Source organism: Gammaproteobacteria bacterium (genome assembly GCA_040183005.1).
Lineage (GTDB): Bacteria > Pseudomonadota > Gammaproteobacteria.
This window is the reverse complement of record JAMPIW010000007.1, coordinates 1,498,804-1,556,474: the sequence shown is the minus strand read 5'-3', so window position 1 is coordinate 1,556,474 and position 57,671 is coordinate 1,498,804. Positions and strand designations below refer to the sequence as shown.

The 57,671-nt window shown below is 56.3% G+C and carries 46 protein-coding genes and 5 pseudogenes (2 of these 51 only partly in view); 30 read left to right on the top strand and 21 right to left on the bottom strand.

Annotated elements, in window-relative coordinates; all coding sequences use genetic code 11:
- Positions 1-3,091: the 5' portion of a DNA polymerase III subunit alpha gene (gene dnaE / locus M3A44_13250; protein MEQ6342573.1), read on the bottom strand. Its footprint begins 383 nt before the window's first position; 3,091 of the gene's 3,474 nt are visible here — the first part of the coding sequence; its start codon is at positions 3,089-3,091; its stop codon lies beyond the left edge, outside the window.
- A gap of 196 nt (positions 3,092-3,287) precedes the next feature.
- The gene (locus M3A44_13245; GenBank protein MEQ6342572.1) at positions 3,288-3,779 is read right to left on the bottom strand and encodes a hypothetical protein; all 492 of its coding nucleotides are present in this window, start codon (positions 3,777-3,779) and stop codon (positions 3,288-3,290) included.
- Between the two features lie 311 nt (positions 3,780-4,090).
- Between M3A44_13245 and M3A44_13240 the strand changes: the two genes are divergently transcribed.
- On the top strand, positions 4,091-4,519 hold the full coding sequence (locus tag M3A44_13240) for an archease (protein ID MEQ6342571.1): 429 nt from the start codon (positions 4,091-4,093) through the stop codon (positions 4,517-4,519).
- Positions 4,520-4,566: 47 nt separating this feature from the next.
- Complete coding sequence (locus M3A44_13235) at positions 4,567-5,997, top strand: RtcB family protein (protein MEQ6342570.1); 1,431 nt, start codon at positions 4,567-4,569, stop codon at positions 5,995-5,997.
- A gap of 89 nt (positions 5,998-6,086) precedes the next feature.
- Here the strand turns inward: M3A44_13235 and M3A44_13230 are convergent.
- Together M3A44_13230 and M3A44_13225 are read right to left on the bottom strand one after the other, a co-directional pair.
- Positions 6,087-6,404: pseudogene (locus M3A44_13230) on the bottom strand (hypothetical protein).
- A 213-nt stretch (positions 6,405-6,617) separates the two neighbouring features.
- On the bottom strand, positions 6,618-7,904 hold the full coding sequence (locus M3A44_13225) for an ISL3 family transposase (GenBank protein MEQ6342569.1): 1,287 nt from the start codon (positions 7,902-7,904) through the stop codon (positions 6,618-6,620).
- A gap of 337 nt (positions 7,905-8,241) precedes the next feature.
- Between M3A44_13225 and M3A44_13220 the strand changes: the two genes are divergently transcribed.
- Entirely contained in the window at positions 8,242-9,489 is a 1,248-nt protein-coding gene (locus M3A44_13220) for a sigma 54-interacting transcriptional regulator (GenBank protein ID MEQ6342568.1), read from the top strand.
- Between the two features lie 229 nt (positions 9,490-9,718).
- Here M3A44_13220 and M3A44_13215 read toward each other — a convergent pair whose 3' ends face one another.
- The 8 genes from M3A44_13215 to M3A44_13180 all read right to left on the bottom strand — a co-directional run bounded on the left by M3A44_13215 (position 9,719) and on the right by M3A44_13180 (position 19,211).
- Complete coding sequence (locus tag M3A44_13215; protein MEQ6342567.1) at positions 9,719-10,291, bottom strand: amidohydrolase family protein; 573 nt, start codon at positions 10,289-10,291, stop codon at positions 9,719-9,721.
- Between the two features lie 195 nt (positions 10,292-10,486).
- On the bottom strand, positions 10,487-12,061 hold the full coding sequence (locus tag M3A44_13210) for a DUF4056 domain-containing protein (protein MEQ6342566.1): 1,575 nt from the start codon (positions 12,059-12,061) through the stop codon (positions 10,487-10,489).
- Positions 12,058-12,798 (bottom strand): M35 family metallopeptidase, encoded by a 741-nt coding sequence (locus M3A44_13205; protein ID MEQ6342565.1) that lies wholly within the window; start codon positions 12,796-12,798, stop codon positions 12,058-12,060. The genes M3A44_13210 and M3A44_13205 overlap by 4 nt, the downstream gene beginning before the upstream one ends.
- Before the next feature lie 545 nt (positions 12,799-13,343).
- A complete protein-coding gene (locus M3A44_13200) occupies positions 13,344-14,432 on the bottom strand; it encodes an aminotransferase class I/II-fold pyridoxal phosphate-dependent enzyme (protein MEQ6342564.1) in 1,089 nt (362 codons plus the stop codon).
- 13 nt (positions 14,433-14,445) lie between these two features.
- Positions 14,446-16,125: a hypothetical protein gene (locus tag M3A44_13195; protein MEQ6342563.1), complete on the bottom strand. Its 1,680-nt coding sequence runs from the start codon at positions 16,123-16,125 to the stop codon at positions 14,446-14,448.
- A 374-nt stretch (positions 16,126-16,499) separates the two neighbouring features.
- Entirely contained in the window at positions 16,500-17,825 is a 1,326-nt protein-coding gene (locus M3A44_13190) for a hypothetical protein (GenBank protein ID MEQ6342562.1), read from the bottom strand.
- Positions 17,826-17,831: 6 nt separating this feature from the next.
- Complete coding sequence (locus tag M3A44_13185; GenBank protein MEQ6342561.1) at positions 17,832-18,506, bottom strand: hypothetical protein; 675 nt, start codon at positions 18,504-18,506, stop codon at positions 17,832-17,834.
- Positions 18,507-18,524: 18 nt separating this feature from the next.
- Entirely contained in the window at positions 18,525-19,211 is a 687-nt protein-coding gene (locus M3A44_13180; protein ID MEQ6342560.1) for a hypothetical protein, read from the bottom strand.
- Between the two features lie 457 nt (positions 19,212-19,668).
- Between M3A44_13180 and putA the strand changes: the two genes are divergently transcribed.
- The gene (putA, locus tag M3A44_13175; GenBank protein MEQ6342559.1) at positions 19,669-22,797 is read left to right on the top strand and encodes a bifunctional proline dehydrogenase/L-glutamate gamma-semialdehyde dehydrogenase PutA; all 3,129 of its coding nucleotides are present in this window, start codon (positions 19,669-19,671) and stop codon (positions 22,795-22,797) included.
- Between the two features lie 281 nt (positions 22,798-23,078).
- Positions 23,079-23,216 (top strand): hypothetical protein, encoded by a 138-nt coding sequence (locus tag M3A44_13170; protein MEQ6342558.1) that lies wholly within the window; start codon positions 23,079-23,081, stop codon positions 23,214-23,216.
- 158 nt (positions 23,217-23,374) lie between these two features.
- Here the strand turns inward: M3A44_13170 and M3A44_13165 are convergent, their stop codons facing one another.
- Together M3A44_13165 and M3A44_13160 are read right to left on the bottom strand one after the other, a co-directional pair.
- Positions 23,375-24,157, bottom strand: a complete 783-nt coding sequence (locus tag M3A44_13165; protein MEQ6342557.1) for a YdcF family protein — start codon at positions 24,155-24,157, stop codon at positions 23,375-23,377.
- A gap of 244 nt (positions 24,158-24,401) precedes the next feature.
- Positions 24,402-25,631 carry a multifunctional CCA addition/repair protein gene (locus M3A44_13160; GenBank protein ID MEQ6342556.1) on the bottom strand — a complete coding sequence of 410 codons (1,230 nt, stop codon included), beginning with the start codon at positions 25,629-25,631 and terminating at the stop codon, positions 24,402-24,404.
- Positions 25,632-25,778: 147 nt separating this feature from the next.
- Here M3A44_13160 and M3A44_13155 point away from each other — a divergent pair.
- The 5 genes and pseudogenes from M3A44_13155 (at position 25,779) to M3A44_13135 (ending at position 32,505) form a co-directional block, all read left to right on the top strand.
- Positions 25,779-26,607: pseudogene (locus M3A44_13155) on the top strand (type I restriction-modification system subunit M).
- Between the two features lie 83 nt (positions 26,608-26,690).
- Complete coding sequence (locus M3A44_13150) at positions 26,691-26,885, top strand: hypothetical protein (protein MEQ6342555.1); 195 nt, start codon at positions 26,691-26,693, stop codon at positions 26,883-26,885.
- 204 nt (positions 26,886-27,089) lie between these two features.
- A protein-coding gene (locus M3A44_13145) for an IS3 family transposase (protein MEQ6342554.1) occupies positions 27,090-28,323 on the top strand; the annotation gives its coding sequence in 2 pieces (ribosomal slippage) (positions 27,090-27,382 and positions 27,381-28,323; 1,236 coding nt in all).
- A gap of 9 nt (positions 28,324-28,332) precedes the next feature.
- Positions 28,333-29,285, top strand: a pseudogene (locus tag M3A44_13140) (virulence RhuM family protein).
- Between the two features lie 10 nt (positions 29,286-29,295).
- Positions 29,296-32,505: pseudogene (locus M3A44_13135) on the top strand (type I restriction endonuclease subunit R).
- A gap of 35 nt (positions 32,506-32,540) precedes the next feature.
- Here the strand turns inward: M3A44_13135 and M3A44_13130 are convergent.
- The 3 genes from M3A44_13130 to gloB all read right to left on the bottom strand — a co-directional run bounded on the left by M3A44_13130 (position 32,541) and on the right by gloB (position 35,640).
- Entirely contained in the window at positions 32,541-32,708 is a 168-nt protein-coding gene (locus M3A44_13130) for a hypothetical protein (protein MEQ6342553.1), read from the bottom strand.
- A 32-nt stretch (positions 32,709-32,740) separates the two neighbouring features.
- Positions 32,741-34,705 (bottom strand): LysM peptidoglycan-binding domain-containing protein, encoded by a 1,965-nt coding sequence (locus M3A44_13125; protein ID MEQ6342552.1) that lies wholly within the window; start codon positions 34,703-34,705, stop codon positions 32,741-32,743.
- 149 nt (positions 34,706-34,854) lie between these two features.
- Positions 34,855-35,640, bottom strand: coding sequence for a hydroxyacylglutathione hydrolase (gloB, locus tag M3A44_13120; GenBank protein MEQ6342551.1), 786 nt, complete (start codon positions 35,638-35,640; stop codon positions 34,855-34,857).
- A gap of 377 nt (positions 35,641-36,017) precedes the next feature.
- Between gloB and M3A44_13115 the strand changes: the two genes are divergently transcribed.
- The 17 genes from M3A44_13115 (at position 36,018) to phoU (ending at position 51,365) form a co-directional block, all read left to right on the top strand.
- Positions 36,018-36,791, top strand: coding sequence for a methyltransferase domain-containing protein (locus tag M3A44_13115; GenBank protein MEQ6342550.1), 774 nt, complete (start codon positions 36,018-36,020; stop codon positions 36,789-36,791).
- The gene (gene rnhA, locus M3A44_13110) at positions 36,784-37,221 is read left to right on the top strand and encodes a ribonuclease HI (GenBank protein MEQ6342549.1); all 438 of its coding nucleotides are present in this window, start codon (positions 36,784-36,786) and stop codon (positions 37,219-37,221) included. Before M3A44_13115 ends, rnhA begins: the two co-directional genes overlap by 8 nt.
- A 192-nt stretch (positions 37,222-37,413) precedes the next feature.
- On the top strand, positions 37,414-38,121 hold the full coding sequence (gene dnaQ / locus M3A44_13105; protein MEQ6342548.1) for a DNA polymerase III subunit epsilon: 708 nt from the start codon (positions 37,414-37,416) through the stop codon (positions 38,119-38,121).
- A gap of 165 nt (positions 38,122-38,286) precedes the next feature.
- Positions 38,287-40,131, top strand: coding sequence for an ankyrin repeat domain-containing protein (locus tag M3A44_13100; GenBank protein ID MEQ6342547.1), 1,845 nt, complete (start codon positions 38,287-38,289; stop codon positions 40,129-40,131).
- A 44-nt stretch (positions 40,132-40,175) separates the two neighbouring features.
- The gene (locus tag M3A44_13095; GenBank protein ID MEQ6342546.1) at positions 40,176-40,583 is read left to right on the top strand and encodes a hypothetical protein; all 408 of its coding nucleotides are present in this window, start codon (positions 40,176-40,178) and stop codon (positions 40,581-40,583) included.
- A gap of 53 nt (positions 40,584-40,636) precedes the next feature.
- The gene (locus tag M3A44_13090; protein ID MEQ6342545.1) at positions 40,637-41,107 is read left to right on the top strand and encodes an FKBP-type peptidyl-prolyl cis-trans isomerase; all 471 of its coding nucleotides are present in this window, start codon (positions 40,637-40,639) and stop codon (positions 41,105-41,107) included.
- Between the two features lie 247 nt (positions 41,108-41,354).
- Entirely contained in the window at positions 41,355-42,356 is a 1,002-nt protein-coding gene (locus M3A44_13085) for a serine/threonine protein kinase (GenBank protein MEQ6342544.1), read from the top strand.
- Between the two features lie 60 nt (positions 42,357-42,416).
- Positions 42,417-42,824 carry an MbcA/ParS/Xre antitoxin family protein gene (locus M3A44_13080; GenBank protein ID MEQ6342543.1) on the top strand — a complete coding sequence of 136 codons (408 nt, stop codon included), beginning with the start codon at positions 42,417-42,419 and terminating at the stop codon, positions 42,822-42,824.
- The gene (locus M3A44_13075; GenBank protein MEQ6342542.1) at positions 42,824-43,519 is read left to right on the top strand and encodes an RES family NAD+ phosphorylase; all 696 of its coding nucleotides are present in this window, start codon (positions 42,824-42,826) and stop codon (positions 43,517-43,519) included. Before M3A44_13080 ends, M3A44_13075 begins: the two co-directional genes overlap by 1 nt.
- Positions 43,520-43,559: 40 nt before the next feature.
- Complete coding sequence (arfB, locus tag M3A44_13070; protein MEQ6342541.1) at positions 43,560-43,979, top strand: aminoacyl-tRNA hydrolase; 420 nt, start codon at positions 43,560-43,562, stop codon at positions 43,977-43,979.
- A gap of 654 nt (positions 43,980-44,633) precedes the next feature.
- The gene (phoB, locus tag M3A44_13065) at positions 44,634-45,323 is read left to right on the top strand and encodes a phosphate regulon transcriptional regulator PhoB (GenBank protein ID MEQ6342540.1); all 690 of its coding nucleotides are present in this window, start codon (positions 44,634-44,636) and stop codon (positions 45,321-45,323) included.
- Between the two features lie 169 nt (positions 45,324-45,492).
- Entirely contained in the window at positions 45,493-46,752 is a 1,260-nt protein-coding gene (gene phoR, locus M3A44_13060; protein ID MEQ6342539.1) for a phosphate regulon sensor histidine kinase PhoR, read from the top strand.
- Between the two features lie 103 nt (positions 46,753-46,855).
- On the top strand, positions 46,856-47,857 hold the full coding sequence (locus M3A44_13055) for a PstS family phosphate ABC transporter substrate-binding protein (GenBank protein MEQ6342538.1): 1,002 nt from the start codon (positions 46,856-46,858) through the stop codon (positions 47,855-47,857).
- A gap of 143 nt (positions 47,858-48,000) precedes the next feature.
- On the top strand, positions 48,001-48,912 hold the full coding sequence (gene pstC / locus M3A44_13050) for a phosphate ABC transporter permease subunit PstC (GenBank protein MEQ6342537.1): 912 nt from the start codon (positions 48,001-48,003) through the stop codon (positions 48,910-48,912).
- The gene (gene pstA / locus M3A44_13045; GenBank protein MEQ6342536.1) at positions 48,912-49,838 is read left to right on the top strand and encodes a phosphate ABC transporter permease PstA; all 927 of its coding nucleotides are present in this window, start codon (positions 48,912-48,914) and stop codon (positions 49,836-49,838) included. Before pstC ends, pstA begins: the two co-directional genes overlap by 1 nt.
- Before the next feature lie 13 nt (positions 49,839-49,851).
- On the top strand, positions 49,852-50,631 hold the full coding sequence (gene pstB / locus M3A44_13040) for a phosphate ABC transporter ATP-binding protein PstB (GenBank protein ID MEQ6342535.1): 780 nt from the start codon (positions 49,852-49,854) through the stop codon (positions 50,629-50,631).
- Between the two features lie 20 nt (positions 50,632-50,651).
- Positions 50,652-51,365 carry a phosphate signaling complex protein PhoU gene (gene phoU / locus M3A44_13035; protein MEQ6342534.1) on the top strand — a complete coding sequence of 238 codons (714 nt, stop codon included), beginning with the start codon at positions 50,652-50,654 and terminating at the stop codon, positions 51,363-51,365.
- Between the two features lie 32 nt (positions 51,366-51,397).
- On the opposite strand, the pseudogene M3A44_13030 reads toward phoU, so the two are convergent.
- Positions 51,398-51,790 (bottom strand): annotated as a pseudogene (locus tag M3A44_13030) (IS30 family transposase).
- A 76-nt stretch (positions 51,791-51,866) separates the two neighbouring features.
- On the opposite strand from M3A44_13030, the gene M3A44_13025 reads away from it, so the two are divergent.
- From M3A44_13025 to M3A44_13015, 3 genes are all read left to right on the top strand, one after another.
- Positions 51,867-52,169 carry an IS66 family insertion sequence element accessory protein TnpB gene (locus M3A44_13025; GenBank protein ID MEQ6342533.1) on the top strand — a complete coding sequence of 101 codons (303 nt, stop codon included), beginning with the start codon at positions 51,867-51,869 and terminating at the stop codon, positions 52,167-52,169.
- The gene (gene tnpB, locus M3A44_13020) at positions 52,136-52,507 is read left to right on the top strand and encodes an IS66 family insertion sequence element accessory protein TnpB (protein ID MEQ6342532.1); all 372 of its coding nucleotides are present in this window, start codon (positions 52,136-52,138) and stop codon (positions 52,505-52,507) included. The genes M3A44_13025 and tnpB overlap by 34 nt, the downstream gene beginning before the upstream one ends.
- An 80-nt stretch (positions 52,508-52,587) precedes the next feature.
- Entirely contained in the window at positions 52,588-54,102 is a 1,515-nt protein-coding gene (locus M3A44_13015; GenBank protein MEQ6342531.1) for an IS66 family transposase, read from the top strand.
- 26 nt (positions 54,103-54,128) lie between these two features.
- Here M3A44_13015 and M3A44_13010 read toward each other — a convergent pair whose 3' ends face one another.
- From M3A44_13010 to M3A44_13000, 3 genes are all read right to left on the bottom strand, one after another.
- Positions 54,129-54,818 (bottom strand): IS30 family transposase, encoded by a 690-nt coding sequence (locus M3A44_13010; protein ID MEQ6342530.1) that lies wholly within the window; start codon positions 54,816-54,818, stop codon positions 54,129-54,131.
- A 358-nt stretch (positions 54,819-55,176) separates the two neighbouring features.
- Positions 55,177-56,499: a S41 family peptidase gene (locus M3A44_13005; GenBank protein MEQ6342529.1), complete on the bottom strand. Its 1,323-nt coding sequence runs from the start codon at positions 56,497-56,499 to the stop codon at positions 55,177-55,179.
- Between the two features lie 147 nt (positions 56,500-56,646).
- On the bottom strand, positions 56,647-57,671 hold the 3' portion of the coding sequence (locus M3A44_13000) for a peptidoglycan DD-metalloendopeptidase family protein (protein ID MEQ6342528.1). 277 nt of this gene lie beyond the right edge of the window; 1,025 of the gene's 1,302 nt are visible here — the last part of the coding sequence; the start codon falls outside the window, past its right edge — the gene reads right to left on this strand; the stop codon is at positions 56,647-56,649.

Sequence of the window (57,671 nt, the reverse complement as noted above, 5' to 3'; positions counted from 1 at the left end):
CGGGAAACACCGCCAGCTCGATGCGTCCGCTGCGGTCGTCCAGGGTGATGAAGGCCATGCGGTCGCCCTTGCGGCTCATCATGGCGCGCATCGCCACCACCAGGCCAGCGATAACAACGGACTGGTCACGGCCGGGCTTGAGATCGACAATGCGTGCGCTGATGAAACGCGCCAGCTCGTGTTCGTAACGCACGATAGGGTGGCCGGTAAGGTACAGCCCGAGGGTTTCCTTTTCCCCGGTGAGACGCTGTTCTTCATTCCATTCGGGTGTTTCGACATAACGCGTTTCATGCGCCTCGCTCTCGCTCACGCCGCCTGGCGCCGCGAAAACACCGAACAGATCTTCCTGCCCTGCGGCATCGTTACGCGAATGCTGTTCGGCCAACTGCGTAGCGGCGGTGAGCGAGGCCATGAGCGTGGCGCGGCCCGCCCCCAGCCCATCAAGCGCACCCGCACGAATCAGCGCCTCCAGTACGCGCCGGTTGGCCTTGCGCAGGTCGATACGCTGACAAAAATCGAACAGGTCGCGGAACGGAGCCTGCTTGCGGGCGGCAATGATGCCCTCAATGGCCGCGCTGCCCGCACCCTTGACCGCGCCCAGGCCATAGAGGATCGTGTTGTCATCGCTGACGGTGAAGGCACATTCGCAGGTGTTGATGTGCGGCGGCAGCACGGTCAGCTTCATGTCACGGCATTCGTCGATCAACGTTACGACCTTGTCGGTATTGTCCATATCCGCGGACAACACCGCCGCCATGAAGGCCGCCGGGTAGTGGGCCTTGAGCCAGGCGGTCTGGTAGGACAACAAGGCATACGCGGCCGAGTGGGATTTATTGAAACCGTAACCTGCGAACTTTTCCATCAGGTCAAAGATGTAGGCGGCGATCTTTTCATCTACACCGTTGTTCTTCGCGCCATCCACAAAAATGGCGCGCTGCTGCGCCATTTCTTCAGCTTTTTTCTTGCCCATGGCGCGGCGCAGCAGGTCGGCGGCGCCCAGACTGAATCCGGCCAGCACCTGGGCGATCTGCATCACCTGCTCCTGATAAAGGATCACGCCATAGGTAGGCTTGAGGATCGGCTCCAGCGCGGGGTGCGGATATTCCACCTTGGTACGCTTGTGTTTGCGGTTGATAAAGTCGTCCACCATGCCGGACTGCAATGGGCCGGGGCGAAACAACGCCACGAGAGCCACGATGTCTTCGAAACAGTCCGGTTGCAGGCGTTTGATGAGATCCTTCATGCCGCGCGATTCAAGCTGGAAGATCGCAGTCGTCGCGCAACGCTTGAGCAGGGCGAAAGACGGCGCGTCATCCAGCGGGATGCGGACGATATCCAGCAGCGCCTCGCCGCGCGCGGCGCGTCCTCGGTTGATGTTCTTCACCGCCCAGTCGATGATGGTGAGCGTGCGCAACCCCAGGAAGTCGAATTTAACCAGCCCCACTGCCTCGACATCGTCCTTGTCGAATTGCGTTACCGTTCCCGCCGCGCCTTGCTCGCAGTAGAGCGGCGTGAAATCAGTGAGCGCCGAGGGTGCGATCACCACGCCTCCGGCATGCTTGCCGGCGTTGCGCGTCAATCCCTCCAGCGAGCGCGCCAGGTCGATCAATCCACGCACGTCCTCTTCCTGTTCGTAGCGGCGGCGTAGCGTCTCTTCTTTCTCCAGCGCATCGTCGAGCGTGATGCCCAGCTCGAAGGGGATCAGCTTGGCGATCTGATCGACGAAGCCATAAGGATGCCCCAGCACGCGCCCTACGTCGCGCACCACGGCCTTGGCCGCCATGCTACCGTAAGTGATGATCTGCGACACGCGGTCGCGCCCGTAGTGCTCCGTCACATACTCGATGACACGGTCGCGGCCCTCCATGCAGAAGTCGATATCAAAATCCGGCAGCGAGACACGCTCAGGGTTTAGAAAACGCTCGAACAGCAGGTCATAGCGGAGCGGATCAAGATCCGTAATTTCCAGCGCATAGGCCACCAGCGACCCCGCGCCCGAACCGCGCCCCGGCCCCACCGGCACATCATTCTCCTTGGCCCAACGTATAAAATCCGCCACGATCAAAAAATAACCGGCAAAGCCCATGCTGATAATCACGTCGAGTTCGCGCGCCAGTCGTTCGTCGTACTCAACGCGCTGTTGGGCAAACTTGGGGGCCTGGGTATCGAACAGGAAAGCCAGGCGCTTTTCCAGTCCGACACGTGCGCACTCGCGGAAATAGGCGTCCATGGTCATGCCTTCCGGCACGGGGAAATCGGGCAGGAAGTTTTTACCGAGCGTCAGCTCCAGGGTGCAGCGGCGCGCGATCTCCACGGTATTTTCCAGCGCCTCGGGAAGATCGGCAAACAGCTCGGCCATCTCCTGCGGGCTGCGCAAATACTGCTGCTCGGAATACAGGCGCGGGCGGCGCGGATCATCCAGCACGCGCCCCTCATGGATGCACACCTTGGCCTCGTGCGCGTAAAAATCCTCAGGCTTGATGAAGCGCACATCGTTGGTGGCCACCACCGGCACGTCGAGCGCCTGGGCCAGACCGACGGCGTCGTGCAGGTAATCCTCTTCATGCTCGCGTCCACTGCGTTGCAATTCCAGGTAGAAACGTTCGGGAAACAGCGCCTTCCAGCCATTGAGCAGCACCTCGGCTGCTCCCCGGTTGCCCGCCAGCAGGGCTTGCCCTACATCACCGGCACGCCCGCCGGACAAGGCGATCAACCCATCGCTCGCGCCCTCCAGCCACTCCCTGCGGAGCATGGGGATGCCACGCTGCTGGCCTTCGATATAGCTGCGCGACACCAGGCGTGTGAGGTTGAGATAACCCTCGCGGTTCTGGCACAGCAACACCAATCGCGACGGTTGATTATGATCCGCCTCATTGTGCAGCCACACATCCACCCCGATGATCGGCTTCACGCCTGCCGCCTGGGCTGCACGATAAAATTTCACCATGGCGAACAGATTGGATTGGTCCGTCACCGCGCAAGCCGGCATACCGGCAGCGGCGCACGCCTTCACCAGTGGCTTGACACGCACAACACTGTCAACCAGGGAATATTCAGTATGGAGATGGAGGTGGACGAAGCCGGGGGTCATTTGTCAGGTTTCCGGAGTTCGAGGTGCACTTTGCAAGGTCTAAGAAAGACGACAGCCGCCCATTGCGGGAAAGATCATATAATAACAAACAACTATTCCCCCCATACAAAAAAACCGGCGCCTTACAATAGAGTAGGCCGCCGGTCATATGAGGGCATCTTTGCGCTCAGAGCACGCAAGAATGCAAGAGGGAAAACTAAGCTGCCTTTCTTCGCGCGCCCTTCTTTTTTGCCACAGCTTTCTTTTTTGTGGCAATTTTCTTTTCTACAGCCACATGAGGTAAATAACGGCGCGCCCACTTCGCCTCGAATTTTTTGAAAGCCTCTTCCTTCGCAGAAATCATCCTCGCCAAAACCCGCTCGCGCGCCATCGAGGACCTAGCCTCCTTCTTTGCCGCCTTTGCCATAGCGACCATTTGGGAAGTAAGCTCTTTAATTCTCTTTTTAAGGGCCTTCTGTTTCTCTTTATGAGCCAGTTGTTGTCGCTGGACTCTTTCTTTTGCAACCGCCGCTCTGGTCTTCTCTGGCGGCCTTCCAACCGTAGCCTTTACTCCAGCTGATCTCGATTTTTCTTTAACGGAACCCTTTTTGTTGACTAAAGCCCTAGAGGGATTTTTGTCCCGTAGCGGCCTGCCTCTCCGTCGTTTTTCTGCCCCATCCTGTGAGATTTCTTTCTTGGCTCTTGGCATACATCATACTCCTTAACATCAACATTTAAGGTTAATTACGAAATCATTATAACGATACACAAATATAATTATACATAAAAAAACTTATAGTTATATATATTTCCGAAATTCATATTCAGGCTGTTTTATCCGAGAAAACACCATGCCAAAGAGAAAACCCACCTAAAAACACTAAAACCGACCATAAAAATCAAACTTGCCAGCGGTTTATTATTGGGCGCACAATTTAAAGCATAGCCTTTCATAAATCATTAAAGACATTGCTGAGAAAAGAGGAAATAATTATCTCGCACGGTTGGGAAGAAAATCATATGCAATCAACCATAAATCGTTGGGAACACTTTCCTCATCAGGCCGACATTGGCGTGCGCGGGATCGGTAGCTCAAAAGAAAACGCATTTGAACAAGCTGCGCTTGCATTGATCGCAGTGATAACTGACCCGCAACTTATATCCCCTGAAATCGCGGTAACAATTTCCTGCCAGGCACCGGACGGCGAGTTATTATTCGTTGACTGGCTTAACGCGCTGATCTACGAAATAGCAACACGTAAAATGCTCTTTAGCCGCTTTGAGGTCATCATCAAAAACTCACGCATGGATGCAACGGCATGGGGTGAGATAATACAGACCTCAAAGCACAAACCCGCCGTCGAGGTGAAAGGGGCAACGTATACCGAACTTCGTGTCCATCAGGAGGAGAGCGGTGTATGGATTGCGCAATGTGTCGTGGATGTATAGCGACATCCCTACAAAACAGTATCACTGGATGAAACGCAGAGGACACCATGGACACATCACTGTTTACCCGGCAATCCGAATACGAATGGCGCATCGAGCCCACCGGAAAGATGCGCGTACCCGCGATCATCTATGCGAGCGAAGCACTCCTGCGCGACATGGACCACAAAGTCTATGAGCAGATCACCAACATCACCACCCTTCCCGGCATTGAAAAAGAGGCCTACGCCATGCCCGACGCCCATTGGGGTTATGGCTTCCCCATTGGCGGCGTCGCCGCATTCGACGCAGACCGTGGCGGAGTGATCTCCGCTGGCGGCGTCGGGTTCGACATCTCCTGCGGCGTGCGTAATCTACTCACTGGCCTCACTGTAGCAGATATCATCCCGGTACAGAAAAAGCTGGCTGATGCCCTCTATGACAAAATCCCCGCCGGGATGGGCAGCACCGGACACTTGAGTCTCAACTCAATAGAAATGGATGCCATGCTCAGCGGAGGCGCCCGCTGGGCCGTTGAGCGCGGCTATGGCACAATCGAAGACCTGGAGCATACCGAGGAACGTGGCTGCATGGCTGGCGCACAACCTGAACAGGTCTCCGATCACGCCAAAAAACGCCAGCGCGACGAAATGGGCACACTCGGCTCCGGCAATCATTACTTGGAGATACAGCGTGTAGCGGAAATCTTTGATGTAAACACCGCCAATTCCTTTGGCTTACACACGGATAATATCGTAGTCAGTATTCACTGCGGATCGCGAGGGCTCGGCCATCAAATAGGCACCGAATTCTTAAGAACCATGGCCATCGCCGCTGCCGAATTCGGCATTGACCTTCCCGACCGGGAATTAGCCTGCGCCCCCATCCATTCACCCCTTGGGCAAGACTACCTGGGCGCAATGCGCGCCGCCATCAACTGCGCCTTGGCAAATCGCCAGATTATTACTCACCTGGTTCGGCAGGTATTCGCCGCGTTCTTTCCTCAAGCCGAATTAAAGCTGCTATATGATGTTTCACATAACACCTGTAAGGTTGAGGAACACATTATCAACGGCGCGCCGAAGCGCCTCTACATCCACCGCAAAGGCGCTACCCGCGCCTTTGGGCCAGGCCACCCTGACATTCCGCAAGCATTCCGCACCATAGGACAGCCGGTACTCATCGGCGGCACTATGGGAACCTCTTCCTATATCCTTGTCGGCACCAGTGAAGGCATGGCACGCTCCTTCGGCTCCGCCTGTCACGGCGCGGGCCGCAGCATGAGCCGCCACCAAGCTACCCGCCAGTGGTGGGGACACACGCTCGTCGATGAGCTGGCACACCAGGGCATTCTAATTCGCAGCCCCTCCCTACGCGGCATAGCAGAAGAAGCTCCCGGCGCATACAAGGATGTAAGTGCCGTAGTAGATGCCGCGGACCAGGGAAAACTTGCCCGCAAAGTGGCGAAGCTTGTTCCGCTTATTTGTATTAAAGGATAAAATGGAGGATGCACTTACCAGTTAGTGCGTTCGCGTTTGGTGCGGCGTTCATAGGGGGTAGGATGCGCCGCCAGAAGCGTGGTCTGATTTCACGCCACCGTAAAACGTAGCCAAGCAGGGTGGGCACGTAGTGCCCACGCCGTCATATCATTCACCAAATGTCCAACCCATATCTCACCCTCGACACCACCCCAATCAAGCGCATAGGCGCCTTGCGCAACATGGCTGTGAAACGTTGAATGCGGCCATTCCGCCACCTATTGGTATAACCCATGTTTGACCGGGTTGCGCTGTGCATGGATACACGAATGTCGCAGGCGCAGGAGCGGCCAATGGATGTAATCCATATGCCGTATAAAATCCGTCTCATCACGGATTTGGTGTTCCCACTAACGGCGTTGCCACAGTGTCGATCCCGATGTTTAAGTCACCACCGTGAAAAAAATAAGTAGCCCCCGCAGTATTGGCACGGCGATAGCGCGACATAACGATATTTTTTTTGCATCATGGGGTAAGGTTTATTTTACGCGCTCAGAAACAATCCCAAGCACGGCAGAATATTTTTCTCCTGCCTTTTTTAACGGCTCTTCGCGTGATCGTGTGGGTAAATTTCATGTTTTTTAGAGCCTCGGGAGCATAGACGTGAGTATTTTTAGTCGCAGATATTCTTCATCGCGCAGACCATATGCACGGCGTTGGATGACGCGTATCTTATTGTTGAGCCCCTCAACAAAGCCGAGTGAAACTTTATTCTCTGGCTTGCAATAGGCTGCGATCCCATCCCAATGGCGCTCAATCATCTCGGCAAATTTCTCGTAAGGTTTCAGGCGCTGCCACTTCAGGCTGGTTTTCCAATTCTCGAAGAAACGCCGCGCCCATGCTTCGCTCCTGTAATCCCACAACTGGCCAAACGACTCTTTCAGCAGGTACGCCGTGTTCAGCCGTTTGTTCGCTGCCAGCAAAGCCTTCAAAGAACGTCTGCCGTCCAGTGTCAGATTTTCGTGATTGGAAAGCAGTACGTATTTCTGCCCCTTAATGTAGCGCCTATCCTTGCCCTGAAGACGTGCATATTCCATCTTTCTGACTTTATCCAGAGCATCGCCGAGATGGCTCATGATGTGGAATTTGTCGAACAGGATGGCCGCCTGCGGGGCGCGTTCGTTGGTTACGTTACGAAAGGGCTTCCACATATCCATCACTGCAAGACAAATACCTTTGGATTTCTTCTCTCCCAGCCAGTCATAGAACTGTCGCATGCTGTCCTCCGAACGGTCGGCACCGCCAAACCAGATGGGACGACCACGGATCAAGTCGCTGACTACAATGCGATAGGTATGTCCTTTGCGAATCGATATTTCGTCGATGCCAATGGCCTTGGGTGCTGGCGTTCCGGCGCGTTCCAGTTGCGCGGTCATGTATTGCTTGTCCAGTTCCTTGACGGTGTGCCAGTCCAGAAGCAATTCGCGGGCAATGTCCGACACCGTGCTGGCGCGACACCGTCTGCCTACATACCAAGAAAATCGCTTTGTATAGAGTGGGTTGTCGGCGAGAAAGTCGAGTCGTTCGCGTTTCACTTTCCCGCAGTGCCGACAAAGCACCCGTCGAATTTCGATTTCCAGATAGATACGTGTGTCGCCACAGGAGAGGTCGCGAACTCGTCGAAGCCTCTTGTCGTACCAACCAGAGCGCGTTCTGCCGCAACTGTTGCAGGCCGTTTTTTTGAGCGCCGAACGAGCGTGATGATCCGTGCTTTGGAGTCGCCAAAGATGCCGCGTATCTTTTCCAGCGGGCGAAAACAGGGGAATCGATATGCGTCGAGAATGCGTTTGGGTTTGCGTGAAATAGCCATTGAAAAAACCTCCCATTTTCTGCAACAGGTGCAGGATGCATTTTGCCTGATGCCACAAGGCTTGCGGAGGTTTTCATGTTAAATTTCACCCACTCGATTTCACGAAGACCCATAATTATTTTACGCATAGTAAATTTTGTTGAAAAGAGAATCGATGTGCAAATGCAAATGCAAATGCAAATGCAAATGCAAATGCAAATGCAAATCGAAATTGACGGCAATACCTGACCAGGAGTATCAATAGAAAAACCGCATCGCCACGCTCCCACAAGGTGGCAACCTTTCCATGAACTAGGTAGTAGTTTCCCCGGGGAGGTGGTGGCGGGAGTCGTGGTATGTGCACGAAAATCCGAACCACTTCCACTTGGTTCGACAATAGGGAAGGGAGGAATGCCATGGATATCAAGGCGTGGGTTCTTAGTGTTGGTGCGAGTCAGGGGAGGGTGAGCGAAGCCATCGTCGATTGTCTGCGTCTTAACGGTGTGGACGTGCAGATCTTCACTCGGTATGGGACGCACGGACCTGGTGTAGTGCTATTCCGCCAGATCGACGGAGACATCTGCGATGTGGTCCGGGACGCGAGCCGCAATCGAAACGAGTATGTCTTGGCAGGCTGCCTCGAAGCCCTTTCCGCGGAAACAGCCAGGCAGCTGGTGCGGGCTGGCGCTTCTGACGTGCTGTGTTGTAACGAGCCCAACCAAGCGGCGCAAGAGATCAGAGTACGCTTGCAACGCTGGGAAGAAGTAAACCGGTTGATAAGCTCAACTGCGGTACGCCACATGTTGGTTGGGGAGAGCCAGGCATGGAAGCAGACTCTGCGGCAAGTGGCAGAAGTGGCGCACTATACCGATGCCCCAGTGCTGATACAGGGGGAAAGCGGCACTGGAAAAGAACTGGTAGCAAGGCTCGTCCATGCCCTTGATGCCCGTCCCGCCAAGAGGGATCTGATAATTTTGGACTGTAGCACTATCGTGCCGGAACTGTCAGGCAGCGAATTTTTCGGCCACGAACGTGGCGCCTTCACCGGTGCAGTATCCGCCCGTGACGGCGCCTTTGCCCTTGCGGACGGGGGGACTTTGTTTCTCGACGAGGTGGGTGAACTTCCGTCGCACCTACAAACGCAGTTGCTGCGTGTCATTCAGGAGCACGCCTTCAAGCGAGTTGGGGGCAACGCTTGGCAGCGCTCGTCATTCCGTTTGGTATGTGCCACCAACCGCGATCTGTGGGCGCATGTTCAGCGCGGAGAGTTTCGCGCCGATTTGTATTTTCGTCTCGCTGGTTTCGTTTGTACGCTGGTTCCTCTCCGCGAGCGGCGGGAGGATATTCTTCCACTCGTCCGCCGCTTTCTCGAGGAAAGTGCTCCTGATGAAGCGCCTCTGGATCTGGATGCCCCGGTACAAGAATATCTGCTAAAACGGGAATACCCAGGCAATGTTCGCGAGCTCAAACAAGTGGTTGGGCGCATGCTGTGCCGTCATGCCGGAGGAAGGCTGCTCACTGCTGGGTGTGTGCCACCGCACGACCTGCTGGCCTGCGGCGAGGACGGAGGTGAGTGGCGCGATCAGGGTTTTGAGTTCGCTGTCCGCCGCGCCTTGGGGTCACGGACCGCACGTTGCAGATGCGGAGAGCAGCGCGGCGAATAGAAGGTTAACGCCATCGAGAAAAATGACGCCCTGTAAAAGCAAGGTCACGCGGTTTGTACTTCAACATCCCACGTGCCGGTTTGTCCAGTCAAGCGCAAAAAGTTTTCAGCGAGGATCAGTCTCTCCTGTTCTGGCCTCAGTTGCAGCGCGCGAATCTTGGCCAACTCTACGGCGGGATGTAGCCACGGACCGTCCGAGCCAAATAGAATTTTTTGGGGCCCGCAACGCTCTACAGCCCGTGCCAGAAGATAAAAAAACGTACTCCCGAGCTATCCGCATAGATGTTCGGATGCGACTCAAGCTGGTCCAGGAACGCCGTCTGCGATCGCCAGTTCTCAGTGAAGCTGGCCAGGTGGGGGATGATGAATGGTACATCGGGGTAATACTCGGCGAGCCGGTCTACGATTGGCAGTTCGTTTTCCACGTCGTACAGGACTGGCAATGCGAACTCTCGCGCCGCCTCGCAAACCTCCCGGGTAATGCGCGCATCGTGCCGATGTACCTTAATGCCGACGAAACCATATTCCTCGACACCTGTCTGGATCATCGCGCGTATACGGCCCTTGTCTCGCTGTGCATGCAGGTAGATAAAGCCGAAGAAGCGCCCCGGCTTCTGATTGACGATCCCGGCCACTATCCGATTGGCGGTCGCGTAGTCTTCGTGAAAGTTGGCGAATAATACAGTGTGGGTAATGCCGGCGGACGCGGCACGGCGCAGGTATTTTTCCAAGAGAGGACGGCCGCTCCAGGGGTCGGTGAGACCGAAACCGGCCCCGGCATGACAGTGGGAGTCGATGATCATAGTCGTGTCCGGATGTTAGTGCCGCACCACGCCCCACCATTCCTGTTTGGTTTTACTCCGGATGCATTTTTCATGTTATTTTCCTCACCAAGCGTAAGGTGCGTTATACAGCACCATGCAGGACAGATGCCCTCGAGGCCGATTCGCCGGGCGGTTCAATCCTTCCCGAATCTTGTATTCAGTATTTCGACCCAATCATGGACTGTCGAATCTGGGCCCGTATCTCGCCGCTGCATCCTGCTTTATCTGGGCAATGTAACGTGGGAAAAGCACATTCAACCGACGCGTAGACTGTTCTTCCATGTGCGTGTAGGTATATATGTATCCTACGTCGGGCAAGGGAGCGGTGACATAGGGCGGCGGCGGTTTATCGCTGGGATGCCCGGCCACCCACGGCATGCTGGTGAAGTTGCGACGCCTAAGGTAACCTGGAAGAGTCACGGACCTGTAAAAATTGGTGCGAGAGAACCATACCCAGTGACCGTTGATTAGATTGAAAGCCCTGAGGGTCTCGGACGGAATCTGTCCGTCAAGATCGCGGATCAGCGTATTCAGTTCTGCCGTTGCAGCATGGTTGAAGTTACCTCCGGCTGCAATCGCTCGTTCAGCGAGCAAGGTGCCAAGGAAGTTGGAGCACAAGTCTTCCGGAGAGAAGGATGAGTTATGTCCACCAACGTCAACCCCGAATATACCCATGTCGTAGTATGTCGCGATCTCGTGACCAAGGCCCGCATCGTAGGCGATCACGCGCGCCAAGTCGATCGGTCGCAGTGGGCGCTTGTGCACGATGGCGATGCCCAATACTCCCGGAGAGATGCCCACGCGCGTGCGTTTTACGAGCACCGTGCGCGGCATCACACCTTGTGCTAGTTGATCGAAAATATACTTTGTTGTGTCGCAGCTATCACGGATGTGGGCAAGATCAAGAAACCCTGCTCTACCTGAATAAATAATACCGTTAACCTCATTCCAGCTGCCATGCTGACCGAGGTTAAGAGGATCAGCGATGTTGTCATTCTGAGTAAGCGAATTGACCTGCTGCGGTGCAAGCAGGCAACAAAATCGCTGCGGTATCGGTTGCAAACCAGTGTCATCTGGGGTCCCCGGCCGTACAGTCATAGGCGGCAAACATATTTGTACGTGCCGATTCTGCGCGGGATTATTTGATATTTTCTCAACCTCGCCGCTCGACTCAACGGTTATAGCAAGTTGCCCGCCGCTGCCTGGCTGCATTCGTTCCACTGTGCGACGCAATTCGAGGGCAACCCGCTCTGCACGCCTTTTTCCGAGGCGGAAGTTGTAATCGCGATCGCCAATGGGATCCGTGTAACCGATGATTCTAACTGAAGAGATCTGGCTATTAATAACTCTTCTCGAGATTGTATCCAACTTTGGACGATGTTCGGGTTTGAGTTGATCTCGATCAAAGTCAAAATTATCCAATACTTCGCATGCTTCGCCTTGAGGGACACTCGCGCTGGTAATCGCGCTCATTGAAGCCCCACTCAGGGCAGATTTGAGCGCCGCCTCGGTATTCGGCCCGACTATCCCATCCACTGCCAAGCCCTGCTGCTGTTGGAAGCTTCGGACCGCGCTGCGGGTGGCCGGCCCCTCGATGCCGTCGACCGCCAAGCGGAGGCCCATCACCCGATTCAGGGACGACTGCAGCCAGCGGATATAGTCGGGACTGCTGCGGTTGGCCTCACCCTCCCATGTCGATTCCGGGAACCAGGGGAACGGCTCCGGACTGAATGCAAACTCCCATGTCATGATAAGAAACCGCCTACTTCCTTTCTTACCGCCATATCCGTACAAGGTTTGTTTGACCAAGCGGGTGCGGCACGGCTATTCGTTTCGAAGACAAACTGCACGATGCAATAAATACCCCCAAACTTTTCAGCGTCCGACCGATGTTCCGTAACATAACTGCCAAAGTAAATATGGAATGGCTCGTGCATGAGGATTGCAAGCAAGGAGTCGGTTTCCCCGGCCTTCATGAAGTCCCAGAAAGCGTTTCCCAAGCAAATAACCCGGTTATTTCCATAACTCGAACAGGCCCAGGCACTCGAGCTGTTCGAACAGTCCGGGCAATTGGTCGAGTTGATCGTGCAGAAGAACTTGAACTTGCCACTCGCCAGCAGATCGGCCACCCGTTTACAGCGGGTTGCTACTACATCACCCCGGTCCTTTATCGCAGCCGTGGGTTTCAGCCAGGTCGGCACAAACACCGGCTTTACTCTGAATATCTTATGGAAAAGGTCTTTTGTCTTGGATGAACGGCTTCCGCGCTTGAGGTCGGTTGCCGCTTTGCGAAGCATGGCAATCGCTGAGCCAATTTGGGCATTGATAATGCTGAGTGCCTCGGCCCGGGTTTTCCCGGCCCTCTTCAAGGCGGCTGCGCACTCCGCAGCAGGTCCGGAAAAATCCTTCACATACTGGGGCGGTGCTTTCTTGGTCAGGGTGCCTTGCTTGAACGTGGCACGCGACCTTGCCGGCAGTCTGCTCACCGGGAACTCCTCCTTGTTCGCCCGCCAGCCATTCCCCCTCGGCGGGCTCTGCGCCTTCCCCGCACAGGCGTCGCAACGCCTTTTCCGTAGCTGGACTGGCTATGCCGCTGACCGGTAATCCTTCCTGTTTTTGCAGGCGGCGAATGGCGCTGCGCGATGCCACGTCCAGCATGCCATTAACGGGTAGACTAAGACCGAATATCCGGTTCAGACAGTCCTGTACCCAGCGGTTGTATTCGGGGCCGGGCTCCTCGCTTGGTCCCGGGCCGGGTTCGGGCTCATAGGGATAGGCGACGGGGTAGGGCTCGCGGAGATAGACCCGCCCCAGGCCGCGCGGGACGGGCCTCGGCCGTGGGCGCGGAGCCGCTGGTTGCGCACTGCCGACGCGGGGTGGGGGGCGACGGGAAAAACTTCGCTGGCGCCAGATTTCTCCCGTCAATCCGGACTCCAAGGCCTCATGCAGTTCTCTATCGCCGCGGCAGCCGCAAGCGCAGGTGGCGGGGGATTCGAAATCGAATTCAGCGAGTGCGTTCATCAGGAAACTCCTATCGGAATTGGCGCATGGCCGATGGATGAAAGCCGCGACTAAGGCTCGCGGCGAGCCGTTCCACAGCGCGGTCGATGTCCTCTGCGCGGTGGCTGGCGGTAATCAGGAAACCGATGGCACCTTTGCTGTGACCATGGAGTAGCACCGAGCGGACACCACGATCTAGCAGGCGGCGATACAGTTCGGAAGCAGAGGCGCCTTCGACCGCTGCCAGGGTTTGCAGCGGAAACAATTTGCCATGTGCAGAGAACCCCCGTTGGCGCAGGCGCGAACGGAATTGGTTTATCCGCTGCGCCAGCGTTCGGCGCAGTGCATCGCCGTGGCTTGCGTTGATCTCTAACGCCTGCTCGGCGGCATGGATTACCGCTGCCGAAGGGGGGCTGCAGTGGGTGGGTGTGGCGCTGTGTTTGTCAAAGCGCTCCAGCCAAAGGGCGCTGCCGGCGAGTACCGCCACGGGCACACCGAAGCTCTTGGCCAGGGAACTTCCCAGCAAGACGTCTGCACCAGAGATACCGAAACGGCGCAGCGATCCACCGCCACCATACCCGTAGGGGGCCTCCCAACTGGGCGTATGGCCCTGGATACCCAGTGTCTGGGTGTCGTCCAATACGAGGAGGCCGTCGTAATCCCGCGCGATCTCCAAATAATCGGGCAGAGGGGCGAGATTGCCGCAGCTGGGGCAGAATCCGTCCGCCACCACCACTGGACGCAGTCCCCGCGCGGCATCGCGCCGCACCGAGGCGGATAGGGATTCTGGATCATGATGGCGGAACTGGCGCACTGGGACTCCTCGTGCTGCCGCCCGCTCCACGCCCCAGCGGGAGATAGCATAAGCACCTTTGTCCATATGGATGGCGATGCGCTCTTGCGCCAGCAGCCCGAACAAGTCCCAGAACAGGTGCAGCGTGGAGGGCAGTAGCACGGCGCTTTCACAACCGATCAGTGCCGCCAGCTTCGCCGCCACTCCCCCAGCGCCGGAGGGCGCACCGAGCACCGCCGGACGGCCGGTGCTCAGACTCCCCCAGGGTCGCAGCGAGCGACTCGGATGCCGCAGTCCCAGGTACAGAGCCGAGGTGAAGTCGAGCATCGTCGCCGACTCCTCAGCGGGAGCGCTGCTGCATGGACAGGCGCTTGCGCAGGTGCACCGAGGGCATGGTGTAGTCCACCGTGTCCGGATTCGTCAGATCCACACCAGTGACGGCCCGGTAGGCGTGAAGATAGCCCTGGATCTCCGGCCGGAAGTAGCGCGCCCAGTTCTTCGCCTCGTCTTCATCATTGATGTCATTCCAATTGTGCCAGCGGATCGACAGCAGGATCTGCTCGCCGTACACGCCGAGATCGTGGAAGTGGGTGACGGTGATGTCGGACCATCCCTGCTGGGTCTTCATGGTGTCCACCTGGGGCATCCAGGCTTCTTTGTAGGGCACCATCGCCCGGCTCTGCAGGAAATCACGCATCTCGGGGCGGGCCATGAGCCATTGCTGGACCAGCATCTCGACACGCGCCATCCAGGGCAGATCGCCGAATTGATTGTGAGCGCCTTGGGCCAAGAGCAGATGCACTTCCTTGAGCGCATTGAGTAGAGGGTAGCCGTCGGCGATGATGGTAGTGTCGTTATCCTCCTTGAAGAATATCGCGCACAAGTGCAGAAGGTTATGGAAACCTTCCAGGAACTTGGAGCGGTTGTCCGACGCTTGCAGATCAGACACCGCCTTGCCGTATAGATTTAGCCCGTATTGGTGTTTGTACTCCAGGGCACGGCGCCGGACTGACAACCGATCTCGCTCATCTTCGACATAACCCCACATCAGGTTGTTGAGGGGGCGCAGCGGATCGATTTCCAGGTGCGCCAGAGGATCGCGTTCGCCCGGCGCCCTCAGATTCTGGAAGCGTCGGCTGACGGCGTTGATGCTCTGCACCAGCATGCCTTCCTCGTGCCAGTAGTTCCAGATCAGCTCCAGCAGGCAGGGGCCATCCACCCGTGAAGTGAGCACGCCGTCGCAGTGCACGTTACCGACGCTCTGGCCGGGAAAAGCCGCCTTGATGACACGGTCGATGTAAGGTAGACGCCCTTGGCCCAGGTAATCCGTCAATTTGACCTTGATGTCGGCGAGCGACATGACTTGACCCAGCCGTCTCGCTTCTTCGGTGGGGTTGAACAACGCAGGGTCGGTGGGTCCTTCGTGTGCCCCCCGGCGGTTGATCGCCACTCCGCATTCCAGCAGCAGGAATACCTCCGTGGCAGTCTTGAGCAAGTCAAAGGCGCCCGTGCCATAGACATGATCACCCAGTTCCTCGATCTGCCGCGTCAATCGGGTACTCGGGGGTTGCTCCCGATCGCGATGGCATAGCACGCGGTCAATAAAGTCCTTATAGCCGCTACCGCTGAAGGAGATGGCCTTGGTGCGGTTGCGGATGGCTACCCACAGGGCTTGGGAGTCGGTGGGGCTGGTTTGCGAACGGCGCAGGGCTACCCCGATGTTGCCGCCGATGGTCTGGACGGGGGCATCGTCGACGAGTACCTCGTCCTCGGTGGACATCTCGGGGCCGCCCTCTTCTCCGCCGGTATCAGGGACAGTAGGCTGGGTGGATGGATGCCCCACAACGGTCATTTCAATAAGGAAGCGGCCCGATTCCTTAGGGGTGAGCACCATTTCACGATTCTGGTCGTCCAGGGATGCGAGTGTTCCCTGCTTTGAAGAATCCCAGAGGATCCCGGCGATGCGATCTGCCGCGACCTGGCCGGTCTCGGCGGTGAGGTACATGGCCCTGCCAATCACCCCTCTTGAACATTTCTCGAGGGTGCAATCATCTCGTGCGATTTTCGGCGTGAACTGGGCTACGATGGCGTCTCTGAAACACACGTCTTGTATACAGCCGGAATCAACCGTCACCGTAACCGGCGTCAGCGTGTTGAAGGATTCGCAGTGGACCTCGTAACCTCCGGGCGCTACGTTGTCGAAGGTGCAGCAACCGTCAATTCCAAGTCAGGGCCCAGTGTTTCGGTGAGCCATGGGCCTCACCAGTTTCTCCCGAGCATGCATAGACGCTCACTAGCGCTCTGCGGATCGGCCGTTTCGCGGCTCCTCCGCCGGTAACGCAGACGTTGATCTTGCCCGGTCGAGTGTTTTTTACAGTTCCCATATCATCCTCCTTAGTGGACGCTCAAAATAGGTTGCAACGGTAATCGGGTTGCCTGGCGCTGAGCGCAGGCGGCGGAAACATCTAACGTGCTGCGTAAGGCCCAGTGGGTAAGAAGCTTGCCGAGCAATTCGCTCTCATCCTCCGGATTCAGCTGCCCGTCGGCCCGCGCCTGGCCTAGCACGGCGAACACCAGTGACGGCGGTGCCCGGTACATCTGGGCGGGGAGCCGGCGCCAGGCTCGAAACAGACTCTGAAGGCGCATCGGCTGGCGTTCGGCCACGTCCAGCACTTCCACCAAAGACCGCCCGTGCAGCGCCTTGGGACGGTGGTTGATCAGCAGGGAAACGAATCCCGGTATGTGCTCCTGCAATAGAGCCAAGATCTCCTGCCGGCGCGCGTCCAGGCCAGCCAGGGGATAGTAGGCGTCCCACAGCGCCGCCAGCCGGTCCCACTGGGGATGGGGATAGAACGCGCGACCCAGCGCACAGCTCAGCTTGACCCGGACCCAGGGTGTGGGGTGGGGATCGTCGAGATTGAGCTGGAACACGAAGGGCCGGGGGAGTCCGACCACCCCCATAAGTCCCATAGTGGAAGCGACTCCAACCCGTGCCACCGACCAGAGATCGGCGACGACCTCTGATATCCAGCGTTCCCATAGTTGCCAGGCCAAAGCCGCACGCCCCGCGCCGGCTTGTAACCCACGCAACACCGGCCGCAGCGAGTTCACCAGATCGAGCAGAGCTGCCGCTTGATGCCCCACCTCATGGATTAGCGAGGAGGCGATACCGCTGCCGATCATGCGCTCGCGTGGCACGCGGATGATTGCTACCGGGTTTTCGCCGCCGCCCGGCAGCCGTGTGCGGGCGCGCCGGATGGCCGCGCCGATGCCACGATCCAGATAGCAGATCACGGGAGGTGCCTGGTAATAGCCGCCGGGGAGCGCCAGCGCATCGGCGGACACCACGTCCAGTCCGGACAGCCATACGCCGGTCTCATTCTCGCTGCGCTGGGTGATCACATCGTTGAACAGGTCGAACTGGTTGAGCACCGCGTTGAATCGCAGCCTAAGAAACACGAAGCGACGATGCGCGGCTTCGGTGTCTGCTTGCCACACTTCGCGTCCCTGCAACCAGCGCAGAAAATCCTGTATTTGGATGGCCAGCTCGTATCGCCCATGCACCAGGAAGCGCTCGATTGCGGTTTGTGCCTCGGGCAGCAGATTGGCAGCCGGTAGCATCTGTTCTTGCAGGGCGAAGGGCTTGACCCGCCCCAACCGCGTCAGCAAGGCACGCGCCTCCTGCGCCAGCATCCATGAGACATAAGGTGCGACGGCCATGGCAGCTTATACTCCGTACAGGATGATGCGGTTGCCACGGCGTACCCATCGGCCTGTCCGGCCCCGCCCAATGCCCTGCGCCACGCCTCCTGCTTGAGCAGGTGTAGCGGTGCCGCGCAACAGGCCCGGCGCATGGCGCTGCGCGGCTTGGGTAGCCGCGGATTGAGCTACCGCTCTGGGATCGCCAGGGGGTGCGGTGGCGGCATTTTTCACGGCGTCTGCCGCGAAGCGCACGTACTGCTTGGCCACTTCGTAGGTCTCGTCTTCGTGGCTCAGGCCTTCGGTTTCCAAGCCGAAAACCCGTCCTGCGCCGGAGGCCAGTTGGCCACCGATTTGCGCCCCCGAGGAACCTCCGAGGTAGCCTCCCAGAGCGCTGCCCGCCATCGGCAAGGCCTGTCGGGCAGCGCCTTTGAGGATGCCGCCCAAGGCTTGGCCGACCGGTGATTTCACCACCTGGCCGAGGGCGCTCCCAGCCCGGCGGATCAAGCTGCCTAGAAAGTGGTTCAGCTCCGCTTCGTTGGTGACTTCCAATAGCTCGGTAGCGAGTTCCATCAGCTCGCTTTCGTGGAAGACTTCCCCACTCTCACCGGACCATTCTGATTCTGTGAACTCGAACTGTTCGGATTCGTAGTTTTCCGCTTCCGGGTTGTATTCCATAAAGGTGCGGTTGATGTCATGCATGGCGGCTCTCCTGGGTAGTCAAGCATTGAGAATGACGATGTGGCGTCCGCGCCGTACCCATCGACCTGATGCTCCGCGACTTGCGGGTCCGGATTGAGCAGAGCTGAGCAAGCCTGGTGCAAGGGACTGTGCAGCCCGCACCGCTGCGCTTTGCGCCGCCGCTTTGGGATCAGGACTGGTGGGGGCGGTGACGGCGTTCTTTACGGTTTCACCCGCAAAGCGCACGAACTGCTTTCCGCCTTCATATTCCCGGTCCTCGTAGCTTAGGGCTTCGGCCTCCAGACCCAGAGCGCCGCCCGCCGCCTGAGCAAGCCCGCTGCCGATCTGGGCGCCCAGCGGTCCACCCACAACGCCGCCCAAGGCAGCCCCGGCAATGGGCAGAGCCTTTTTGGCGGCAGCCTTGAGTGCCCCGCCGATGGCCTGGCCTACCGGCGAACGGACCACCTTGCCGATGGCACCGGCCGCCCGCTTGACCAATTTGCCGAGGAAATAGTTCAGCTCCTGCTCGCTGGTGATTTCCATGAGCTCAGCCGTCAGTTCCATCAGTTCCGCTTCGTTGAACACCTCGCCGCTCTCGCCGGCCCATTCGGACTGGCCGAACTCGAATTGTTCTGCTTCAAAACTTTCCGCTTCCGGGTTGAATTCAAATGTGCTTTCTGTTTGGTACATGGTGCTTTCCTCCATCAGGTTTTGTGTGGCGGCCATGATTAATCTTTATCAAGGAGCGTGCCGGAATGAGAGGACTCTGCTGACCGCACTGCGGGTATCTGTAATTGATTGAATAGCTGGGTAATTTGCAGTCAGAGACAGAAATGGCAGCTGATGCGAGGGAATAAACTTTAGCGAAAAGAATTTCGGGCGGCCGCAGAATTGGCGGGAAACGGCGAAAGGAGCTTCGTGGAGTGTCTCTGATCTCCACGTCTATTAGCCTTAAAACCGCTTTTTGTCCACGAAAAACACGAAAGGCACGAAAAATGGAGGAGATCTTGGCGCAAGAATGCGCTTGGATTTACCAGTCAACTTCGCTTGCTATCCGAAAGAGCGGCGCGAACGGACAGTGCTGTGAAGCTTTTTCGTGCCTTTCGTGTTTTTTCGTGGACGGTGCGTAACATCACAAGGCAATCATAATTGATCCTCTGGAGGAATCGTTGCATAGTAAAGCATGGCTGAAAATACTCCTTGCTCGTTGGATCTCCTGCGCATCGCAATCCGTACTGCTTATTCCGCAGACGAAACCCTCTGTGTCGAACCCTTGCTGCATGAAGCACTGCTTCCCAGCGAGGTGCAACTTCGCGTGCATGCGCGGGCAGCGCAACTGGTTGGCGCAGTGCGGGCAAAATCTGCTCATGGGCTCGATGCCTTTTTGAGCGAATACGATCTTTCCTCAGAGGAAGGCGTGCTATTGATGTGTCTGGCGGAGGCACTGCTGCGCATTCCTGATGCAGGCACAGCGGATCGGCTGATCCACGACAAGCTTTCCCAGGGGCATTGGGATGCACATATTGGTCAAAGCCATTCGTTGCTGGTAAACGCCTCCACATGGGGGCTGATGTTGACAGGTCAAATCGTCAAGCTCGAACCTGCGACTGACGATGGAATCATGGTATCGCTGAAACGTCTGGTGACGAAGAGTGGCACGCCGCTGGTGCGTCTGGCGTTGAAGCGGGCGATGTACGTCATGGCACAGCAATTCGTTATGGCGTCGACGATAGAGGAGGCCCAGCGGCGCAGCCAGTCGGCGGAAAATCAGCGTTACCGTTATTCTTTCGATATGCTGGGCGAGGCGGCGCTGTGTGCGGATGATGCCGAGCGCTATTTCGTTGCGTATGCGCACGCCATCGCAAGCCTTGCCGATTCTGCACTAAATGCAGATATTTTCAGTGCTCCCAGTATTTCTGTAAAACTCTCTGCCCTGCATCCGCGTTATGAATTCTCACAGCGTCAGCGTGTGTTGCGTGAGCTTGTGCCCAAGGTGCTGGCGCTGGTGCAACAGGCTCAAGCGGCGAATATAGCGTTGACGCTCGATGCCGAAGAGGCGGACAGGCTGGAGTTGTCCCTGGATATTTTCGCTGAGGTGTTTCGTCATCCAGTGTTGAGAGATTGGCAGGGGTTTGGCCTTGCCGTGCAGAGCTATCAGAAACGTGCGCCTTATGTGTTGGATTGGTTGGCAAGCCTGGCGCGCTGCGAGAAGCGCCGCATCCCGTTGCGCTTGGTAAAGGGCGCCTACTGGGATACGGAGGTCAAGCGCGCACAGATGCAAGGATTGGTGAGCTATCCGGTATTTACCCGCAAGGCCGCCACAGATGTCTCTTATCTTGCTTGTGTCAAGCGCTTACTCTCTGCGCGTGATGCCTTTTATCCGCAATTCGCCACGCACAATGCGCACACTGTGGTGTATATCCTCGAACTGGCAGGGCAGGATCGCGATTTTGAATTCCAGCGTCTGCATGGCATGGGTGAAGCCTTGTACGGCGAGTTGGTGGGGGCTGACAAATTAAATGTGGCATGCCGGGTGTATGCGCCAGTGGGTAATGAAACGGATCTGCTTCCCTACCTGGTGCGGCGGCTGCTGGAGAATGGCGCAAATACCTCTTTCGTTAACCGCATTGCGGATGAGCGGGCGCCGATCGAGCAGGTGATTGCAGACCCGGTGATTGAGTTAAACAGTTTAAAAATCAAACCGCATCCGCGTCTGCCATTGCCGGCTGATTTGTATGGTACGGAACGACGCAACGCGCATGGTATCAATCTCGCTGATCCACTGGAAATCGAAGGGCTGTCACAGGCGTTGTGCGAGCCGCTGGCGCGTCACTGGTCTGCCGCACCAATGGTTGGCGGTGAGATGCTCCCAGGCATAGCCCACTGCGTGGTTGATCCGCACGATAATCGCAGGCAAGTGGGTTCTGTGGTGCTGGCTGATACTGAAATGGTGGAGCAGGCGCTGCAGCGTGCTTCGAATGCTGCTCATGGCTGGGACAGTACGCCCGCGGAAAAGCGTGCGGAATGTCTGTTGCGGGCGGCTGACTTGTTTGAACAGCGCCAGGCGGAATTTATCGCCTTGTGCGTGCGCGAAGGCGGCAAGACGATTTCGGATGCGCTCGCGGAAGTGCGCGAGGCAGTGGACTATTGCCGTTACTACGCCTGCCTTGCGCGGCGCGACTTTGCCGCGCCGATAGTGCTGCCTGGACCGGCGGGCGAACGCAATCAACTCAGCCTGCATGGGCGCGGTGTGTTTGCCTGTATCAGTCCGTGGAATTTTCCGCTGGCGATCTTTACCGGTCAGATCACCGCGGCGCTTGCCGCGGGCAACGTTGTGATTGCCAAACCCGCCAGCCAAACCCCGTTGATTGCCGCACACACCGTGCGCCTGTTGCATGAGGCGGGCGTGCCAGTCGATGTGCTGCACCTGTTGCCCGGCAAGGGCGATGTAGTAGGTAGCAAACTCATCGCCGATCCGCGTATTGCCGGAGTGGCCTTCACCGGCTCTAGCGAAACCGCGCGCAGCATCAATCAAGAGCTTGCCGCTCGCCCAGGCGCCATCGTGCCGTTCATTGCCGAAACCGGCGGGCAGAATACAATGATTGTGGACAGCTCCGCGCTGGTCGAGCAGGTAGTGAATGATGTCATTCGCTCTTCCTTTAATAGCGCGGGGCAACGCTGCTCCGCATTGCGCGTATTATTTTTGCAAAACGAGATTGCCTCGCGTGTGCTTTCTGTGTTGCAAGGCGCAATGGATGAGTTACGCATCGGCGACCCTGCATTGCTTGAGACGGATATTGGGCCGGTGATAGATGTGTCTGCCAGGGAAGCACTGGAAAAACATGCGCAACGCACGGCAAGTGAAGGCAAACTTATCCATCAACTAAACTTGCCCCCTGACACGGAGTACGGCACCTTCTTCGCCCCGCGTGTATTTGAAATAGACCGCTTGGAGAGATTGGAGCGCGAAGTATTCGGGCCCTGCCTGCATATCATTCGCTATTCATCGGACAAGCTTGATCAGTTAATCGACGCAATCAACCTCACTAGTTATGGCCTTACCCTGGGTATCCACAGTCGCATCGAGGAAACCATACATCGGATTCAAAGCCGCGCGCGCATCGGCAATATCTATGTCAACCGCAACATGATTGGTGCCGTCGTCGGCGTGCAACCCTTCGGCGGCGAAGGCCTCTCCGGCACTGGGCCCAAGGCGGGTGGCCCGCACACCTTGCTGCGCTTTGCCACCGAGCGGGTGGTGAGCACCAATACAGCGGCGGTTGGGGGGAATGCTGCTTTGCTGTCTTTATAGGAAATTTCGGATTGAAACGCGCGTATTTTTTAACAGGAAATGAAATTATTTTCGACAATAACCATGTATTTTATGTGCAAATAAAGGCTTGTTTCATAAGATATATATAATATCCTATTAATCGTGCTCTCAAATATTTCTCTTGGAATACCCAAGTTTTTTGCTATAGACTGATTCGTGCAGCGGAGCTTTTGTAGTCCGGTAGTGCGGTTTGGTAGGTTCCGATGCATTTTGCAACTGGGTTAGTCACTGTTATGGTGTTTATCTGGGAGGGATGTGTCATGCAGCCAAGCAAACAAAAGGAGGTGAAGGATCTTTATCCCATGAAGGATATTGCTCCCACCGTCGCAGGTATTCTGGTAGTCCTTGTTGTCGCGGTGACCTTCGCAAGGTTTGTCACGTCATACGCGAGCTTGTAGATCAGGAACGGCCCCGGCTTTTCTATAAGCCGGGGCCGTTCGTTTTATTGTCCCCGCTGTTATTCAAATTTGCGTTAAAAACGACAATAATTTTGTAGGGTGCGTTCCACGCACCATTATCATCGGTGCGTGGAACGCACCCTACGATATCTCACTTTTTATTGTGAAATGAAATTAGTTAATCCCCGCAGTCCATACCACAGCCGCCCACCGAGTTCATGCAGCGCGTAGTTGGATGTTTTCAGCGCGTCGGCGGAAGGCAGCCAGGCGAATACGCCCCGTTCAATCGGCCAAGGGGTGGAAAAGCCAGTGGGGGCGGGAATAATGTTAATCCCCGCTTGCTGGAAGGCCTGCACGGCACGTGGCATGTGCCAGGCGTGGGTGACGAGGTAGACACGCTGGATGTGTGCCTGCGCAAGGATGGGGCGGCTGAAGTCGGCGTTTTCAGCGGTTGTGATGCTGCGCTCTTCAATCCAACGCACCGGAACGCGGAAGTCGTTGACCATCACATCTTTCATGATATGTGCTTCGGAGGATGCCTCGCCATGCAGGGCGCCGCCGGTAACCAGCACTGGCAGTGCGGTATGGCGGTGCAGATGCGCACCGTAGCGCAGGCGTTCCAGGGCGAGTTTGGACGCCGTATCGCCGCCGTATTCCGGCGCGTCGTAGTTGCGTCCTGCGCCGAGCACAACGATGGCCTGCGCTTTTGGATGACGCAGATCTTCGGCGGTGAGGGCAGGATAGATTTGCAGCGAGCGCATCAGCGAGTGTGAAGTGAAGGGTGCGCTGAAAATATATAAGGTCACTATCGACAACGCCAACAAGGTGACGGCCGCGCGTTTGTGCTTGCGCAGCAGGATAAGCCCCATCACGCCCAGTAACAGATTAATGGCCGGCGGAAGCACCAGTGATTCGACGGCGCGCGTAAGCAGAATACTCATACTTTAACCTAAAAACGGCAGTTGACCGCTACTCTGGATGGCTAGCAATATGCTTTTAATAAGTTTCATCATATCCTGTAGGTTCACCTGTTTGGTGGGGCCGCTACGGGGTGGATTGCACGGTTTTCAGTGCGCATGGCAGCGTTGCAACTCCTTGGAATGGAACAACCATTCCGCGTCGTCGCGCCTTGCCCTGCACCCCGAAAACCGCGCACTCCACCCCGTCCAACTGCCGTTTTTAGGTTTAATTCTCTTGTACTTTTGAGATGTGGGCTATCGCCGTGATGCGCTGGCGCCGCAGTTTTTCGGCCAATGCTTCGCCCACAAGGCCCTCCGCGACCAGCGCCTTTGCATCTACGGTTTGCGAGGCCTGCAGGGCGGCGCGGAAGATGTCGGCCTGCGGATAAGGTTTTTCCTCATAGCCGGGACGGCCCCGGAAGTCCGCCTCGCAGGCCAGCAAAAAACTCTCGAAACGCTGCGGGCGGCGCAAGGCGTCGAGTGCTTGCAGGGTGTCAAGCAAGGTGGATGGGCGCAGCTCGGCGGCGCGGTGACAGTGAGTATGGTATTTTGCTGTGAGTACGGCGAGATCGCGGTAGTCACCAGGCACGCGCCAGTGCTTGCACATGGCCTTCGCCAGATCCACGCCGCGCGCCTCATGGCCGATATGGCGCGGCCATTCCTCGGGTGGCGTGGTGCCCTTGCCAAGATCGTGCAGCAGCGCTGCAAAGCGCACCTGCGTATCGGGAGACAGGCGCGCGGCCTGATCCAGCACCAGCATCACATGCACGCCGGTGTCGATCTCGGGGTGGTGTTCGGGCGGCTGGGGTACGCCGAACAGGCGGTCGATATCGGGGAACAAACGTGCCAATGCTCCGCAATCGCGCAGCGTCTCGAAAAAACGCGAGGGTAGCGCCTCGCCCAGCGCGCGCACCAGCTCCGTCCATACCCGTTCCGGCACCAGCGCATCGGCCTCGCCCGATTCCACCATCTGGCGCATCAAGACATTGGTCTCCTCGGCAACATGGAAGCCCAGCGGGGCAAGCCGTGCGGCAAACCGTGCCACACGCAGGATGCGCACCGGGTCTTCGACGAAGGCGGATGAGACGTGGCGCAAGCGCCGCTGGCGCAGATCTTCGATACCACCGTAGGGGTCGATCAGCGTGCCATCGGGGGTTTCGGCCATGGCGTTAATAGTCAGGTCGCGGCGCACCAGATCATCTTCCAGGGTGACGTCGGGCGCGGCATGCACGCTAAAGCCCTTGTAACCCGGCCCAGTCTTGCGCTCGGTGCGGGCGAGGGCATACTCCTCGTGCGTGCCCGAATGCAGAAAAACCGGAAAATCCTGCCCCACCTGCTTGAAGCCTTGATCCAGCATCTGTTGCGGCGTGGCGCCCACAACAACCCAGTCCCGGTCCTGCACGGGCAGGCCGAGCAGTTTGTCGCGCACCGAGCCACCGACTTGATAGATTTTCACTTGATCCCTTGGTTATCGTAGTGTAGCGAGCTACACAAGCATCTGTTTGCGTGAGGCTTGGATGTACCTTCACGCCGCCATGGAATGTATTATACGCTGTCAATCCTACACACAAGCCATTGCCAGACAAAGGAGTCATAAACACCCATGGCCAGAGCTAAAGCAGCAAAAGAAATAAAAGAAGAGCCATTGGAAAAGCAACTCTGGAAGGCCGCCGACAAGCTGCGCAAGAACATCGATGCCGCCGAATACAAACATGTGGTGCTGGGGCTGATCTTCCTCAAATATATCTCCGACTCTTTCGAGGAGATGTTCAACAAGCTGCAAGCAGGCGAAGGCGAGTATGCCGGTGCCGACCCGGAAGACAAAGACGAATACAAGGCAGAAAATGTCTTCTTTGTGCCGCCGGAGGCGCGCTGGTCTTTTCTGCTGGCCAAGGCCAGGCAGCCCCGCGTCGGCACCTTTGTCGATACGGCGATGGATGCCATCGAAAAGGAAAACCCCTCGCTCAAGGGCGTGCTGCCCAAGGTGTTTGCGCGGCAAAACCTCGATCCCACCAGCCTGGGCGGATTGATTGATCTGGTGGGCAATATCGCGCTGGGCGATGCCAAAGCCCGCAGCGCCGATGTGCTGGGCCATGTGTTTGAGTATTTCCTGGGTGAATTCGCGCTGGCCGAGGGCAAACAGGGTGGCCAGTTCTACACGCCGCGCAGCATTGTTGAATTGCTGGTCGCCATGCTTGAACCCTACAAAGGCCGGGTGTTCGATCCCTGTTGCGGCTCGGGCGGCATGTTCGTACAGTCGGAAAAGTTTGTCGAAGAGCACCAAGGCCGCGTCAACGACATCTCCATCTACGGGCAGGAGAGCAACCAGACCACCTGGCGGCTAGCCAAGATGAGCCTCACCATTCGTGGCATCGACAGTTAACAACGAAGGCTTCTTCCTCAACGACGCCCATAAAGACCTGAAAGCCGAACATCACAGTTTCTTTACTACCTTTTAATGACACCTGTGGTCAGAGGGAAAATTACGTCTGCGACGAATGGTTCAACTGTAAATATGTTGGCGATTGACGGTCTGCAACGACCAGATTTTAAGTTGCCACCACAAGAAAAGGTTGCAGAATTTTCAGTGATGGTTAAATCATGGTGGAATAAGAAAGAGATCAATCAATCCAAAATCCGCACCCTCGAAAAACTCCGCGACACCCTGCTGCCCAAATTGATGAGCGGCGAAGTCAGGGTGGCCGCATGAGCATGAGCATGATCGTGAACCTGCCGCTTTCAAGCCATAAGGGAGAAACGCCATGAGTCAATCAAATGGACAAATCGCCATTTATCAGGCCGGGGACAGTCGAACGCAGGTTGAGGTCCGGTTGGAGAAGGAGACACTCTATAGTGGACCCCAGTTTTCGGACAGTAAATTAAGATGGTAGCCTGCTGTAAAAAGGAGCAGGTCATGAGTGAAACGAAGCGGAAGAATTTTAGTGGTGAGTTGAAGGCCAAGGTTGCACTTGAAGCGATCCGAGGGGTCAAGACAGCGAACGAAATTGGTCAGGAGTTTGGGGTTCATCCGACCCAGGTTGGGGTATGGAAGAAAGATCTCCTGGAGCAGGCATCCAGCCTGTTTGATGCCAAGCGCGGCCCGAAGCCTGCCGACCCCTCGGCGAGTCCTGAGCGACTCTACTCTGAGATCGGGCGGTTGAAGATGGAGCTGGACTGGCTCAAAAAAAGTCCGGGATCAGCCAGTAGCGGCGCGTAAGCAATGGATCAGCGCCATCGAGCCACTGACGTTGACCCGGCAATGTGAACTGGCGGGTATTGCCCGTTCCACCGTCTACGCGCCGCAAATGGCCGCGAAACCGGGCGAACAGGAATTAGCGTTGTTATCGGCGATTGATGCCGAATACACACGGCATCCGTTTTACGGCAGCCGCAAGATGCGGCATTACCTGCGAGGTTTAGGTCACAATATCAATCGCAAGCGGGTGCAACGGTTGATGGGACTATTGGGACTGGCAGGCATGGCGCCGGGGCCGAACACCGGCCGACCGCACCCGCAGCACAAGGTTTATCCGTATCTGCTCAGAGGCGTGGTGGTGACACGACCCAACCAGGTGTGGAGTACTGACATTACGTATATCCGCCTGACGCGGGGGTTTGTGTACTTGGTGGCAGTGATCGACTGGTACTCACGCAAAGTGCTGGCATGGCGATTATCGAACACGCTCGACAGCGTGTTCTGTGTGGATTGTTTGGGGCAGGCGCTACTGGCCTATGGCATCCCCGAGATATTCAACACCGATCAGGGCTGCCAGTTTACCAGTGAAGCTTTTACGGGCGTCCTCAAGGCGCGCGGTATTGCCATCAGCATGGACGGACGTGGGCGGGCACTGGATAACATCTTTGTGGAGCGGCTCTGGCGTAGCGTCAAACACGAAGATGTGTATCTGAAAGGCTACACCACGATGCCTGAATTACTGCTGGGATTGACGGAATATTTTGTGTTTTATAACACAGAAAGAATACACCAATCATTGAACTACATTACGCCTGATGAGGTTTACCGTACAGCGAGCGGAGGCGGTGCAAGCATTGTAGACAAATTCAGTGAGACAGAAAAAACTCACTCAAAAATAGAAGCAATAACGGGGCAGCGCCGTTCTGCTGCATGTGAAAGGTTACCCTCTTAAACTCGATGCATTATTGTCTTGACTGTGGGGTCCACTATACTCTGGCTGACGCTGAAACAGATGGCGGATCTGTTTGACCGTGACAAGTCGGTTATTTCAAGACACTTGAAGAGTATCTTCGACACGGGCGAGCTGTCTCGGTTTGAACTGTTGCAAAAACTGCAACAGTTCAAACCGAGGGCGGCAGGCAAGTCAGTCGTGAAATCGAGTATTTCAATCTGGATGCCGTCTTATCGGTAGGTTACCGGGTCAATTCCATCAAGGGTACGCAATTTCGTATTTGGGCAACCCAACGCCTGCGCGAGCATCTGGTGCAGGGCTACACGCTGAACCAGACCCTCTTCGACCAAAACGCCGCCGAGTTGCAACAGGCGCCGGCCTTGATCCGCAAGACGGCACGCTCGCCGGAATTGAGCGCAGAGGCGGGCAGCGGGTTGGTAGAGATTGTCAGCCGCTACACGCAAACCTTTCTCTGGCTTCAGCGTTACGATGAGGGAATGCTGGCCGAACCCGGCGGACAAGCGGGCGGCAACCTGCCGTGCGAAGTGGAGGCCATGGCGGCCTTGCAGGCATTGAAGCAGTCGCTGCTGGCGCGCGGAGAGGCGACCAGTCTGTTCGCCCAGACGCGAGGGGATGGGCTGGCGGCGATTCTGGGCAATCTCGAACAGACGGTGTTTGGTGAGCCTGCCTACCCGACAGTGGAAAGCAAGGCGGCGCACCTGTTGTATTTTGTGGTGAAAAATCCCCCGTTTTCTGACGGCAACAAGCGTAGCGGGGCATTTTTGTTTGTGGATTTTTTGCATCGCAATGGCCGTTTGCTGAACGCGCAAGGGGAGGCGGTGATCAACGATACCGGCCTGGCGGCACTGACGCTGTTGGTGGCGGAATCTGACCCCAAGCAAAAAGAAACCCTGATTCGCCTGATTATGAATATGCTGGCCGTACCGGGTAACGCGCCATAAGGGGAAAGTTTTGAGCAAACTTACTGAATCCGCCATCGAAGACTTTGCCATCAAGTTGCTTGAGCGTCTGGGCTATAGCTATGTCTACGGACCGGACATTGCCCCCGATGGCGATAACCCGGAGCGCAACCATTACGACGAAGTGTTGCTGATCGGGCGCCTGGAGCAGACCCTGCGGCGCATCAACCCCGGGCTGCCGCTCTCGATGTTGCAAACCGCCCTCAAGGAGGTGCGACGCATTCATTCACCCGACTTGCAGGCTAATAACGAGGCCTTTCATCGCCTGCTCACTGAAGGGGTGAAGGTGAGTTACCAGCAAGACGGCAATGAGCGCGGCGATCTGGTGTGGCTGATCGACTTTGCCAACCCGGAGAACAACGAGTTTGTGGTGGCCAGCCAGTTCACGGTGATCGGCCATTCTGATCGCCAGGAGCACCAGAACAAGCGGCCCGATCTGGTGCTGTTCGTCAACGGCATCCCGCTGGTGGTGATCGAGCTGAAAAACGCTGCCGATGAAAATGCCACCATCAAGGCGGCGTATCAGCAGATAGAAACCTACAAGCAGACCATTCCCAGCCTGTTTACCCCCAATGCCTTTTTGGTGATTTCCGATGGGCTGGAGGCCAAAGCCGGTTCCCTGTCGGCAGGTTTGTCGCGTTTCATGGCCTGGAAAAGCGCCGATGGTAAAGCGGAAGCCTCGCCTCTGGTTAGCCAGTTGGAAACCTTGATTCAGGGTATGTTGAACAAGGCCACCCTGCTTGATCTGGTGCGCCATTTCATTGTGTTTGAAAAGAGCAAGAGGGAAGACCCGAAAACTGGCGTGATCAGTATCAGCACAGTGAAGAAGCTGGCGGCCTATCACCAGTACTATGCGGTGAACGCGGCGATAGCCTCGACCCTGCGGGCGGCGGATATGGGCGCTGGCCTGCGCGCGGGCGAAACCCCGGCCAGCTATGGCTAATCAACCCAAGGGTGACAAGAAAGCCGGCGTGGTGTGGCACACGCAGGGCTCGGGCAAGTCGCTCTCCATGGTCTTCTACGCTGGCAAGATCGTGCTGGTACTGGATAACCCGACGGTGCTGGTGATTACCGACCGCAATGATCTGGACGACCAGTTGTTCGATACCTTTGCTGCATCCGGGCAGTTGTTGCGACAGGAGCCGGTGCAGGCAGAAAACTGTGGACAGTTGAAGGAGTTGCTGAAGGTCGCTTCCGGTGGTGTGATCTTTTCCACTATCCAGAAATTCCAGCCCGATGCGGGCAATGTGTATGAGCAGTTGTCGGACCGCGGCAATATCGTGGTGATTGTCGACGAAGCTCACCGAACTCAATACGGCTTCAACGCAAGAACCGTGGACGAGAAAAACGCCAGCGGCGAGGTGGTTGGCAAAAAAGTGGTGTATGGCTTTGCCAAATACCTGCGCGATGCGCTGCCCAATGCCACTTATCTTGGCTTTACCGGCACACCAATTGAAAAAACCGATGCGAACACCCCGGCAGTGTTCGGCAACTTTGTGGATATCTACGATATAGCGCAGGCGGTGGAAGATGGCGCTACGGTGCGGATTTTCTACGAAAGCCGTCTGGCAAAGGTGGGCCTGAGCGACGAAGGCAAAAAACTGATTGCGGAGCTGGATGAAGAGCTGGACCTTGATGATCTCACCGAAACGCAGAAAGCCAAGTCCAGGTGGACCAAAATGGAGGCGCTGATTGGCGCGGAGCAGCGCATCAAGAACATTGCCCAGGATATCGTGAGCCACTTCGAGGCACGGCAGGAGGTGTTTTCCGGAAAGGGCATGGTGGTAAGCATGTCACGGCGGATTGCTGCCGATCTGTATGAAGAAATCACCAGGATCAGGCCCGAGTGGCACACTGGCGAGCTAACCAATGGCGTCTCAAGGTGGTGATGACGGCTTCATCCAGTGATGGGCCGCTGCTCGCCAAGCACCACACCACCAAGGAGCAGCGCAAGCTGCTGGCCGAGCGCATGAAAGACGCTGAAGACCCGCTTAGGCTGGTGATTGTGCGTGATATGTGGCTGACCGGATTTGATGCGCCGAGCATGCACACCCTATACATCGACAAGCCGATGAAGGGGCACAACCTGATGCAGGCGATTGCGCGGGTGAATCGGGTATACAAAGACAAGCCTGGCGGCCTGGTGGTGGATTATCTGGGTATTGCCGCCGATCTCAAAGAGGCGCTCTCCTTCTACTCCGATGCCGGCGGCAAGGGCGATCCTACCCTGGCGCAGGAACAGGCGGTGGCCGTGATGCTGGAAAAGCTGGAAGTAGTCTCCGCCCTCTATCACGGCTTTGCCTATGAAGACTATTTCGAGGCCGATACGGCCCGGAAGTTGTCGCTTATTCTGGCAGCAGAGGATCACATTCTTGGGCTGGAGGATGGTCGCAAACGGTACATCAACGAGGTGACTGCCCTCTCTCCGGCGTTTGCCATTGCGGTTCCGCATGAGTAGGCACTGGATGTGATGTATGAAGTGGGTTTTTTTCAGGCGGTGAAGGCCCGTCTGGCCAAATTTGACAGTACGGGAGAAGGTCGCAGTAACGAAGAAATAGAAACAACCATTCGCCAAGTGATTGATAAAGCGCTGGTGTCGGAACAGGTGATTGATATCTTTGACGCGGCGGGCATAAAGAAACCGGATATTTCCAACTTATCTGATGAGTTCCTTGCCGATCTGAAAGGCTATGAACACAAAAATGTAGCTCTGGAAGTGCTGAAAAAACTGCTTAACGATGAACTGAAGGCACGCGCCAAGAAAAATCTAGTGCAGAGCAAATCCTTGATGGAAATGTTGGAAAACGCCATCAAGAAATATCACAACAAAATTCTGACTGCCGCTGAGGTGATGGAGGAGCTGATCAAAATCAGCAAGGAAATCGTCGCCTCTGATGATGAAGCCAGGCAGATGGGCTTGAGCGATTTTGAATACGCGTTTTACACCGCCGTGGCCAATAACAACAGCGCACGAGAGCTGATGCAAAAGGACCAGTTGAGAGAGTTGGCTGTGGTGCTGACACAAAAGGTGCGTGAAAATGCCTCTATCGACTGGACGATCAAGGAGAACGTGAAGGCCAAACTAAAGGTGATTGTGAAACGTACCCTGCGCCAGTATGGTTACCCGCCCGACATGCAGTTATTGGCGAGAGAAACGGTTTTGAAGCAAGCCGAGATGATTGCTGGTGAGCTGATGGGCTAGTCACAAAGGGTATAATTCACACGCGCACGTCAAATCTAAGAGGCTGCTGGGATGGCGTGGTCACGCGCCGCGAGATTGATCTCGGACTCGCCGACAGCGAATCCAATCGCACTACACCGGTCGATGACATCGCCAAAGAGTTTGGCCGACGAGAGAGCCGGGGCCGCGTTAGCGACCCCACATAGCCGCTTTGAGCGGCTCACAAACTAAAGTCTCCGGCTTTGCCTGAGGATATTTAATTAAGTACCAAGGTCAGCTTTTGCCCCGGTCTCATGCTCTTGATCTTGGCGGGGGTGTTCCACTTGCGTAGCTCGGCGAGGGTGACATCAAAGCGGTCGGCGATGTGGGTTAGCGTATCGCCAGGGCGTATCTTGTAGCTGATGCGGCGCAGGGTGGTGTCTGCTTTGGCCAAGGATGATGAGGCGCGGCTGAGGGTCAGGCGCTGTGGGGTACCTGCTCCGGAACGTATTACCAGTCGTTGTCCAGCGCTCAGTCTCGACTTTGGGGTTAGATCGTTCCAGACGGCCAGTTCTCGGGGGGTTACGCCAAACTTGCGGGCGACCTTCCACAAAGTGTCGCCACGGCCCACGGTGTGCGATGCAGCCTTGGTCTTAGCCTCATCCGTGCTGGATGTGTTCTGAGAGACCTGTAGGGGCGGCATTGAATTTTGAGCAATGCGCAAAGCATAGCTGCCCAGATCGCTGGTTGCCACTGGTACGAGCAGGTCGGTGCTGGCGCGTGCGATATCGCTGGTCAGTTTGTTGATCTGGCGCAACAGCGTGGTGGTAGTTCCATAAAGACTTGCTATATAGTCAAGGGACTGTTTTTTCTGGACATGGTGGCGTGTCCAGGTGACGCGCTTCTCGGTCGGCAGAGAGGCGAGCTTGGTTTTGAAGGTTGCCACCTTTTCGATGGGCAGCAGCAGGTGATGAGGCCCGTCGGGATCAGTGACCCAGCGGTTAAAGCCGGGGTTAAGCCGGTGGACTTCTTCCAGTGGGACGTCAGCCAATTCCGCAGCCAGTGCCAGGTCAATTTGCTTTTCAGTGGTGATGGACGTTAGATAAGGTTGGTTCGGCACGGATTTCAGCGTGACGCCGAATTTTTCCGGTGCGGCGACAACGTCAGTGATCGCAAGCAGCCAAGGCACGTAGCCCTGCGTTTCTACCGGGAGCTGTAGCGACCAGAAATCAGTGGGTTTGCCCGCTGCGGCGTTTTTGTTGACGGCGCGCATCACGGCGCCTTCGCCTGCGTTATAGGCGGCCAGCGCCAGCAGCCAGTCACCCTGGAAATCGGCGTTAAGTTTCTGCAAGTAGTCGAGCGCGGCGCGGGTCGAGGCGTGGATATCGCGGCGGCCGTCATACCACCAGTTCAATTTCAGGCCGTAGTTTTTGGCCGTAGACGGGATAAACTGCCAGATTCCCGCAGCCTTGGCGTGGGAGTTGGCAAGTGGTTGGTAGGCGCTTTCGACGATGGGCAGCAATGCGAGCTCCGAAGGCATGCCGCGCCGCTCGATTTCCTCCACGATATAATGCAAATAGGGCGTGGCGCGCCCGATGGTCTTGTCCAGATAAGCCTGACGGCTGGCATACCAGTTTTTGCTGGACTGAACGCGAGGATGATCGCGGTCAGGCAGGCTGAAGCGGGTGCGGATGCGATTCCACATGTCCGGGTTGTTTGGGGTGTCACCTATGCTGGCAGGACTTGCCATGCTTGCGCGCGGATCGGTTGATGCCGCAGTCGCTAGAACGAGCGCATCCGTGTCCGATTTTTTCTTGGGCGCGCCTATTAGTAGTCCAGTGGAAGGGCGTTTGGCCTGTTCAGAGCCGGATTTTTGATTGACTAATAGGGTGCTATCCGAGAGCGCAACATTGGTGATGCTTACCGGAGCGGGCTCCAAGTCGGGTTGTGCGGCGAGGGTAGCAACACCCTCCCATAGGTCGGGCAGCGCTTCGCCGGGAATGCTACGGATTGATGATGCGTCACTTGCACCCGCCGGGCGTTGTGCCAAAGCGGATTCGAGAGCGGTGACAGGTGTCAAGGCTGATCCTTGGTGCGACTGGGCCTGTGTGCGGTCAGCCGGGTGTGTGGTTGTGCCGGACACCTTGCTTTGCTGCATGGCGCAACCGCCAAGGTAGAGCAGGATTGTGCTAGACAAACACAAGTTCAACAAGCGTCGCGTCTGGCTTTTATCTGCGCCCATAATTCCTCCAGTCCGGTTACAAGCCGGAATTGTACCTTATAAACACATCCCAAGTAACCCTGGAAGTCATAAGGCATTAAAGTTGATGCTTTTTAAAATATACAACCATATGAAATACATGAAAATATTGTATTGGCAATGATTGTGGATCAATCCAGCGTATCTTTCCAGTAACGTACCACGGCAAATACCTCCTGCTCGGAGGCAAGCCGTTTATCCGCGAATTTTTCCGCCGCCGCAATAACGCCAGGAACATGGCAGCGCAGAAAAGGATTGGTGAGCAATTCAAGCTCCAGGGTGGACGGTACTGTGGGGTGTCCATTCGCCCAGCAGCGTTCGGCATCCAGCAGGCGCGACCGGATATCCGCGTTTTCCGGCTCCACCTTCATTGCAAACGTCAGATTCGCAAGGGTATATTCATGCGCGCAATATACAAGTGTATTCTTCGGCAGCGCGGCGATTTTCTTTAACGATTGGTGCATTTGTGCCGCCGTACCTTCAAACAATCGTCCACAACCTGCACCGAATACTGTATCGCCGCAAAACAGCATGCCATGGCCGTAATAGGCAATATGCCCGGCGGTGTGGCCGGGAACATCCATGATGATGAATTTTACTTTATCCCCCTGAAGTATAATGTGATCGTTTTCACGTAACGGGTGAGTGATTTCAGGAATGCGCTCCAGCGCGGGGCCATACACGGGGATGGCGTAGCGCTTCACCAGGGTGCGTACCCCCCCGATGTGATCATTGTGATGGTGCGTCAATAGGATGGCGCTGGGGGTGATCGACAGCTCGGTTAACGTATCAATGACGGGTTCGGCGTCGCCAGGATCCACGATGACGGCCTGGCGCCCGGTTTTTTTGGTGCCATCATTACAAATCAACCAGATATAGTTGTCGGTGAAGGCTGGAATAGTGAGTACAGTAATCATGCGTGGCGATCAATGAGGTTGGAATAACAAAACATTTTATGTTCTCAGGGATTAACGGCAGGGTCAACGTCTATAGTCTGACACATCTGATGGAAAGCACGTTATGCTAGCAACTTGTGGACCAGAGTGATGATCCTAAAAACGGCAGTTGACCGCCACTCTGGACAGTTGGCAATATGCTTTTAGTGAATTTCATCATATCCTGCAGGTTCACCTGTTTTGTTGGGGCCGCTACTGGGTGGATTGCACGATTTTCAGTGCGCATGGCAGCGTTGCAACTCCTTAGAATGGAGCAACCATTCCGCGTCGTTGGCGCCTTGCCCTGCACCCCGAAAACCGCACACTCCACCCCGTCCAACTGCCGTTTTTAGGATGATATGAAATCGACGTTTGATCACAGAGCCCCCCCCGGACTCCGCCGCGACTTGCGTGCCTGGTACGCCCATGGCATAGGCCATCTGCTGCTGGAAACCGAACGCGGGCAACTGGATGAGGTATTGCCAAACCTGTTTGGCTATCACCTACTGCAGGTTGGGCGCATACACCATGAAGACCTGCTGGCGTCCAGCCGCATCTCCCATCGGGTAGTGCTGGATGCCGATGCGGTGGCGGGGGACTCTCCAGCCAGTGTGTTGCGCGCTTGCGCGGATGAGCTCCCTATCGCTACAGACAGTGTGGATGTGGTGGTCTTGCCGCATACCCTCGAATTTGAGCCTGATCCCCACAGCGTGTTGCGCGAGACGGAGCGCATTTTGATTCCGGAGGGGCATGTGGTGGTGCTGGGATTTAATCCATGGAGTTTTTGGGGTATATGGCGGAGACTGTTGGCTCGCCAGGGTGCGGCCCCCTGGTGTGGGCGTTTTCTGGGGTTGATGCGAATTAAGGATTGGCTGGCCTTGCTCGGGTTTGATGTCATTCTGACGAGCCAATATTTTTTTCGTCCCCCCTTGCAACGGGAAGGGGTGATGCGCAAGCTGTTATTCATGGAAAAAGCAGGGTCGCGGTTGTGGCCTCATTTGGGCGGGGCCTACATGGTGGTGGCCAAAAAACGGGTAACCACCATGACGCCGATCAAGCCGCGCTGGCGCCCCCGCCGCAGCCTGATGGCGGTCCCTGCGAGACCTTGCGCTAGGAGCATGAAACGTGTCTGATGTGGTAGAGATTTATACTGATGGAGCGTGCCGTGGCAACCCCGGCCCTGGGGGGTGGGGTGCACTGTTGCGTCATAAAGGGCGCGAGAAGTCACTCTATGGCGGCGAGAAATTCACCACTAATAATCGCATGGAACTCATGGCAGCGATTGTGGCGCTGGAGTCCTTGAAGAAGCCCTGCGAAGTCCGCTTGACCACCGATTCCCAATATGTGAAAAAGGGGATCACGGAATGGCTGGCGAACTGGAAAAAGCGCGGCTGGAAAACCGCCGCCAAAGAGCCCGTCAAAAACGCCGATTTGTGGCAGCGTCTTGAAGCAGCGGCACAACGGCACGATGTTGCTTGGCACTGGGTGCGGGGACATACTGGGCACGTGGAAAATGAACTGGCCGATCAGCTTGCCAACCGTGCTATTGATGAAATGAAATAATGAAGATGTGATCCACGAAAAACACGAAAGCCACGAAAAAATGGGTTTGGCGTGTATTGGGAGATGGACGGTGGCTTTCTCGAGCCTGTCTATTCTCCCCAGCAACCGAACGGATTGTGTTGTAAATATTTTTCGTGCCTTTCGTGTTTTTCGTGGACGGTGCATAACATCAATGAAATAAGGTAAATACCAATGCGGCAGATCATACTGGATACGGAAACCACTGGCCTGGACCCCGCGCAGGGGCACCGCATCATCGAAATCGGTTGCGTGGAGCTGGTCAACCGTCGTCTTACAGGTAATCACTACCATCAATACCTGCAGCCCGACCGCGAGATCGATGCCGGGGCATTTGACGTGCACGGCATCAGCAATGAGTTTCTCATCGACAAGCCCCGCTTTACCGATGTGGCTGACGAGTTTCTCGATTTTATCAAAGGGGCGGAGCTGATCATCCATAACGCCCCCTTTGACATCGGCTTCATCAATGCCGAGTTTGTCTGGCTGGGGCAGTCTCACGGTGCGGTTGCTGATCATTGCGCCGTCATAGACACCTTGGCGTTGGCCCGTAAGCTGCACCCAGGTCAGAAAAACAACCTGGACGCGTTGTGCAAGCGCTACCACATCGACAACAGCCGGCGTGAGTTGCACGGCGCCTTGCTGGATGCTGAGATACTGGCCGATGTCTATCTGGCGATGACTGGTGGACAGGCCACCCTGTCCCTGGACAGTGGGCTGGACGCAAGGCAGGCGTCACGTCAGGCGATCCGTCATCTTGACCCGGCCCGACCCCGTTTGAAGGTGATCCAGGCAACAGCGGATGAGCGGGCTGCGCATGAGGGGCGGCTGGATGCTATCGACAAGGCGAGCGGCGGGACGTGTGTCTGGAGGAGCGTATAGTTCAGGCTATAAACGGCTTGGCAAATGCAACGATGTCAAGTATGTTGATTGTTGAGTTTGTTGCTGTGTTATAGGATTACCTTGCGTGGTCGGGTGTTTTTTCGGGTTAGTATTTGTTGTGGAATGTAGAGAAAAATAAAAAATTCAACGGTGGGAGGTACGGCGATGAAGCGGCATAGAGTGTCGGTGTCATTTGGGAAGGGATGCCGTTTGTTGTTTTGCGGCGTGGGCATTGCTCTTGTTACCGTCGGGCACGCTGCGGAACCGGTTGATAGCCCTCCTGCAGCCGCAGCTCCCGCGTCGGAGCAAACCGTTCCTTCCCCAACGCCCATCCCCGGCGATGCCTTAAGCCCGGACCGCCTGGTGCTGGCTGCAACTTACGGCCATGACAAGGTGGTGCGCTATATGCTCGAGCGCGGCATGGACGTAAACTCCAAGGATATGTTCGGCACCACCGCATTGATTGCAGCCGCCACTGCTGGCCAGGGTGCGATCATTGACATGCTGCTTAAGGCGGGCGCCGATGTGAAGGCAAGCACCAACGTGGGGCATACCGCTCTTATGGGTGCTGTTACAAAAGGTGATATCTCGATCACCAAGCTCCTGCTCAATGCGGGTGCGGAGGTCAACGCCAAAAACAACCGGGGGGAAACCGCGTTGTTCCCTGCCGTCCAATACGGCAATATCAGGTTGGTGGAGATGCTGCTGGCGGCGGGGGCGGACCCGAATGTGGCGAACACGCTTGCGCTTTCGGCAGGCGACAGCGGTTATACACCGCTGATGTACGCCGCACGGCATGGCCTGATGTCTGCCGATGGCCCTTGGCACGACATTACCAATGCCCTGCTCGCCAAAGGGGCCGATCCCAATCTCAGAGACGCCCATGGCGGCACGGCGTTGAGCCTTGCGGAACGCAATCAATATGCGGACATTGCCCACACCTTGAGACAGGCCGGTGCACGCAAAGAGTCGGCTTATACCAGCCTAACCCTGGACGATGCCTTGATCAAGGCATCAAGGGACGGCGATGTCGACAAGGTAGGCCAATTATTTGAAGAAGGCGCACGGGCAAATATCAAAAACAGGGCTGGCGTGACCCCCTTGCTGGGCGCGGCGCTGGCTGGCCATACGGCGGTTGTGCAGCGTTTGGTCGAGCATGGCGCCAAAGTCAATGCCGTGCCGGATGGCTTGCGTGACTGGGCTATCTCCGCCTCAAGTGTTTCGCTGGCCGATCAGGAGATAGTCCAAGCCGCTTCGCGCGGTGATACGGCGCTGATCATCGCCGTGCGTAATGCCCGCACGGAGACAGTGCGTTATCTGCTCGATCACGATGCGGATATTAATCGCCCCAACCACCGGAATGAGACCGCCCTGTTTGTCGCCGCCGAATTGGGGCGCGGCGACATCATGCGTTTGATGTTAAGCAAAGGCGCGGACCCCAACGCAGTGGAGCAAGAAAACCGCACCAGTTCGTTTACCGTCGCAATGAGCGCCATCGGCAGGAACACGGTGTTGATCAAGGCCGCGCAAAGCGGCCATGCCGATGTCGCCCGGATTCTGCTGGATGCAGGCGCGCGGATTGATGCGCGCGGCTTTATGGGGAAAACCGCCCTCTTCTGGGCGGTGGAGCGCAGCCATGCAGCGGTTGCTCAAACGCTCCTTGAACATAAGGCCGATCCAAATATCAAAGACGTTTCCGGGCTCACCCCTCTCATGGTTGCAGCGGCGAACGGCTCATCCAAAGTTGCAGAGCTTCTTCTGAAAAACAAGGCCGATGTTAACGCATCGGAGGGTGCCGACCTTGGTGCCGGCGGCAGCGTGTTTGGCGTGTCCGGTACCACGGCCCTGATGTTCGCCGCTCGAGCCGGCCATACGGAGGTTGTGCAGATATTGTTGAAAGCCGGGGCCGATGTCAGCGCCATGAACAGCAACGGCAGCAGCGCCCTCAAGGAGGCGGAAACGAACGGGTACGCGAAGATCGTGGAGATATTGAAAGCGGCGGGGGCATAATGCTTGTGAAACATAATCTGGAAGGCGCCAAGAATGGATAACCAATGACGGAAAAAGTGATAATGGCGGCGGTCGTCTTGATGACCTACCTTCTCATGCTCGCCGCTTTTTTCAAGCCGCAGCACCGCAAGTTTCACGTCTCGACTATGATCTTCGTCATGTTGTTTGATATGGGCATACCCGTCTACCTCTATATCTATCGTGACTGGTATACCCGCCTGTTTCTGCATGGAGATATCTCATCCTTTCTGGTGTGGATGCATTTCATTATGGTGTTGTCCCTCTATATCCTGTATGTCTTCCAGATCCAGATAGGGCGCAAATTACTGCGCGGTGACACCGAGAGCAACCTGCGGGTGGATCACCGCGGACAGGGGAAAGGTATACTTGTGACGAGGGCGCTTGCGCTTCTGACAGGGGCATTATTAATAGAGCCGGATCCGACGCACTAGTGGTCTGCGTGCCACTCAGTATTTTTAACCAAAATCCAACAGGAGCTTGCAACATGAAAAAACCAGGAACCTTCGCCGCCACTCTGCTCGTTCTGGGTGTGGGTTGTTGTGTGAATGGCGTGGCATATGCCGAAACAGCGAAACAGGAAAAATCAGCGATGACAGAAACGGCGAAGATTACCCAATTGGTGAAAACCGACGTCAAGGTGGGCACAGGAAAAGAGGCGGTGCCCAACAAGCTGGTGATCGTGCATTACACCGGCTGGCTTTACGACGCCAAGGCCCCCAACAACCATGGCGCCAAGTTTGACAGCTCGCGCGATCGTGGTCAGCCATTCGACTTTCTGCTGGGCGGTGGGCAGGTCATCAAGGGATGGGATCAAGGCGTGGCAGGCATGAAAGCAGGCGGTCAGCGCACTTTGATTATTCCACCTGAAATGGGCTATGGCGCACGCGGTGCGGGCGGCGTGATCCCGCCGAATGCCACGCTGGTGTTTGATGTGGAACTGCTCGACGTTAAATAATAAGCCTGAAAACCTCTTTTTATCCACAAAAGACACGAAACTCACGAAATAAAACAAAAACATGGGCTGCTTCAGCAGATCACCAGATGGGCGGTGAGTAATACGCGATATGTATTTGAATATTTTCGTGTTTTTTCGTGAATTTCGTGGATAACCGGGTTTTTCAGGACAAATCGAAGTCCCTATTTTGTGCGAGGGGGAGGGCCGGAGTGGTGGTAAGATACCCTGTTTCAAAGGGTGAAAAACCATGCCGCACTCCAATTTGCTCTACCAGGATCTCACCCCGGACCGGTTACTCAACGCCGTCGAGAGCATCGGATTGCGCTGTGATGGGCGCATGCTCGCGCTCAACAGCTACGAGAACCGCGTCTACCAGCTCGGTATCGAGGACGGCGCGCCGGTTATCGCCAAGTTTTATCGGCCCAACCGATGGTCAGACGAGGCGATTCTCGAAGAGCACGCCTTTACCCTGGAGCTTGTCGACCGCGAGATCCCAGTAGTCGCGCCCTTGGCCGATGAGGCTGGTCATACCCTGCATGAATTCGAGGGGTTCCGTTTCGCCCTCTTTCCGCGCCATGCGGGCCGCACCCCCGAGCTGGATGATCCCGACACGCTGGAGTGGATGGGCCGCTTCATTGGCCGCATCCATGCCATAGGCGCCATCACGCCGTTCCTTCACCGTCCCACGCTCAATATCGAGAGCTTCGGTGACGAGCCCTTTCACTTTCTTATGGGGCATGGCTTCATCCCGCCCGATCTGGAATTGAGCTATCGCAGCGTGGCAGAGGATGTGCTCGCGCGGGTGCGCGAATGCTACGCACAAACTGCCGGAATTACCAACATCCGCCTCCACGGCGATTGCCATGCCGGCAACATCCTCTGGACAGAGGCCGGCCCGCACTTCGTGGATTTCGATGACTGCCGCATGGGTCCGGCGATACAGGACCTCTGGATGCTGCTGTCTGGCGACCGCGCCGCCATGAACGCCCAGTTGCTTTACGTCATCGACGGCTACAGCGAATTTTATGACTTCAACCCCGCGGAGTTGCGGCTGGTGGAGGCGCTACGCAGCCTGCGCGTCATCCACTATTCCGGCTGGCTCGCCCGCCGCTGGGAAGACCCAGCGTTCAAGATGGCCTTCCCCTGGTTCAATACGCAGCACTACTGGCAGAACCAGATTCTTGCATTGCGCGAGCAGATGGCGGCGCTGGACGAGCCGCCGTTGCAGCTGCTTCCAGGGTATGTTTGACATCAGACCGTATCTTATGGTACAAAAACAGTACCATTTGAATCATGGCCGAGGGCGGCAATGAATGCCATTATCCCGATTCCGCTAAGAAAGACTGATATTCACGGCAAACAGGGCCGAGAGAGCCTGTCCAAAATGGTGGTAAAACTGTTCGAGCTTTGGGGGCTCAACACCGGCGATCAAGCGGCCTTGCTCGGGCTTTCCAGCGACTCACGTTCAACCGTGGCACGTTATAAAAAGGGCAGTCCGCTTGCTGATAATGCCGACCTCATCGGGCGCGCGGGGCATCTGCTGGGTATACACAAGTCCCTGCGCATTCTGTTTCCGCATAATCGTGATCTGGCATACCGCTGGGTCGTCACCCCTAACCGCAGGTTTGATGGCCAAACGCCGCTTTCCATCATGACCAAGGGCTATGAGGGGCTGCTCGCCGTGCGTAGGTATCTTGATTTTGAGCGTGGCCGCTAGTGTATGGTGAGCTGATTTCCGCAGCCGTGGATTTCCACCGGCACCTCATCAGAAATATTAAAGGCATCCGCGAATCCCAGGCGATTTTTGATGACCTCGCCGAGAGCGATGCAGATATGCGTGTGGCGATTGCCGTCGAATCGGCGGACGCTATCGAAAGCCATGCGCCACTGATCACCCGGCCGTTCGATTACGGTACGGTAATAACCTATCCCTTCCTGAAACACAACTGGCAGCAGACACGCTTTAGTAACGGCACCCGCTACGGCGTATGGTACGGCTCGCTGGATGTGGAAACCACAGTTTACGAGTCGTCATACCATTGGTATCGCTTTGTCATGGACAGTTATGCTCAGGAAAATACCGTCATCATAGCGGAGCGGCGGGTTTTTAACGTGCAGTGCGATGCCATCCTGATCGACTTGCGTGGCAAGGAGAAAAATTACCCGCAACTTGTCGCCACATATGATTACGTTTACACGCAACAACTGGGTGCCTATCTCCAGCAGAAAAACCAGAATGGCCTGCTAGTCAAATCCGCCCGTTGTGATGTAGTGAATGGTACGATTTTTACACCGGAAGTTTTATCCCATCCATCTGATGTTTGTTATCTTACCTATACAATGAATCCGGTAGTGGCTGAGATTATGATCGAAAGGCAGCGTGGTATGCCGTGGTTTACGATTACACTGTAGCAATTCCCTCCGGCTTAATGGCGACGCCATCCTAAACAACATGATCCATATCACGCGCACCATCGCCATCGACGAAAGCGAAATCGAAGAACACTTTATCCGCGCATCCGGGCCAGGCGGGCAGAATGTCAACAAGGTCGCCACAGCGGTGCAGCTGCGTTTCGATGCCGCGCACTCTCCTGCGTTGAGCGATGACATCCGCGCACGCCTGAAGAAGCTGGCCGGAAGGCGCATGACCGCAGAGGGCGTGATTATCATTGACGCCCAGCGCTTCCGTTCGCAATTACAGAATCGCCAGGATGCGCTGGAGCGATTGGTGGCGCTGATTCAGAAGGCCACCGAAAAACCTATACTCCGCAAAAAAACCAAACCAACGCTCGCCTCAAAAAAACGCCGCCTGGAGGGTAAGCGCCGCCGCGGTGAGGCTAAGCGTAACCGAGGGGGTGTTTCTGATGAGTGAGACTTTGATTCTGTGTGATCATTATCAGATGATGTTGCGCGCGTCCAAAATGACCAGAAATTTTTTCTCGTGATTTTCGCGGAAAAACTGTCTTCGCTAAATAAAAAAGAAGGGGTGCTTGCGCACCCCTTTTAAGGTGGGAGGTTTAATACATTTGTGTCACACAAGGAGGGGGAGTGTGACACGTTTAACATGATGCACAAGCTATGCCATTAGAGCCGTTGGTTGTGCGCAAGAGATGCGTTGAATCTGTTTTGTATGTTCAATATATTGATTTTAAATGAAGATGTGTACTATTTTTGGTGGTTTTCGGTTCGGTAGAGGTGAGTGTGTCTTGTCTTTAGGTGCTTGGTGAAGTGAATCGCCGCCGGAATTTGGACGTTTTTTGCACGGTTTCAAAGCAAAACAGTTGTCATGCGTCAAGGAAGTGTTCATGGCCCGGTTCCGCATGATGTGGTCGCCATCGGTGCAGAGAGAATTGCCGGTTGGTGTTGCCTGTCACATGGCTGTAACATATTTCAATTGTAATAACTGCCTGAAGGGATGTTGAATAGAGCCCATTGGATGTTTCAGGGGGGCTGTGTGTGACGGCTTTTCGGCCTTTAGACATGGCAGGCAGCGACTGGTGGAATACAGGTGGCGTAAATATTACATATGGCAGACACAATTCTGGTAGTTGAAGACGAGTCGGCAATTCGCGAGATGGTGGTTTTTGCGCTGGAGCGTGCCGGATTTTTGATCGTGGCGGCGGAGGACGCCGTGCGGGCGCAGGCAATGATTGCAGAAAATACGCCAGATCTTGTGCTGCTGGATTGGATGTTGCCGGGATTAAGCGGTGTTGATTTTGCGCGGCGGCTCAAAAAAGAGGAAGCTACCCGCCAGATTCCGGTGATTATGCTCACTGCTCGCAGTGAGGAGATGGATAAGGTAAAGGGGTTCGAGGTCGGTGCGGATGATTATGTCACCAAACCTTTTTCTCCCCGTGAGCTGGTGGCGCGCATCAAGGCGGTATTGCGCCGGGCCGCGCCCGAAGTAAGCGATAAACCGCTTGAGATTGGCGGATTATGGCTGGATCCGGGCAGCCATCGCGTTACGGTGGGGGGCGGGGCTGTCGAGTTGGGGCCGACGGAATTCCGCATGCTACACTTTTTTATGAGCCACCCCGAGCGGGTTTACAGCCGTAGTCAGTTGCTCGATAAGGTGTGGGGCAACGATGTCTATATCGAAGAGCGTACGGTGGATGTTCATATCCGGCGTTTGCGTAAGGCGCTGATGACGGATGGTCATGACAGATTGATTCAGACGGTGCGAGGCACGGGCTATCGTTTTTCTGCGCGGACGTAACCGCCTCATATGCCGCATTTCGCTAATAAATTCGGAATACCCGTTTTCTCCGTGTAAACTTCTTTCCCTCTGTTTTCCCAGCCATGGGGCAGTCTATACGGTAATTTTCTAAAGGGCCTGATTTTTGTCTGATTCCTGGATAAGCGAAGTACGGTGGGTCGCGGGCCTAATGCTTGTTATGCTGGTTCTTGGCCTGCTCACCGACCACGAGGCGTTGTTCTTGCTGTTTGGTGTGCTTGGCTATCTGGGCTGGCATTTGTTCAATCTGATGCGTCTGTTGCGCTGGTTCCAGGAAGGTAAACGCTTTCATCCTCCCGAGGTAAACGGTGTCTGGGAAGAGGTGTTTTACAACATCTATCGCCTGCAACAACGTAACCGTTTGCGTAGGCGCAGAATCGTAAGGATGCTCAATCGCTTTCAGGAAGCCACGGCAGTCATGCCCGACGCTACAGCGGTATTGGGCGCTCAGGGTGAAATCGAGTGGTGGAATAACGCGGCGGAGGAGTTATTCGGGTTGCGCGCGCCGTTGGACAGGGGCCGGCGCATCGTGAACCTGGTGCGGCACCCGGTCTTCACGGAGTTTTTTGCGGTAGGTGATTATGCGATGACAGTGCAGTTTCCCTCGCCGGTCAACGAGCAGGTGATGCTGGCGGTGCGTGTTGTACCCTACGGCAAAGATCATCTGCTGCTGGTGGGGCGCGACATTACGCCGATTTATCGGCTGGAGCAGGTGCGGCGTGATTTTATTGCCAATGTGTCTCATGAGCTTCGTACACCGCTGACAGTGATCGGCGGGTTTCTTGAGACCATGAGCGAGGATGAAGATGAGTGGGCGCGGCGCTGGGGACGGTCGTTGCATCTGATGCGGCAGCAAACCTCACGCATGCAGCACCTTGTCGAAGATTTGTTGTTGCTGTCGCGCCTGGAAATGGAGCGGGGACTTCATTCCCGGGATGTGGTGGTTGTGCCGGGTGTATTGGCGGGGATATGCGAGGAGGCAGTGGCACTGAGTGGTGATCGGCGGCATGCGATCCATCTTGAAGCTGACCCGCGCGTGCGGTTGCAGGGCAATGATGAAGAGCTGCGTAGCGCCTTTTCCAATCTTGTTTTCAACGCGGTGCAATACACGCCGCCGGGCGGGAATATTTATATCCGCTGGTACGCCGACACGGCGGGTGCGCATCTTGAGGTGCGCGATACTGGGGTTGGCATTGCCGCAGATCACATTCCCCGGCTCACGGAGCGTTTTTATCGCATCGATGCGGCCCGTTCGCGCGAGAGTGGCGGCACAGGCTTGGGGCTGGCTATCGTCAAGCACGCACTGAACCGCCATGACGCCCAGTTGAGCATTGAAAGCGAGCTGGGCAAGGGAAGCACATTTACATGTCATTTTCCACCGCATCTGATTGCGCGCGTCACAAATGAGTAATGTAAAGCATGGTTTTTTGTGTGCTTGTCATATAAATGTCATATTTACCTGAGATAGTATCTGCATACCCAATGACTCACCCCTGACGGAGGTTTTTCCCCTTATGAGCACAACGAAGATGATGAAGAGTATGGTTTTCGTGGCGGGCGCGCTGGGTGCGATATCCCTTTCCGCCAATGCAGCCGAGGCCGTGATCAAGATTGATGGTTCCAGCACCGTTTTCCCCATCACTGAGGCGGTCGCCGAAGAATTTCAGGGTATGAAGAAGGGCAAGGTGAATGTCACGGTCGGCATCTCCGGTACCGGCGGTGGTTTCAAGAAGTTTTGCCGTGGCGAGACGGATATTTCTGACGCATCACGCCCTATCGCGCCCAAGGAAATGGAGGCCTGCCGCCAGGCGGGTATCTCGTATGTTGAGCTGCCGGTGGCGTATGATGCCCTGACGATAGTGGTCAATCCCAAGAACGATTGGGTGAAGAGCCTGTCCGTGGCGGATCTCAAGAAGATGTGGGAACCTGCCGCGCAGGGTACTGTCACCAAATGGAATCAGGTGCGTGCCGAATGGCCTGATGCACCATTGAAACTGTTTGGTCCTGGCTCTGATTCCGGTACGTTTGACTACTTTACCGAGGCTACCGTCGGCAAGGCCAAGTCCAGTCGCGGTGACTTCACGGCGAGCGAGGATGACAATGTTCTGGTGCAGGGCGTATCAAGCGACAAGAACGGACTGGCATATTTCGGGTTTGCCTACTACACGGAAAATGCCAAGAAGCTGAAGGCAGTGCCTATCGATGGTGGCAAGGGTCCGGTGTTGCCCTCCGAGAAGGCCGTGATTGACGGCACTTATCAACCATTGTCCCGACCTATCTTTATCTACGTTAGCTCCAAGTCCATGGACAAGCCAGAGGTTAAGGAGTTTGTGGAGTTTTACCTGAAAAATGCCGGGAAGCTGTCCAAAGAAGTGGGGTATATTACGCTGCCTGCCAAGGCCTATGCCATGGCGGAGGCGCACTTCAAAAACCGCAAGTTAGGTACGGTTTTTGGCGGTGACACCGAAGTTGGGTTGAAAGTGGAAGATCTGTTGGCGCGCGAAGCCAAGCAATAATTTTTTGATGAGCAGCGTAACGAAGAGGGGTGCCGAGCAGGGCGCCCCTCTTTTTTATTTCCTGTCATCTGATTGTCATAATTCTGTCATAATATGCCCCTTCCCTTGACTCCCATTGATAGCCAAATAACAGATCGACATCCGTGACTCCTGACGCATCCCGGTTCGCCCATCGACGTTTGCGCCATCTGCGCGAACGTTTTATCGAATTCCTGCTGTTTCTCGCCGCGTTCTCTTCGGTGGCCATTACGGTTGCCATTGTGGTGATCCTGGTGCGCGAGTCGCTGGGTTTTTTTGAGCATGTCTCCCTCGTGGACTTCCTCACGGACACCCAATGGACGCCGCTTTTCGATGACGCCCACTATGGAATTATGCCGCTCGTTTCAGGTACCCTGGTCACCGCCACAGTGGCGCTGTCGGTGGCCATACCGCTGGGCACCATCATTGCCATCTATTTGAGTGAGTTCGCGCCGCACCGCCTCCGTGAAATTATCAAGCCCGTCCTCGAATTGCTGGATGGCATTCCCACAGTGGTCTACGGTTTTTTCGCGCTGCTGTTTGTCACGCCGCTGCTGCAATATTTCTTCCCCGATCTGCCGGGTTTTAACATGCTCAGCGCGGGGCTGGTGATGGGTGTGATGATCATTCCCTATGTCAGCTCAATCAGCGAGGACGCCATGCGCGCCGTGCCCATGCACATCCGCGAAGGCTCCTATGCAATGGGCGCCACGCGCTTTCAGACGGCCTTGCGGGTGGTGACTCCCGCTGCTTTCTCGGGTATTGCCGCCGCCTACATCCTGGGGATTTCCCGTGCCATCGGCGAGACCATGGTGGTGGCAATAGCTGCTGGTATGCAGCCCAATCTCACCTGGAACCCGATGGAGCCGGCGGCGACCATCACCACCTACATCGTGCAGGTGAGCCTCGGCGATCTTCCCCATGGCAGCCTCGGCTACCAGACGATCTTTGCCGCCGGTCTTGTGCTGCTGCTAATGACCCTCTTTTTTAATATAGCCGGCCATCTCTTGCGCAAACGCTTCCGGGAGGTTTACTAATGGCGCCAGATAAAGGTGTTCAGGTAATGCGGGCCATGATTGCCCGCCGCAAGCGTTGGGATGTCATTTTTGCGATAGTGGGCCTGTTTTCGATGCTGGGCGGGGTGGTAACCCTGGCCGCATTGATTGGCAGTATGGCGATGGAGGGCGTGCCGCGTCTTTCGTGGGATTTTTTTACTTCGTTCCCATCGCGCCACGCGGATAAGGCAGGCATTCTGTCGGCCTGGGTCGGCACCACGCTCGTCATGCTGGTGACGGCACTCACTGCCGTGCCGTTGGGGATTGCCGCCGGTGTATATCTTGAAGAATACGCCGCCAAGAACTGGATAACCGATCTCATCGAGATCAATGTCACCAATCTGGCCGGCGTGCCATCGATTATCTATGGCCTGCTTGCGCTGGGGTTGTTTGTTTATCAGCTCGATCTTGGCCAAAGCATCGTGGCGGCGGGGCTGACCCTGGCCATCCTGATCTTGCCGGTAGTGATTGTGGCGACCAGGGAATCGATCCGCGCCATTCCCGGCACCATCCGTGAAGGAGCATTTGCTCTGGGCGCCACCAAATGGCAAACCGTGTCGCAACATGTGGTGCCGTATTCCATGGCGGGCATACTCACCGGCGTGATCATTGGCCTGTCGCGCGCTATCGGCGAAACCGCCCCCATCATCACCATCGGCGCGCTGACATATATCGCCTTTCTACCCGACTCGCCCATCAAGAGCGAATTTCCCTATGTCTCCTTCGAATGGCTGTCGTCCGCCTTTACCGTGATGCCCATCCAGATGTTTAACTGGGTATCCCGGCCGCAGGAAGCGTTTCATGTTAATGCTGCCGCTGCCGGTCTGGTGCTGATCGTCATGACCCTGTTGATGAACGCATTGGCGATATTCATCCGTTATCATTTCCGTAAACGCATCAAGTGGTAGGAGCATAGATTTTATGCCGCAAACAGCAATGGACACCCTCAAGGCCGAGGTTAAAGACCTCAATTTCTATTACGGAAATTATCAGGCGCTCAAGAGCATCAACCTGCCGGTTGCCGACAAGCAGATTACCGCGTTGATTGGCCCCTCGGGATGTGGAAAATCCACCTTTCTGCGGTGTTTCAACCGCATGCACGATCTGTATCCCGGTAACCGCTATGAAGGCGAGATCGGGCTATACCCCGATGGGGTCAATATCCTCAACCCAAAGATCGACCCCATCGAAGTGCGCATGCGGATCGGCATGGTGTTTCAGAAGCCCAATCCATTCCCTAAATCCATCTATGAAAACGTGGCCTACGGGCTGCGGGTGCGTGGGGTCAGCAAGCGCAGGATACTGGATGAGAAAGTTGAGCAGGCGCTACGTGGCGCGGCATTGTGGAACGAGGTCAAGGATCGCCTGAATAATCTGGCCTTCAACCTCTCCGGCGGTCAGCAGCAGCGCTTGTGTATCGCTCGCGCGCTGGCGACGGATCCGGAAATCATACTGTTTGACGAACCCACTTCGGCGCTCGATCCTATTGCCACCGCCAGCATCGAAGAGTTGATTGCCGAACTGAAAGAACAAGTCACCATTCTCATTGTCACACACAATATGCAGCAGGCGGCGCGCGTTTCGAGCTATACCGCCTTTATGCACCTAGGTGAGGTGGTGGAGTTCGGTGAGACGGGCGGCATCTTTACCAACCCCAGCAAAAAACAGACAGAAGACTACATCACCGGACGCTACGGCTGACCGGCTACTGGAGAAACACTATGGAACCCTTGGATACGCATATTTCCCGCCAGTACAACGTCGAGCTGGAGAACATCCGCTCGCTCGTGCTGCAAATGGGCGGCCTGGTTGAGCAGCAGATCGAGCAGGCGATTAGCGCCCTGGTGCAGGGTAATGTGCCCTTGGCTGAGGCGATTATTGTTGCCGATTACAAGGTCAATAAATTTGAGGTGAGCATCGACGAGGAGTGCAATCAGATCATCGCCCGCCGTCAGCCCGCTGCAGGGGATCTGCGACTGGTGCTGGCGGTGATCAAGACCATCACCGATCTGGAGCGCATCGGCGACGAGGCGGAAAAGATTGCGCGCATGGCGGTGCGGCTGGCCGGCGAAGAGCGCCCGAAAAACAATTATATGGAGATTCATGCGCTGGGTACGCATGTGCGCCTGATGGTGCATGACGCGCTGGATGCCTATGCCCGCATGGATACCGATGCGGCGGTGCGCGTGGCGCAGGAAGATCTCAAGATCGACCAGGAATATGAAGGCGTGATGCGCCAGATGATCACCTTCATGATGGAAGACCCGCGCACCATCACTCGCGTACTCAACGTCATCTGGGCGGCGCGCGCACTCGAACGCATCGGCGATCATGCGCGCAACATTTGTGAATATGTCATTTATCTGGTCAAGGGCAAGGATGTGCGCCACATCAGTCTGGAGCAGATGGAGAAGGAAGTTCGGGAAGGGAATTAACCCAAACCGCCCAGTTAAATAACTGGGCGGTTTCAATGACCAAGTGCAAAAAGCGCAGCGTGATGCTGCCTGAAATCGAAAGAGTCTGGTGTAAACAACTCGGCTGGGCATTTGAAGCCCAGTGACTTGCGTGGTCGGGTATTGAGTTGCCAGGCAATCGCATCCAGCTCCTCCTGCGTGAAACCACTCAAGTCACTCCCCTTGGGCAGGTACTGCCGCAACAGACCATTGGTATTCTCGTTGATGCCGCGCTGCCAGGGGCTGTGTGGATCGGCAAAATATACTTTCACCCCTGTGGTTTCTGTCAGCCGTTGGTGTGCCGCCATTTCCCTGCCTTGATCGTACGTCAACGAGAGGCGCTTTTGCGCATCAATGCGGTTGAGCACATGACTGAAGTCGGTCAACGTCGCCTCAGCCGTCGCATTGTAAGCGGCCAGCCGTCCCACCTGTAGTTTTCCGCGAAGCCCGTGCACTCTTGCTGCTTTTTCGGAGGGACTCCAGATGGCGAAGAGGCATGGGCAGGAATTCTGGCGAGAGCATCTTGAAGCCTGGCGTCGAAGTGATCTGACGCAGAGTGAATACTGTGCGAACCAAGGGTTGGGTGAGAAGGCGTTTTATCGCTGGCGGCGCAAGGAGAGGGAAGCCGTTGCATCGGCAAAGTCATCCCTCACCTTGGTGCCGGTCAGCGTGGGTGCACCGGTAACGGGGAACGTCGTACGGCTCCACAGTCCGGGCGGCTGGAGAATCGAGTTGCCGGCGGACGGGGCTCCATGGCTGGCCGACCTGTTGCGGCAACTGCCATGATCCCGGCACCGACCCAAGTCTGGCTGGTGGTCGAACCGATCGACATGCGTGCCGGCATCGATGGCCTCTCCCAGCGGGTACAAAACACGCTCGGCCGGTCCCCTTGCGACGGCACGGCCTACGCCTTCCGCAACCGACGCCAGAACCGCCTCAAGCTCCTGATCTGGGATGGCACCGGCGTCTGGCTCTGCCAGCGTCGCCTGCATCGTGGTCACTTTATCTGGCCGACATCGGACGCCACCACCTTCGCCCTCACGCCAGCACAATGGGACTGGCTGACCGCCGGTGTCGACTGGCAAAGACTCTCGGCGCCACCGCCGTCACAGTGGCAAGTGTGAGCGCGTTATTTTAGTGAATAAACAGCCTAAAACCCTTGCCGTTACTGGCTTGCGGAGCATGCCAGTGGTAAAATACAGGCATGGATTTAGCCGCCGAACTCGCCCAATTCAAGCCCGATCCCGCCTTGGCGGAATGGATAGGCAAGCTGCTCGAAAGAACCCAAAAAGATGCGCTCAAAATCCAAGCCCTGACCTTCGAGCTCGCCTACTACAAGCGCATTCGCTTTGCCAACAAGAGTGAACAGTTCTCCTTGGAGCAGCGCGAGCTGTTCGAGGAAAGCTGGAATACCGACACCAGCGCGCTGGAAGCCGAAGTGGAACAGCTGGCATCTACCCGGCAACCCAAGCGCGAACGCGCCGGTCGCCAGCCGTTGCCGGATCATCTCCCGCGCATCGAGCACCGGCATGAGCCGGAATCGTGCACCTGCGGCCAGTGCGGCAAGGATCTGGTCAAGATCGGCGAAGACATCAGCGAGCAACTGGATGTCGAGCCCGCCCGCTTCTTCGTGCATCGCCACATTCGTCCGCAGTATGCTTGCCGTGCTTGTGAGACCGTCAGTGCGGCGCCGATTCCGCCGGCGGTCATCGACGGCGGCATGGCGGCGCCGGGCTTGCTCACCTGGGTGATGGTCAGCAAATTCATGGATCACCTGCCTCTCTACCGGCTGGAGCAGATCGCGGCCCGCAGTGGGGTTACCCTGTCACGCTCCACCTTGGCCGAATGGGTAGGTCGCATTGGCGTGGCACTCCAGCCGCTGGCCGACCGGCTGGCCGAGAGACTCCGCCAGCGCACCGTCTTGCACGCCGACGAGACCCCAGTGCAGCAACTCGACCCCGGACGGGGAAAAACGCTACGCGCCTTCCTCTGGGCCTACCGAAGTTGCGATCTCGAACAGGGAGACCCCCTCGTCCTCTTCGACTACCAGACCGACCGGCGCGGCAAACATGCCAGGAACTTCCTGCAAGGCTGGAAGGGTGCCCTTATGGTCGATGATTATGCCGGCTACAAAGGCCTGTTCGCCCACGCCGTGGTGGAACTGGCGTGCCTGGCCCATGCGCGGCGGAAATTCTACGATCTGCATGCCGCCCATCAGAGTCCGATCGCGGCCGAGGCATTGAAGCGCATTGCCGGGCTCTATGCCATCGAAGATCAGGGCAGGACCCTGGGCATCGAGGATCGCCAGGCATTACGCCAGCAACACGCCAAGCCGAAGCTGGACGAATTCCATGCCTGGCTCCAGCGCACACGGCTCACCACCGCCACGGGTAGCGGCACCGCCAAGGCCATCGATTACAGCCTCAAACGCTGGGATGCAATCAAGCGCTACCTCGGGGATGGCCGTTACCCCATCGATAACAACCCGGTGGAAAATGCTATCCGTCCTATTGCGCTTGGTAAAAAGAATTGGCTGTTCACCGGCAGTGAACGCGCGGGCCGCCGCGCCGCCGCCATCCAGAGCCTGTTCGCAACGGCGAAACTCAACGGCATCGAGCCGGCTGCCTGGCTGAAGGATACGCTGGAGAAACTGCCGACCTGGCCTAACAGCCGCATTGATGAGTTGTTGCCGTTGCGGTCTGTACAGGCATCAGGCTGAACTGTACAGGTGGAGCGGCTGGACGCTTACGTCGCATTTTCCATTTTTGCCAGTACCGTGAACAGCGTGGTCCGTTCCACCAGCGTACCGACAGATGAGCGATTATGCGCGCCCTTGATGAAGTCACCCTCCCAGTGGCCCGGGATCAACCGCTCTTCAATCTCAGGCGGACGGTCATGAATGCTGACCATGTCAGGGATCCGTCCGCGCCGGTCTTCGCCACGCGCACGGGGACGGCGCTTGGCATGGCCGAAACGCAACCAGCCAATCACTACCGTGCGCAGTTCGCCACGCGGCATGGCGTAGATGGCGGTGTAGATGGTCTCATGGGAAACCTGCAAGGTAGGGGTATCTGGATGCACAAGCGCCAGTGTGCCAGCAATCTGCTCCGGTGAGTAGCCTGCTTTCAGGTGGCGCATGACTGAATCCCACAGCGTGGTTCCCAGTCGCAGGCGACCCTCAACACGCGGCTTGATCGTGCAGCCATGCGCACGTTTGTGGGCTGCCTCGGCACGATAGCCTCCCGCCACAGCCGGTCGTCCAGGGCCGCGAGGCGTTTTCGGGCGGCTCCAGCCATTGCGCCGAAGTTCACGTGAGACGGTAGAGGCTGACCGGGTTATGGACTTGGCAATTGCGGCAGGTTTGACCCCCATCTCCAGTTGCGTTTGTATCATTGCCCGCTCTTCAATACTCAATTGATCGTAGTTTTTTCCCATGCAACATTATCCCCTAAAAATGTTGCACTTGGTTTTTGAGCGCGCCCTGATATTACGCACGTCCAGCGACATTGCCACCATTACGGCGGGAAGATGTGGTCCACAAAAAAACACGAAAGGCACGAACAAGCTTCGCAGCACAATCCGTTCGTGCCGCTCTTTCGGATAGCAAGCGAAGTTGCCCGACAAATCCAAGCGTATTCTTCAAGCGCATTCTTGCGCCAAGATTTCCCCCCTATTTTTCGTGTTTTTCGTGGACGGTGGGTGCGTAACATCACTTAAATAAAAAATTTTTAGAGCAAAAAAAGGGGCGCTGAATACCTTCAGCGCCCCGATGTTTTAGCAGCCGTTGGCTGGATTACAGCCCACGCTCCCGCATGATGCTCAATCCCTTGAGCAGATTCAATGCTTCGGATAACTGATAGTCACTGCTGGTCAGTTTGTCAGTTTCTTTCTTGGTATCTTTCTTCTTCATGTCTTTGGTGTCGGCGGGCGCGGTGGGCTCCGCCGGTTTTGTGCCGGAGTCATCGCCTGTCTTGCGGTTGCCGTTTTGCAGGTGACCGGATAGGTCGGCTTCCTTGACAGGTTCCAGGATGGGTTTTTCACCCGCTGATACCTTGACATTTTCAAGGGCAATGTCTGGTGTAATGCCTTCGGCCTGGATAGAGCGCCCGGAAGGTGTGTAGTAACGCGCCGTTGTCAGCTTTAGCGCCGCGTTATTGTCAATCGGCACCACGGTTTGCACGGAGCCTTTGCCAAAGCTCTTGGTGCCCATTAGGATGGCGCGTTTTTGATCTTGCAGTGCGCCAGCCACGATTTCAGAGGCCGAGGCGGAACCACCATTAATGAGAACCACCAGCGGTGCGCCCTTGAGGATGTCGCCGGGGGTGGCCTGGAACTTCTGGTGGGAATCCTTGAGCCGTCCATCGGTGTAGACGATCAGCCCCTTTTCCAGGAAGGCATCCGAGACCGCCACCGAGGCGTTAAGCACGCCGCCAGGGTTGTTGCGCAGATCCAGCACCAACCCCTTGAGCTTGTCACCGTTTTCCTGCTTGAGTTTGGTGATGAATTGATTCAGGTTGTCGCCAGTGTTGGACTGGAACTGGGAAATGCGTATATAGCCAAAGCCAGGCTCCAAGGTGCGGCCCTTGACGCTGCTGACCTTGATCACTGCGCGCTTTAATGTGAATTTCAGTGGCTTTTCCTGGCCTTCACGGGCTACGGTGAGTGTAATGTCCGTGCCAGGTTTGCCACGCATACGGTTAACAGCTTCGCCCAGGGTGAGCCCTTTTACTGGGGTGTCGTCGATGCGGATAATCAGGTCGCCCGCCTGGATGCCTGCCTGCTGGGCAGGGGTGTCGTCGATGGGGGAGATGACTTTGATAAAGCCGTCTTCCATGCCGACCTCAATTCCCAGTCCGCCAAATTCGCCCGTCGTGCTGACCTGCAAGTCCTTGAATGCATCAGCATCCAGATAAGCGGAGTGTGGATCCAGTCCGGTCAACATGCCACGGATGGCATTCTGCAACAGGGTTTTGTCGTCTACCGGTTCGACATAATCAGTTTTGATTTTGTTCAGCACTTCGGTGAATGTGCGCAGCTCATCGAGCGGCAGGGAGGCTGTCACGGGTTTTTCGCGTTCCGCGAAGACGCTATGTCCTACGCTGATGCTGATCCCCATCACTAATCCCAGGGTTAAAATTAAGAAATTACGGGTATTAAACTTCATGAATTGCTCCAAAATGGCGTGTCGATGTCCGTCGGTTTCTCATATCCCAACAGCATACAAGTTGCGAGTGTCAAGATGCAAATAAACTCTTTGTAAATCCTACCTGCACCACTGGGCAGGGTTGATAGGCGCGCCGCCGCGCCGGATTTCAAAGTACAGGCCAGGGTTCATCTGTCCGCCGCTGTCGCCCACGCTGGCGATCACGTCCCCGCCATTCACCCAGTCGCCGGTGTTTTTACGCAGGTTCTGGTTTTGCCCATACAGGCTCATGTAGCCATCGCCATGGTCAATGATCAACAGCAGGCCGAAACCGCGCATCCAGTCAGAAAATACCACCCGGCCCTTGGATATGGCCCGCACTTCCTGGCCTTCCGCAGCGGCAATCAACACACCCTGCCACTTTGATGTGCCCAGCTTGCGGGAAGTTCCGTAATGAGCAGCAATAGGGCCGTGCGCAGGCCAGGGGAGCTTGCCCCGGAGGCTGGCGAAGACCGATTTATCATCAATGATGGGTTCTGGTGCGTCAGGCGGTGGCGTGAGAGGCTTGCCCGGAGCGTTGGGTTTGTCCGGCTGAGATGGCCTTTGCGGTTTGTCTGGTTTGGCACGTTTTGCGGCATTTGCCCGCCGTTGCTCCGCTGCACGCTGCTGTGCTTCTTGCAGCCTTTTTAATAGCTGGTTCAATTGCTGTTCGTCTTCCAGCAGGCGCTGCAACTGTTGCTCCTTGCTCTGAATGTCCGCACCGAGTTTGCTGAGCACGCTGCTGCGCTGCTGGCGGCTTTCTTCCAGGCGTCTTTTTTCCTGTTCGGTCTTGGTTTGTGCTTGCGCCACTTGTTCAGTCTTGGTCTGGATGGATTGCTCCAGGTTTTCCAGCTCTTGGAGGCTGACGGTGACATTTTCAATATGCGTCACCCGTGTGCGATTGAAATAGTTGTAGTAAACAAGACTACGCCCCATGGCGGCAGGGTCTTGCTGGTTCAGGAGGATTTTCAAAAGCTCCTGGTGGCCCATGGCGTAACTGGCGCGCACCTGCTGGGCGAGGGCTAGTCGCTGTGCTGCGAGATTTGCCTGTTGCTGTTGTTGACGTAAGCGCAACTGCTGGAGGTCACTGGTATGGTGTTGGAGTT

Bases quoted from the DNA above. Each gene is read 5' to 3' on its own strand.
- M3A44_13245 (MEQ6342572.1), bottom strand. From the start codon at position 3,779: ATGCCAAGAGCCAAGAAAGAAATCTCACAGGATGGGGCAGAAAAACGA.
- M3A44_13240 (MEQ6342571.1), top strand. From the start codon at position 4,091: ATGCAATCAACCATAAATCGTTGGGAACACTTTCCTCATCAGGCCGAC.
- M3A44_13235 (MEQ6342570.1), top strand. From the start codon at position 4,567: ATGGACACATCACTGTTTACCCGGCAATCCGAATACGAATGGCGCATC.
- M3A44_13220 (MEQ6342568.1), top strand. From the start codon at position 8,242: ATGGATATCAAGGCGTGGGTTCTTAGTGTTGGTGCGAGTCAGGGGAGG.
- M3A44_13215 (MEQ6342567.1), bottom strand. From the start codon at position 10,291: ATGATCATCGACTCCCACTGTCATGCCGGGGCCGGTTTCGGTCTCACC.
- M3A44_13210 (MEQ6342566.1), bottom strand. From the start codon at position 12,061: ATGACATGGGAGTTTGCATTCAGTCCGGAGCCGTTCCCCTGGTTCCCG.
- M3A44_13200 (MEQ6342564.1), bottom strand. From the start codon at position 14,432: ATGCTCGACTTCACCTCGGCTCTGTACCTGGGACTGCGGCATCCGAGT.
- M3A44_13190 (MEQ6342562.1), bottom strand. From the start codon at position 17,825: ATGGCCGTCGCACCTTATGTCTCATGGATGCTGGCGCAGGAGGCGCGT.
- M3A44_13185 (MEQ6342561.1), bottom strand. From the start codon at position 18,506: ATGCATGACATCAACCGCACCTTTATGGAATACAACCCGGAAGCGGAA.
- M3A44_13180 (MEQ6342560.1), bottom strand. From the start codon at position 19,211: ATGGCCGCCACACAAAACCTGATGGAGGAAAGCACCATGTACCAAACA.
- putA (MEQ6342559.1), top strand. From the start codon at position 19,669: ATGGCTGAAAATACTCCTTGCTCGTTGGATCTCCTGCGCATCGCAATC.
- M3A44_13170 (MEQ6342558.1), top strand. From the start codon at position 23,079: ATGCAGCCAAGCAAACAAAAGGAGGTGAAGGATCTTTATCCCATGAAG.
- M3A44_13165 (MEQ6342557.1), bottom strand. From the start codon at position 24,157: ATGAGTATTCTGCTTACGCGCGCCGTCGAATCACTGGTGCTTCCGCCG.
- M3A44_13150 (MEQ6342555.1), top strand. From the start codon at position 26,691: ATGTTGGCGATTGACGGTCTGCAACGACCAGATTTTAAGTTGCCACCA.
- M3A44_13125 (MEQ6342552.1), bottom strand. From the start codon at position 34,705: ATGGGCGCAGATAAAAGCCAGACGCGACGCTTGTTGAACTTGTGTTTG.
- gloB (MEQ6342551.1), bottom strand. From the start codon at position 35,640: ATGATTACTGTACTCACTATTCCAGCCTTCACCGACAACTATATCTGG.
- M3A44_13115 (MEQ6342550.1), top strand. From the start codon at position 36,018: ATGAAATCGACGTTTGATCACAGAGCCCCCCCCGGACTCCGCCGCGAC.
- dnaQ (MEQ6342548.1), top strand. From the start codon at position 37,414: ATGCGGCAGATCATACTGGATACGGAAACCACTGGCCTGGACCCCGCG.
- M3A44_13100 (MEQ6342547.1), top strand. From the start codon at position 38,287: ATGAAGCGGCATAGAGTGTCGGTGTCATTTGGGAAGGGATGCCGTTTG.
- M3A44_13095 (MEQ6342546.1), top strand. From the start codon at position 40,176: ATGACGGAAAAAGTGATAATGGCGGCGGTCGTCTTGATGACCTACCTT.
- M3A44_13090 (MEQ6342545.1), top strand. From the start codon at position 40,637: ATGAAAAAACCAGGAACCTTCGCCGCCACTCTGCTCGTTCTGGGTGTG.
- M3A44_13085 (MEQ6342544.1), top strand. From the start codon at position 41,355: ATGCCGCACTCCAATTTGCTCTACCAGGATCTCACCCCGGACCGGTTA.
- M3A44_13080 (MEQ6342543.1), top strand. From the start codon at position 42,417: ATGAATGCCATTATCCCGATTCCGCTAAGAAAGACTGATATTCACGGC.
- arfB (MEQ6342541.1), top strand. From the start codon at position 43,560: ATGATCCATATCACGCGCACCATCGCCATCGACGAAAGCGAAATCGAA.
- phoB (MEQ6342540.1), top strand. From the start codon at position 44,634: ATGGCAGACACAATTCTGGTAGTTGAAGACGAGTCGGCAATTCGCGAG.
- phoR (MEQ6342539.1), top strand. From the start codon at position 45,493: ATGCTTGTTATGCTGGTTCTTGGCCTGCTCACCGACCACGAGGCGTTG.
- M3A44_13055 (MEQ6342538.1), top strand. From the start codon at position 46,856: ATGAGCACAACGAAGATGATGAAGAGTATGGTTTTCGTGGCGGGCGCG.
- pstA (MEQ6342536.1), top strand. From the start codon at position 48,912: ATGGCGCCAGATAAAGGTGTTCAGGTAATGCGGGCCATGATTGCCCGC.
- pstB (MEQ6342535.1), top strand. From the start codon at position 49,852: ATGCCGCAAACAGCAATGGACACCCTCAAGGCCGAGGTTAAAGACCTC.
- phoU (MEQ6342534.1), top strand. From the start codon at position 50,652: ATGGAACCCTTGGATACGCATATTTCCCGCCAGTACAACGTCGAGCTG.
- M3A44_13025 (MEQ6342533.1), top strand. From the start codon at position 51,867: ATGGCGAAGAGGCATGGGCAGGAATTCTGGCGAGAGCATCTTGAAGCC.
- tnpB (MEQ6342532.1), top strand. From the start codon at position 52,136: ATGGCTGGCCGACCTGTTGCGGCAACTGCCATGATCCCGGCACCGACC.
- M3A44_13015 (MEQ6342531.1), top strand. From the start codon at position 52,588: ATGGATTTAGCCGCCGAACTCGCCCAATTCAAGCCCGATCCCGCCTTG.
- M3A44_13010 (MEQ6342530.1), bottom strand. From the start codon at position 54,818: ATGGGAAAAAACTACGATCAATTGAGTATTGAAGAGCGGGCAATGATA.
- M3A44_13005 (MEQ6342529.1), bottom strand. From the start codon at position 56,499: ATGGGGATCAGCATCAGCGTAGGACATAGCGTCTTCGCGGAACGCGAA.